The 56351-nt window shown below is 66.9% G+C and carries 52 protein-coding genes, 1 tRNA gene and 1 pseudogene (2 of these 54 running past the window's edge); 29 read left to right on the forward strand and 25 right to left on the reverse strand.

Annotation, left to right across the window (positions count from 1 at the left end; translation table 11 throughout):
* A protein-coding gene (locus ABDZ92_RS08500) for a cation:proton antiporter domain-containing protein (RefSeq protein ID WP_125959695.1) crosses the window boundary here: on the reverse strand, positions 1-1246 show its 5' portion. Its footprint begins 527 nt before the window's first position; only the first 1246 of its 1773 coding nucleotides appear in the window; it begins with the start codon at positions 1244-1246; its stop codon lies off the left edge, out of view.
* Between the two features lie 134 nt (positions 1247-1380).
* Complete coding sequence (locus tag ABDZ92_RS08505; protein ID WP_125959694.1) at positions 1381-2604, reverse strand: NADP-dependent isocitrate dehydrogenase; 1224 nt, start codon at positions 2602-2604, stop codon at positions 1381-1383.
* Between the two features lie 147 nt (positions 2605-2751).
* Here ABDZ92_RS08505 and ABDZ92_RS08510 point away from each other — a divergent pair, with 147 nt between their 5' ends.
* Positions 2752-3483, forward strand: a complete 732-nt coding sequence (locus tag ABDZ92_RS08510; protein ID WP_125959693.1) for a phosphatidylserine decarboxylase — start codon at positions 2752-2754, stop codon at positions 3481-3483.
* Between the two features lie 10 nt (positions 3484-3493).
* Positions 3494-4270 (forward strand): CDP-alcohol phosphatidyltransferase family protein, encoded by a 777-nt coding sequence (locus ABDZ92_RS08515; RefSeq protein ID WP_241211756.1) that lies wholly within the window; start codon positions 3494-3496, stop codon positions 4268-4270.
* Here the strand turns inward: ABDZ92_RS08515 and ABDZ92_RS08520 are convergent.
* Positions 4224-4442 carry a hypothetical protein gene (locus tag ABDZ92_RS08520; RefSeq protein ID WP_125959692.1) on the reverse strand — a complete coding sequence of 73 codons (219 nt, stop codon included), beginning with the start codon at positions 4440-4442 and terminating at the stop codon, positions 4224-4226. The genes ABDZ92_RS08515 and ABDZ92_RS08520 overlap by 47 nt on opposite strands.
* A 259-nt stretch (positions 4443-4701) precedes the next feature.
* Between ABDZ92_RS08520 and rpsB the strand changes: the two genes are divergently transcribed.
* The 12 genes from rpsB to rpmE all read left to right on the forward strand — a co-directional run bounded on the left by rpsB (position 4702) and on the right by rpmE (position 16113).
* The gene (gene rpsB / locus ABDZ92_RS08525; RefSeq protein WP_125959691.1) at positions 4702-5499 is read left to right on the forward strand and encodes a 30S ribosomal protein S2; all 798 of its coding nucleotides are present in this window, start codon (positions 4702-4704) and stop codon (positions 5497-5499) included.
* Between the two features lie 86 nt (positions 5500-5585).
* Entirely contained in the window at positions 5586-6521 is a 936-nt protein-coding gene (gene tsf / locus ABDZ92_RS08530) for a translation elongation factor Ts (RefSeq protein ID WP_125959690.1), read from the forward strand.
* Between the two features lie 159 nt (positions 6522-6680).
* Positions 6681-7409 (forward strand): UMP kinase, encoded by a 729-nt coding sequence (pyrH, locus tag ABDZ92_RS08535; protein ID WP_125959689.1) that lies wholly within the window; start codon positions 6681-6683, stop codon positions 7407-7409.
* A gap of 21 nt (positions 7410-7430) precedes the next feature.
* Positions 7431-7988, forward strand: coding sequence for a ribosome recycling factor (frr, locus tag ABDZ92_RS08540; RefSeq protein WP_125959688.1), 558 nt, complete (start codon positions 7431-7433; stop codon positions 7986-7988).
* Complete coding sequence (locus tag ABDZ92_RS08545; protein ID WP_272695544.1) at positions 7985-8728, forward strand: isoprenyl transferase; 744 nt, start codon at positions 7985-7987, stop codon at positions 8726-8728. The genes frr and ABDZ92_RS08545 overlap by 4 nt, the downstream gene beginning before the upstream one ends.
* The gene (locus tag ABDZ92_RS08550; RefSeq protein ID WP_125959687.1) at positions 8725-9516 is read left to right on the forward strand and encodes a phosphatidate cytidylyltransferase; all 792 of its coding nucleotides are present in this window, start codon (positions 8725-8727) and stop codon (positions 9514-9516) included. Before ABDZ92_RS08545 ends, ABDZ92_RS08550 begins: the two co-directional genes overlap by 4 nt.
* Complete coding sequence (locus tag ABDZ92_RS08555) at positions 9510-10670, forward strand: 1-deoxy-D-xylulose-5-phosphate reductoisomerase (protein ID WP_206432142.1); 1161 nt, start codon at positions 9510-9512, stop codon at positions 10668-10670. Before ABDZ92_RS08550 ends, ABDZ92_RS08555 begins: the two co-directional genes overlap by 7 nt.
* Entirely contained in the window at positions 10667-11800 is a 1134-nt protein-coding gene (locus tag ABDZ92_RS08560) for a M50 family metallopeptidase (protein ID WP_125959685.1), read from the forward strand. The genes ABDZ92_RS08555 and ABDZ92_RS08560 overlap by 4 nt, the downstream gene beginning before the upstream one ends.
* Positions 11801-11912: 112 nt before the next feature.
* The gene (bamA, locus tag ABDZ92_RS08565; protein WP_125959730.1) at positions 11913-14630 is read left to right on the forward strand and encodes an outer membrane protein assembly factor BamA; all 2718 of its coding nucleotides are present in this window, start codon (positions 11913-11915) and stop codon (positions 14628-14630) included.
* Positions 14630-15280 (forward strand): OmpH/Skp family outer membrane protein, encoded by a 651-nt coding sequence (locus ABDZ92_RS08570; RefSeq protein ID WP_125959684.1) that lies wholly within the window; start codon positions 14630-14632, stop codon positions 15278-15280. The genes bamA and ABDZ92_RS08570 overlap by 1 nt, the downstream gene beginning before the upstream one ends.
* 20 nt (positions 15281-15300) lie before the next feature.
* Positions 15301-15753: a 3-hydroxyacyl-ACP dehydratase FabZ gene (gene fabZ, locus ABDZ92_RS08575; protein WP_132883799.1), complete on the forward strand. Its 453-nt coding sequence runs from the start codon at positions 15301-15303 to the stop codon at positions 15751-15753.
* Positions 15754-15882: 129 nt separating this feature from the next.
* Positions 15883-16113: a 50S ribosomal protein L31 gene (gene rpmE, locus ABDZ92_RS08580; protein WP_125959682.1), complete on the forward strand. Its 231-nt coding sequence runs from the start codon at positions 15883-15885 to the stop codon at positions 16111-16113.
* Between the two features lie 111 nt (positions 16114-16224).
* On the opposite strand, the gene ABDZ92_RS08585 is transcribed toward rpmE, so the two are convergent.
* Positions 16225-17718, reverse strand: a complete 1494-nt coding sequence (locus tag ABDZ92_RS08585) for an alginate export family protein (RefSeq protein ID WP_125959681.1) — start codon at positions 17716-17718, stop codon at positions 16225-16227.
* A gap of 16 nt (positions 17719-17734) precedes the next feature.
* Positions 17735-19072, reverse strand: a complete 1338-nt coding sequence (locus ABDZ92_RS08590) for a dicarboxylate/amino acid:cation symporter (RefSeq protein ID WP_125959680.1) — start codon at positions 19070-19072, stop codon at positions 17735-17737.
* 228 nt (positions 19073-19300) lie between these two features.
* Between ABDZ92_RS08590 and ABDZ92_RS08595 the strand changes: the two genes are divergently transcribed.
* Positions 19301-20227, forward strand: coding sequence for a DUF808 domain-containing protein (locus tag ABDZ92_RS08595; RefSeq protein ID WP_125959679.1), 927 nt, complete (start codon positions 19301-19303; stop codon positions 20225-20227).
* 25 nt (positions 20228-20252) lie between these two features.
* On the opposite strand, the gene ABDZ92_RS08600 is transcribed toward ABDZ92_RS08595, so the two are convergent.
* From ABDZ92_RS08600 to ABDZ92_RS08610, 3 genes are read right to left on the reverse strand one after another with little or no spacing between them, the layout of a single operon-like run.
* Positions 20253-21740: an efflux transporter outer membrane subunit gene (locus ABDZ92_RS08600; protein WP_125959678.1), complete on the reverse strand. Its 1488-nt coding sequence runs from the start codon at positions 21738-21740 to the stop codon at positions 20253-20255.
* A gap of 10 nt (positions 21741-21750) precedes the next feature.
* Entirely contained in the window at positions 21751-23307 is a 1557-nt protein-coding gene (locus ABDZ92_RS08605; RefSeq protein WP_125959677.1) for an MDR family MFS transporter, read from the reverse strand.
* On the reverse strand, positions 23300-24487 hold the full coding sequence (locus ABDZ92_RS08610) for an HlyD family secretion protein (RefSeq protein ID WP_125959676.1): 1188 nt from the start codon (positions 24485-24487) through the stop codon (positions 23300-23302). Before ABDZ92_RS08610 ends, ABDZ92_RS08605 begins: the two co-directional genes overlap by 8 nt.
* Before the next feature lie 88 nt (positions 24488-24575).
* Here ABDZ92_RS08610 and ABDZ92_RS08615 point away from each other — a divergent pair, with 88 nt between their 5' ends.
* A complete protein-coding gene (locus ABDZ92_RS08615; RefSeq protein ID WP_164521193.1) occupies positions 24576-25061 on the forward strand; it encodes a MarR family winged helix-turn-helix transcriptional regulator in 486 nt (161 codons plus the stop codon).
* Here ABDZ92_RS08615 and ABDZ92_RS08620 read toward each other — a convergent pair.
* The 9 genes from ABDZ92_RS08620 to ABDZ92_RS08660 form a co-directional block, all read right to left on the reverse strand.
* Positions 25058-25432, reverse strand: a complete 375-nt coding sequence (locus ABDZ92_RS08620; protein ID WP_132883773.1) for a response regulator — start codon at positions 25430-25432, stop codon at positions 25058-25060. The genes ABDZ92_RS08615 and ABDZ92_RS08620 overlap by 4 nt on opposite strands.
* On the reverse strand, positions 25432-27213 hold the full coding sequence (locus tag ABDZ92_RS08625) for a PAS domain S-box protein (RefSeq protein WP_164521192.1): 1782 nt from the start codon (positions 27211-27213) through the stop codon (positions 25432-25434). The genes ABDZ92_RS08620 and ABDZ92_RS08625 overlap by 1 nt, the downstream gene beginning before the upstream one ends.
* Before the next feature lie 105 nt (positions 27214-27318).
* Complete coding sequence (locus ABDZ92_RS08630; protein ID WP_241211755.1) at positions 27319-28935, reverse strand: mechanosensitive ion channel family protein; 1617 nt, start codon at positions 28933-28935, stop codon at positions 27319-27321.
* A gap of 87 nt (positions 28936-29022) precedes the next feature.
* The gene (locus ABDZ92_RS08635) at positions 29023-30630 is read right to left on the reverse strand and encodes a phospholipase D family protein (protein ID WP_206432141.1); all 1608 of its coding nucleotides are present in this window, start codon (positions 30628-30630) and stop codon (positions 29023-29025) included.
* 79 nt (positions 30631-30709) lie between these two features.
* Positions 30710-31957 carry an adenosylmethionine--8-amino-7-oxononanoate transaminase gene (locus ABDZ92_RS08640; RefSeq protein WP_125959672.1) on the reverse strand — a complete coding sequence of 416 codons (1248 nt, stop codon included), beginning with the start codon at positions 31955-31957 and terminating at the stop codon, positions 30710-30712.
* Positions 31954-32577 (reverse strand): dethiobiotin synthase, encoded by a 624-nt coding sequence (gene bioD, locus ABDZ92_RS08645; RefSeq protein WP_125959671.1) that lies wholly within the window; start codon positions 32575-32577, stop codon positions 31954-31956. The genes ABDZ92_RS08640 and bioD overlap by 4 nt, the downstream gene beginning before the upstream one ends.
* Positions 32574-33698 carry an 8-amino-7-oxononanoate synthase gene (locus ABDZ92_RS08650; protein ID WP_125959670.1) on the reverse strand — a complete coding sequence of 375 codons (1125 nt, stop codon included), beginning with the start codon at positions 33696-33698 and terminating at the stop codon, positions 32574-32576. The genes bioD and ABDZ92_RS08650 overlap by 4 nt, the downstream gene beginning before the upstream one ends.
* A 54-nt stretch (positions 33699-33752) precedes the next feature.
* Entirely contained in the window at positions 33753-35549 is a 1797-nt protein-coding gene (locus tag ABDZ92_RS08655) for an IlvD/Edd family dehydratase (RefSeq protein ID WP_125959669.1), read from the reverse strand.
* Positions 35550-35562: 13 nt separating this feature from the next.
* A complete protein-coding gene (locus ABDZ92_RS08660; protein ID WP_125959668.1) occupies positions 35563-36717 on the reverse strand; it encodes an aldose epimerase family protein in 1155 nt (384 codons plus the stop codon).
* A 138-nt stretch (positions 36718-36855) separates the two neighbouring features.
* Between ABDZ92_RS08660 and ABDZ92_RS08665 the strand changes: the two genes are divergently transcribed.
* Positions 36856-38166, forward strand: a complete 1311-nt coding sequence (locus tag ABDZ92_RS08665; RefSeq protein WP_125959667.1) for a sugar MFS transporter — start codon at positions 36856-36858, stop codon at positions 38164-38166.
* A 57-nt stretch (positions 38167-38223) separates the two neighbouring features.
* Here the strand turns inward: ABDZ92_RS08665 and ABDZ92_RS08670 are convergent, their stop codons facing one another.
* Positions 38224-38982: a FadR/GntR family transcriptional regulator gene (locus ABDZ92_RS08670; protein ID WP_125959666.1), complete on the reverse strand. Its 759-nt coding sequence runs from the start codon at positions 38980-38982 to the stop codon at positions 38224-38226.
* A 103-nt stretch (positions 38983-39085) separates the two neighbouring features.
* On the opposite strand from ABDZ92_RS08670, the gene ABDZ92_RS08675 reads away from it, so the two are divergent.
* The 3 genes from ABDZ92_RS08675 (at position 39086) to pncB (ending at position 43135) form a co-directional block, all read left to right on the forward strand.
* Entirely contained in the window at positions 39086-40651 is a 1566-nt protein-coding gene (locus tag ABDZ92_RS08675) for an aldehyde dehydrogenase (NADP(+)) (protein WP_125959665.1), read from the forward strand.
* Between the two features lie 48 nt (positions 40652-40699).
* A complete protein-coding gene (gene araD1, locus ABDZ92_RS08680) occupies positions 40700-41692 on the forward strand; it encodes an AraD1 family protein (protein ID WP_125959664.1) in 993 nt (330 codons plus the stop codon).
* 138 nt (positions 41693-41830) lie between these two features.
* Positions 41831-43135 carry a nicotinate phosphoribosyltransferase gene (gene pncB, locus ABDZ92_RS08685; protein ID WP_125959663.1) on the forward strand — a complete coding sequence of 435 codons (1305 nt, stop codon included), beginning with the start codon at positions 41831-41833 and terminating at the stop codon, positions 43133-43135.
* Positions 43136-43198: 63 nt separating this feature from the next.
* On the opposite strand, the gene ABDZ92_RS08690 is transcribed toward pncB, so the two are convergent.
* The 4 genes from ABDZ92_RS08690 to ABDZ92_RS08705 all read right to left on the reverse strand — a co-directional run bounded on the left by ABDZ92_RS08690 (position 43199) and on the right by ABDZ92_RS08705 (position 45426).
* On the reverse strand, positions 43199-43381 hold the full coding sequence (locus tag ABDZ92_RS08690; RefSeq protein WP_125959662.1) for a hypothetical protein: 183 nt from the start codon (positions 43379-43381) through the stop codon (positions 43199-43201).
* Between the two features lie 38 nt (positions 43382-43419).
* Entirely contained in the window at positions 43420-43938 is a 519-nt protein-coding gene (locus ABDZ92_RS08695; protein ID WP_125959661.1) for a ferritin-like domain-containing protein, read from the reverse strand.
* Between the two features lie 118 nt (positions 43939-44056).
* Positions 44057-45217, reverse strand: coding sequence for a GGDEF domain-containing protein (locus ABDZ92_RS08700; protein WP_125959660.1), 1161 nt, complete (start codon positions 45215-45217; stop codon positions 44057-44059).
* Between the two features lie 119 nt (positions 45218-45336).
* Positions 45337-45426: transfer RNA gene (locus ABDZ92_RS08705), tRNA-Ser, on the reverse strand.
* A gap of 114 nt (positions 45427-45540) precedes the next feature.
* Here ABDZ92_RS08705 and ABDZ92_RS08710 point away from each other — a divergent pair.
* The 9 genes from ABDZ92_RS08710 (at position 45541) to mazG (ending at position 54386) form a co-directional block, all read left to right on the forward strand.
* On the forward strand, positions 45541-46563 hold the full coding sequence (locus ABDZ92_RS08710) for a lytic murein transglycosylase (RefSeq protein ID WP_125959659.1): 1023 nt from the start codon (positions 45541-45543) through the stop codon (positions 46561-46563).
* Positions 46547-47422 (forward strand): SPOR domain-containing protein, encoded by an 876-nt coding sequence (locus ABDZ92_RS08715; protein ID WP_125959658.1) that lies wholly within the window; start codon positions 46547-46549, stop codon positions 47420-47422. Before ABDZ92_RS08710 ends, ABDZ92_RS08715 begins: the two co-directional genes overlap by 17 nt.
* A gap of 21 nt (positions 47423-47443) precedes the next feature.
* The gene (locus ABDZ92_RS08720) at positions 47444-48613 is read left to right on the forward strand and encodes a D-alanyl-D-alanine carboxypeptidase family protein (protein ID WP_125959657.1); all 1170 of its coding nucleotides are present in this window, start codon (positions 47444-47446) and stop codon (positions 48611-48613) included.
* Positions 48610-49233: a dTMP kinase gene (tmk, locus tag ABDZ92_RS08725; RefSeq protein ID WP_125959656.1), complete on the forward strand. Its 624-nt coding sequence runs from the start codon at positions 48610-48612 to the stop codon at positions 49231-49233. Before ABDZ92_RS08720 ends, tmk begins: the two co-directional genes overlap by 4 nt.
* Positions 49230-50240, forward strand: coding sequence for an AAA family ATPase (locus ABDZ92_RS08730; RefSeq protein ID WP_125959655.1), 1011 nt, complete (start codon positions 49230-49232; stop codon positions 50238-50240). The genes tmk and ABDZ92_RS08730 overlap by 4 nt, the downstream gene beginning before the upstream one ends.
* A gap of 9 nt (positions 50241-50249) precedes the next feature.
* The gene (gene metG / locus ABDZ92_RS08735; protein ID WP_125959654.1) at positions 50250-51806 is read left to right on the forward strand and encodes a methionine--tRNA ligase; all 1557 of its coding nucleotides are present in this window, start codon (positions 50250-50252) and stop codon (positions 51804-51806) included.
* Positions 51803-52582, forward strand: coding sequence for a TatD family hydrolase (locus tag ABDZ92_RS08740; RefSeq protein WP_272695541.1), 780 nt, complete (start codon positions 51803-51805; stop codon positions 52580-52582). Before metG ends, ABDZ92_RS08740 begins: the two co-directional genes overlap by 4 nt.
* Positions 52579-53343 (forward strand): MBL fold metallo-hydrolase, encoded by a 765-nt coding sequence (locus ABDZ92_RS08745; RefSeq protein WP_125959652.1) that lies wholly within the window; start codon positions 52579-52581, stop codon positions 53341-53343. Before ABDZ92_RS08740 ends, ABDZ92_RS08745 begins: the two co-directional genes overlap by 4 nt.
* Positions 53344-53639: 296 nt before the next feature.
* Positions 53640-54386: a nucleoside triphosphate pyrophosphohydrolase gene (gene mazG / locus ABDZ92_RS08750; protein ID WP_125959651.1), complete on the forward strand. Its 747-nt coding sequence runs from the start codon at positions 53640-53642 to the stop codon at positions 54384-54386.
* Between the two features lie 17 nt (positions 54387-54403).
* On the opposite strand, the gene hflX is transcribed toward mazG, so the two are convergent.
* From hflX to ntrX, 3 genes and pseudogenes are all read right to left on the reverse strand, one after another.
* On the reverse strand, positions 54404-55690 hold the full coding sequence (hflX, locus tag ABDZ92_RS08755; RefSeq protein ID WP_125959650.1) for a GTPase HflX: 1287 nt from the start codon (positions 55688-55690) through the stop codon (positions 54404-54406).
* A pseudogene (hfq, locus tag ABDZ92_RS08760) lies at positions 55687-56238 on the reverse strand (RNA chaperone Hfq); the annotation flags it as partial. The pseudogene hfq and the gene hflX, both read right to left, overlap by 4 nt.
* Positions 56239-56275: 37 nt before the next feature.
* Positions 56276-56351, reverse strand: partial view of a nitrogen assimilation response regulator NtrX gene (gene ntrX, locus ABDZ92_RS08765; RefSeq protein ID WP_125959648.1) — the 3' end only. 1307 nt of this gene lie beyond the right edge of the window; only the last 76 of its 1383 coding nucleotides appear in the window; its start codon lies beyond the right edge, outside the window; it ends in the stop codon at positions 56276-56278.

Raw genomic sequence — 56351 nt, forward strand, 5'->3', positions numbered from 1 at the left:
CCGCACCCGGCCCCTCCGCGCTCGGCTGCGGTTCCTCGACCCCGCTCCCCAGGTCGATCTTGCGCGCCGCGCGTTTGCCGATCATCGCGAGCAGCGGCGTGATCGTCAGGCCGATCGCCGTCACTGTCTGCCAGAAGGCGGCGGTGGAGGGCTGGATCAGATGCGCCTGTGCCGCCGTCGCCAGCACGATCAGCGTCGTCTCCGACGGGCTGGCCATCAGCAGGCTGGTCTCGGCGGCGACTCCCCGGCGCAGGCGTGCCATCCGCAGCATCGCGCCGGTGATCAGCGCCTTCACCAGCACCACGCCGCCGACCGCCGCTGTCAGCGACAGCCAGTTCTCGGCGATCGAGCGCAGGTCCAGGCTCATGCCGACCGTGATCAGGAACACGCCCAGCGCCAGTCCCTTGAAGGGCGCGGTGATCACCTCGACCTCGGTGTGATACTCGGTCTCGGCGATCAGCAGGCCGGCGAGCAGTGCGCCGACGATCGGCGACAATCCGGCCGCGGTCGTCACCATGCTGGCCACGATCACCACCAGCAGGCTGGCCGACAGGAACAGCTCCGGGCTCTTGGTCCGCGCCGCCTGGGCGAACAGCCGCGGCAGGATCAGCCGGCCGCCCACGAACAGCGCGGCGATCGCCACCGTTCCCCAGATCAGCGTGTTGGCGAGACCACCCCAGCCGGCATCCGCCGCGTTGGGCGCGAGGGCGCCGAGCGCGAAGATGATCGGCACCAGCGCCAAGTCCTCGAACAACAGCATCGAAAAGGCGGTGCGCCCCACCAGGCTGGTCGTGCCCGCCATCGGCAGCACCAGCGCGGTCGACGACAGCGCGAGCGCCAGCCCGAGCCCCATCGCACCCGGAAGCCCTTGGCCGAGCAGGAATAGCGCGCCGGCGATCGCAGCCCCCGACACCAGCAGTTCTGACGCGCCCAGCCCGAACACCTGGCTGCGCATCGCCCACAGGCGCCGGAACGACAGCTCCAGGCCGATCGAGAACAGCAGCAGCACGATGCCGAACTCGGCAAAGGGATCGATCGAGTGCCTGTCCGTGATGGTGACATGGAACAGCCACGGAAACCGGTCTACCAGCGCGCCCAGTCCCGCAGGCCCGACCAGCACGCCCACCAGGATGAAGCCGATCACCGGGTTGACGCGGAACCGGGCAAACGCCGGGATCACGAGCCCGGCGGCCCCCAGGATCACGAGGGAGTCGCTGAACGGCGTCGAATCGATCGGGAGTGGCATGCCGCCTTTGTTGCGGATGGCGACCCGTCTGCCAACGCCGCGGAGCGCGGGGCGCGCGGTTTACCGCATCCTCAGCAAAAAGGGGCCGGCGGATTGCTCCGCCGGCCCCTTGCCGTTGCTCGCCGGGGCGAAGATCAGGCGCCGATCGCGCCCATCTTGTTCTCCAGGTTCACGCGAACCTGCTCGAAGAACTGCTCGGTCGTCATCCAGGGCTGGTCCGGGCCGATCAGGATCGCGAGATCCTTGGTCATGTGGCCGTTCTCGACGGTCTCAATGCAGACGCGCTCCAGCGTCTCGGCGAACTGCGTCACCTCGGGCGTGCCGTCGAACTTGCCGCGGTACTTGAGGCCGCCGGTCCACGCGAAGATCGACGCGATCGGGTTGGTCGAGGTCGCCTTGCCCTGCTCGTGCTGGCGATAGTGGCGGGTGACGGTGCCGTGCGCCGCTTCCGCCTCGATCGTCTTGCCGTCCGGCGTCATCAGCACCGAGGTCATCAGGCCCAGCGAGCCGAAGCCCTGCGCCACCTGGTCCGACTGCACGTCGCCGTCGTAGTTCTTGCAGGCCCAGACGAACTCGCCGTTCCACTTCAGTGCGGAGGCGACCATGTCGTCGATCAGGCGGTGCTGGTAGATGATGCCGGCAGCCTGGAACTGGTCGGCGAACTCGGCCGCGAACACCTCTTCGAAGATGTCCTTGAAGCGGCCGTCATAGGCCTTGAGGATGGTGTTCTTGGTCGAGAGATACAGCGGCCAGCCGCGGCCCAGGCTGTAGTTCATGCTGGCGCGAGCGAAGTCGCGGATCGACTCGTCCAGGTTGTACATGCCCATCGCGACGCCCGCTGCCGGGAAGTCGAACACCTCGTGCTCGATCACCTGGCCGTCGGCGCCTTCGAACTTCATGGTCAGCTTGCCGGCACCCGGCACCTTGAAGTCGGTCGCCTTGTACTGGTCGCCGAACGCGTGGCGGCCGACGACGATCGGGTGGGTCCAGCCGGGGATCAGCCGCGGCACGTTCTGGATCACGATCGGCTCGCGGAAGATCACGCCGCCCAGGATGTTGCGGATCGTGCCGTTGGGCGAACGCCACATCTTCTTGAGGCCGAATTCCTCGACGCGCGCCTCGTCCGGGGTGATCGTCGCGCACTTCACGCCGACGCCGTACTTCTGGATCGCCTTGGCCGAATCGATCGTGATCTGGTCGTCGGTCTCGTCGCGCTTCTGGATGCCCAGGTCGTAATATTCGAGGTCGATGTCGAGGTAGGGGAGGATCAGCCGCTCGCGGATCCATGCCCAGATGATGCGGGTCATCTCGTCGCCGTCGATCTCCACGACGGGCGTCTTCACCTTGATCTTGGCCATGATCTCGCTTTCCGTGTTGGCTGGATGGGTTGCCGTGCGTCCTAGGAGCAACCCGGGCGGCGATCAACCGGGGAGCCGGCCGGGGGAGGGCGCGTCGACCAAGCGCGCGTGTTGTCAGGCGAACGGGGCGCGGGTACACCCACGCGCATGGCATCTTTGGAAAAACCGCCGATCGTGACGACGACGGTGAAATGGCGCTGGCCCTCGGTTCACCCTGAGGGGCGCAAATATGTAGCGATCTCCGCCCTCGTCGCGGCGATCTTCCTCTTCTTCGTCTGGGACGAGCTCGGCTTCGCGCTGGTCGGCTTCACCATCTGGGTGGCCGCCTTCTTCCGCGACCCCATCCGGGTGACGCCGCAGGGTGCCGACCTGATCGTGGCGCCGGCCGACGGCCTCGTGACGATGATCGAGCGCGTGCCGCTGCCGCCCGAACTTCGCGGCCCCAACGGCCTGGGCGAAGAGCCGCTGGTCCGCGTCTCGATCTTCATGAGCGTGTTCGACGTCCACATCAATCGCTCCCCGATCGCGGGCACGGTCCGCCAGGTCGTCTACATCTCGGGCAAGTTCCTGAACGCCGACCTCAACAAGGCGAGCGACGAGAACGAGCGCCAGCACATCGTGGTCGAGGACATGTACGGCCGCCGCATCGGCTTCACCCAGATCGCAGGCCTGGTCGCGCGCCGCATCGTCGGCTTCGTGAAGCCCGGGGACATCATCGCCGCCGGCCAGCGCGTGGGGCTGATCCGCTTCGGCAGCCGCGTCGACGTGTTCCTGCCCGACGGCATCGAGCCGCAGGTGATCCTGGGCCAGCGCAGCATTGCGGGGGAAACCATCCTCGGCCGCCCGGCAGTGCCGGCGCCCGCCGGCGTCGCACAGTAAGGCCGCCGCGGTGCGTCGTCCACGTCCCACGCGCGGCATTCCGCTGCGCGCCTTCGCCCCCAACGCGGTCACCGCGCTGGCCCTGTGCTCCGGCCTCACCGGCATTCGCTTTGCGATCGCGGGCGATTGGGAGCGTGCGATCATCATGATCCTGGTCGCGGGCGTGCTGGACGGGATCGACGGCCGCATCGCGCGCCTGGTCCACGGGCAGAGCCGCTTCGGGGCCGAACTCGATTCGCTCTCCGACGCGATCTCCTTCGGCGTCTCGCCCGCGCTGATCCTCTATCTCTGGTCGCTGGTGGCGGCGCCGCGGATCGGATGGATCTGCGCCCTCGTCTATGCCGTCTTCTGTGCGCTCCGGCTCGCCCGCTTCAACGCCCAGATCGACGTCGTGGAGCAGCCGCACAAGTCCGCCGGCTTTCTCACCGGCATTCCCGCACCCGCGGGTGCGGGCCTTGCCATGCTGCCCATCTACATCTGGCTCTGGTCGGGGGAGGCGGTGTTCCGCTCGCCCTGGATCGTCGCGCCGTGGGTGGCGTTCATCGCCTTCCTGATGGTGTCGAGCCTGGCGACCTACAGCTGGTCGTCGCTGAAGCTCCGGCGCAACATCCGGTTCGAGGCAATCGTGGTGGTAGTGATCGTCGCGGCAGCGCTGGTTTCGGCGCCCTGGCAGACGCTCACCGTGGTCTGCGCCGGCTACCTCGCCACGCTGCCCTTCAGCATCCGCTCCTACCGTCGGGTCAAGCGGCTGCGCGAAGGGTCCGCGCCGTCGCCCGCTGCCGGATAAGGTTGCGGCGCGAGGTCAGCCGCACCGCCGGCAGGCGCTCCATCGGAACCTCGGGGCCATGGCGCAGCAGGCGGGCGATCCGCTGCCACTGCGGTGCCACGGTTGCGACGATGGTCGAGATCGCCACCGCAAGGGTGAGAGCGAAGAGCAGTGAAGCAAACAGACTGGCCATGAAAAACCTCCGAACGCTTGCCGGAACACGGTAACGCTTCTTTAAGACACAAGAAGCGCTGGCCGCTTTGGTTCCGAAATCCCGTTGTGAACATGGTATGTTCCACATTCGTTCCACCTGTCAACGCTTGATCTGAAGCGGCGGCTGGGCTAAGCGCGCCGCCTCAACCCCGCATGGGAAGCGCACATACCGGTGTTCCGGGCCTTCAAGGTCCCAGAATTCCTGCTTCCCAGAGGCTCAACCGGAAGGAGTTATCCCTATGGCGGCACCTGTCGTCTCCATGCAGCAGCTGCTCGAATCGGGCGCGCACTTCGGTCACCAGACCCACCGCTGGAACCCGAAGATGAAGCCGTATATTTTCGGCGACCGTAACGGTGTTCACATCCTCGACCTGTCGCAGACCGTGCCGCTCTTCGCGCGCGCTCTCGAGTTCGTGTCGTCGACCGTCGCCGCCGGCGGCAAGGTGCTGTTCGTCGGCACCAAGCGCCAGGCGCAGGAGCCGATCGCCGACGCCGCACGCAAGTCGGGCCAGCACTTCGTCAACCACCGCTGGCTGGGCGGCATGCTCACCAACTGGAAGACGATCAGCAACTCGATCAAGCGCCTCAAGACGCTCGAGGAGCAGCTGTCGGGCGACACGCACGGCCTCACCAAGAAGGAAGTGCTGCAGCTCACCCGTGAGCGCGACAAGCTCGAGCTGTCGCTCGGCGGCATCCGCGACCTCGGCGGCATCCCGGACATCATGTTCGTGATCGACGCCAACAAGGAAGAGCTGGCGATCAAGGAAGCCAACAAGCTCGGCATCCCGGTCGTCGCGATCCTCGACTCGAACGTCTCGCCGGAAGGCATCGCCTTCCCGGTGCCGGCGAACGACGACGCGAGCCGCGCCATCCGCCTGTACTGCGAAGCCGTGGCGATCGCCGCGACCCGTGGTGGCCAGCAGCAGATGCAGCAGGCCGACTTCGACGTTGGTGCGATGGACGAGCCGCCGGTCGAGGAGGCGCTGGGCGCCGACCAGGCCGTTGCTGCCGAGGGCGAGCAGCAGATCAACGCCTGATCGGCGCGGATCGAATGATTTCGGGCGGGGTGGGGCAGGTGCCTCGCCCCGCCCGTAGCTTTAGCTGAGATACAAGGAACCAGGACATGGCAGAGATCACCGCCGCCGCCGTCAAGGAACTGCGCGAGCGTTCGGGCGCGGGCATGATGGATTGCAAGAAGGCGCTGGCCGAGAGCGGCGGCGACATGGAAGCGGCCGTCGATTGGCTGCGTACCAAGGGCCTTGCTGCCGCCGCCAAGAAGTCCAGCCGCACCGCGGCAGAGGGCCTGGTCGGCGTCGCGGTTGCCGGCACCATCGGTGCCGCGGTCGAGGTCAACTCGGAAACCGACTTCGTTGCGAAGAACGAGCAGTTCCAGAACTTCGTCCGTGAAGTGACCCAGGTCGCGCTGTCGGTCGGCGACGATGTCGAGGCGATCAAGGCCGCGGCGATGCCGTCGGGCACCACCGTGGGCGACGTCCTCACCCACAACATCGCCACCATCGGCGAGAACCAGTCGCTCCGCCGCGCCAAGCGCCTCGAAGTGACCAGCGGTGCGATCGTCCCGTACGTCCACAACGCGACCTCGGCCGGCCTCGGCAAGATCGGCGTGCTCGTCGCGCTCGAATCGACCGCTTCGGACGAAGTGCTGCAGAAGCTTGGCAAGGACCTGGCGATGCACATCGCGGCCGCCTTCCCGCTGGCGCTGTCGGTCGACGCCCTCGACCCGGAAGTCGTCGAGCGCGAAGCTGCGGTTCTGCGTGAGAAGAACGCCGAGAAGATCGTCGGCAAGAGCGCCGAAGTGGCCGAGAAGATCCTCAACGGCCCGATCGAGAAGTTCAAGAAGGAGAACGCGCTCCTGACCCAGGCATTCGTCATGGACGGCAAGACGCCGGTTCAGGACGTGATCGCCAAGGCGGGCAAGGACGCCGGCGCCACCATCGTGCTGAAGGACTATGTCCGCTTCCAGCTCGGCGAGGGCATCGAGAAGGAAGAGAGCGACTTCGCGGCAGAGGTTGCGGCAACCGCCGGCCTCACCAAGTAAGCGTCGCTTTTCTCGCGATTCTTCAGGCGGGCGCGGCTACCTTCGGGTAGTCGCGCCCGTTCTCGTATTCACGGGATCTGCACGGCATCTGCGCTTGGCATCGCAGCCGCCGCCGCCTAAGGTCCGCGCCATTCCCGAACCCCTTACGTACAAGGTGTCATGACCCTGCCTCGCTTCGATCGCATCCTTTTGAAACTCTCGGGCGAGGTCCTGATGGGGCCGGGTCAGTTCGGCATCGATCCCGCCACCTGCGACCGCGTCGCGCGGGAAGTGAAGGCCGCTCGGGACGAGGGGCACGAGCTTTGCCTCGTTGTCGGCGGCGGCAACATCTTCCGCGGCCTCGCTGGCGCGGCCCAGGGCTTCGATCGTGCCAGCGCCGATTACATGGGCATGCTGGCCACCGTGATGAACGCGCTCGCCATGCAGAACGCGCTGGAACGGATCGGCGTCGAGACCCGTGTCCAGTCGGCGATCCCGATGGCGTCGGTGTGCGAGCCGTACATTCGCCGCCGCGCCGTTCGCCACATGGAGAAGGGCCGCGTCGTGATCTTCGCAGCCGGCACCGGCAGCCCGTTCTTCACCACCGACACGACCGCCGCGCTGCGCGCCGCCGAAATGGGCTGCAGCGCGCTGTTCAAGGGCACCAGCGTCGACGGCGTCTACGACGCCGACCCGAAGAAGGTGCCCACCGCCAAGCGCTACGACACGCTCAGCTTCGGCCGCGTGCTCGCAGACGACCTCAAGGTGATGGACGCGAGCGCCGTCGCGCTGTGCCGCGACAACGACATTCCCATCGTCGTGTTCAACATCCGCGACGAGGGCAATCTGGCAGCCGTGCTGCGCGGGCAGGGCACCGCGACGGTCGTCCAGAACCAGAACAACGCTTAAAGAAGAACAGGAGCCCGATCCATGGCTGCATATAGCAAGGCCGACCTCGAACGCCGCATGGCCGGCGCGGTCGAGGCGCTGAAGGGCGATCTGGGCGGTCTTCGGACCGGCCGCGCCTCCGTGTCGCTGCTCGATCCGGTGACGGTCGAGGTCTATGGCGCACACATGCCGCTCAACCAGGTCGCGACCGTTTCCGCGCCGGAGCCGCGCATGCTCTCCGTCCAGGTGTGGGACAAGACCAACGTCGGCCCGGCCGACAAGGCGATTCGCTCCGCCGGTCTCGGCCTCAACCCGATCGTCGACGGCCAGACGCTGCGCCTGCCGATCCCCGATCTGACCGAGGAGCGCCGCAAGGAACTTGCGAAGCTCGCCGGCCAATATGCGGAAAAGGCTCGCATTGCCGTCCGCAACGTTCGTCGCGACGGCATGGATAGCCTCAAGGCCGACGAGAAGAAGGGCCTGATGTCCGAAGACGAGCGCAAGCGCCACGAGACCGAGGTGCAGAAGCTCACCGACGCGACCATCGCCGATCTCGACGCGGCCGCCGCGGCCAAGGAAAAGGAAATCCTGGGCAAGTGAGGTCGCTTGCGGCTTCGGTTCCGGCGTCGGGTGGGACGGGTGCTGCAGTGCCGCGCCACGTCGCGATCATCATGGACGGGAACGGCCGCTGGGCAAAGGCCCGGCGGCTGCCGCGCATTGCCGGGCATCGCCAGGGGGCCGAGGCGGTGCGCCGCGTCGCCCGCGCCGCCCGCGAGCTGGGGATCGAAGCGCTCACCCTCTACGCCTTCTCGTCCGAGAACTGGCGCCGGCCGGAGGAGGAGGTCAGCGACCTCATGGGCCTGCTGCGCCACTTCCTGCGCAGCGAAATCGACGAGCTCGCCCGCGAGAACGTCCGCCTGCACGTCATTGGCGATTGGCAGCGCCTCTCGCCCGATCTCGTCCGGCTGATCGAGGACGCGATCGCGCGCACGGCCCGCAACACCGGTTGCCAGCTCGCGATCGCGCTCAACTACGGGGCCCAGGCGGAGATCGCCGCCGCCGCCCGTCAGCTCGCCGCCCGCGTCCGCGACGGCGAGATGGCGGTCGAGGCGATCGACGAGGCCGCGATCGAGGATGCGCTCACCACGCGTGAGCTGCCGCCGCTCGACCTCCTCATCCGCACGTCGGGCGAGGTGCGGCTGTCGAACTTCCTGCTGTGGCAGGCCGCCTATGCCGAGCTGCTGTTCGTGGACACGCTCTGGCCCGACTTCGGTGCCGATGCGCTTGCCGACGCGATGGCGCAGTTCGGCAATCGTCAGCGCCGCTTCGGTGGTCTGTGAGCGATCCTTCGGCGCCTGCGCGGCGTTCTGACCTGAGCGTCCGCGCGGTCGCGGGCGTCGCCATGATCGGCGTCGCCGGCCTCGCGCTCTACGCCGGCGGTTTCCTCTTCTGGCTGCTGGTCGCCGTTGCGGCGCTATTCATGATGGCGGAGTGGGCGGACCTCCACCGCACCGCCTATGCGGACAAGCGCCTGGCGCAGTTCGCGCTGTTCGTGCCCGTCGCCATCATGGCGCCGCTCGCCGCGGGTCCCGGGTTCCTCGCCCTCGGCCTGATCGCGGGTGCCGCCTTCTTCACGGTCATCATCACGCGCCGCCCGGGGCTCGCGCACGGCATCGTCTATGTGGGGCTCCCGGTTCTGGCACTGCTGCTGCTGCGTAACCAGGCGCACGGCGTGCTGCTCAGCCTATGGGCGATGGCGCTCGTCTGGGCCTGCGACATCGGCGCCTATTTCGCCGGCCGCTCGATCGGCGGGCCCAAGCTCGCGCCCACGATCAGCCCCAACAAGACCTGGGCCGGCCTCATCGGCGGCGTGATCGCTGCCACATTCTTCGGCGCGGCGCTCCAGCCGCTCGGCCTCCCGCTCCACCTGGTGCTCGCGACGCCGCTCCTCGCGGTGCTCGCGCAGATGGGCGACCTCTACGAGAGCCAGCTCAAGCGTCGCGCGGGCGTCAAGGACTCGGGCAACATCCTCCCTGGCCATGGCGGTGTGCTGGACCGGCTCGACGGCCTCGTGCCCGTCGCGCCCGCCGCCGCGCTGATGGTCGAGCTTGCGAAGATTACATGGTGAAGCGCGTTTCCATTCTGGGTGCGACGGGGTCGATCGGCACCTCGACGCTGGACCTGATCGTCCGCGCGCCCGATCAGTTCGAGGTGCTGGCCCTTACCGCCAACCGCGACGTGAAGAAGCTGGCCGAGGCCGCGATCCGCACCCGCGCGCGCCGCGCCGTGGTCGCCGATCCCGAATGCCTGGACGCGCTGCGCGACGCACTCGCCGGCAGCGATACCGAGGCGGCGGCAGGACCGGATGCGGTCGCCGAGGCAGCCGCGATGGGCGCCGACTGGACCATGGCCGCGATCGTCGGCACCGCCGGCCTTCGCCCCGTCATGGCTGCGCTCCAGACCGGCGCGACCGTCGCGCTCGCCAACAAGGAGGCGCTGGTCTCCGCCGGTGCCGTCGCGACCGCCGCCGCCCGCGCCCATGGCGCGACGCTGCTGCCGGTCGACTCCGAGCACAACGCCGTCTTCCAGTGCTTCGACTTCGCGGCACCCGAGCGGGTGCGCCGCATCGTGCTCACCGCCAGCGGCGGCCCGTTCCGCGAGACCAGCCTGGATGCCATGCGCGCGATCACGCCGGCGCAGGCGGTCGCCCACCCGAACTGGTCGATGGGCGCCAAGATCTCGGTCGATTCCGCCACCATGATGAACAAGGGGCTGGAACTGATCGAGGCGTTCCACCTCTTCCCGGTTTCCGCCGAGCAACTCGACGTCATCGTCCATCGCCAGTCGGTGGTGCATTCGATGGTGGAGTATGTCGACGGCTCGGTGCTCGCGCAGATGGGCACGCCCGACATGCGCACGCCGATCGCGCACACGCTGGCCTGGCCCGATCGCATGGCGACGCCCTGCGCCCCGCTCGATCTCGCCGCGATCGGCCGCCTCGATTTCGAGCCTGCCGACCCGGTCCGTTTCCCTGCGCTCTCGCTCGCGCGCGCGGCGCTAGAAGCCGGCGGCGCCCGCCCAGCGATCCTGAACGCCGCCAACGAGGTCGCGGTCGCGGCATTCCTCGGCGGAGCCATCGGGTTCCTCGAAATTGCCGCAATCGTCGCCGATACCTTGGAGCGCTATGATCCGGAGGCCCCGGCCACGCTCGACGCGGTGCTCGCCGTCGACGGGGAGGCCCGAAGGCTGGCGGGAGAGCGTGTGAAGGACTGCGTCGCTTGATCGAAGGCCCGGGCTTCCTGCTGAGCGTGCTCGCCTTTCTGCTGGCGCTCGGCCCGCTCGTATTCGTCCATGAACTCGGCCACTATCTCGCCGGCCGGCGGTTCGGAGTGAAGGTGGAGGCGTTCTCGGTCGGCTTTGGGCGTGAGATCGGCGGCTTCACCGACCGGCACGGCACCCGCTGGAAATTCGGATGGCTCCCGCTCGGGGGCTATGTCCGCTTTGCCGGCGACATGAACCCGGCAAGCCAGCCGTCCGCGGAATGGCTTTCGCTGCCGGCTGCCGAGCGCAGCGGCACGTTCCAGGCCAAGCCCTTGTGGCAGCGCGCGATCATCGTCGCGGCAGGCCCGATCATCAACTTCCTGGTCGCGATCCTGATCCTGGCCGGCTTCGCGCTCGCCTATGGCGAGAGCCGCACCCCGCCGACGATCGGCCTCGTCGGGCCGAACAGCGCTGCCGCCGCCGCCGGTCTCCGGCCGGGCGACCGCATCCTGTCGATAGGTGGGCGCAGCGTCGACACCTTCGACGACGTCGCGCGCTACACCCGCATTCGCCCCGGCGAGGCGAGCACCATCCAGCTGGTTCGCGAAGGTCAGGTGCAGACGGTTCCGGTCACGCTTGGCACCACGACCGAGAGGGACCGCTTCGGCAACGTCTTCCGGCTCGGGCAGCTCGGCATCGGCCCGGCGGGGCGCGTGATCGAGCCCGTGGGCGTGCTGGAGGCGCCGGTGGTGGCCGTCCGCCAGACCGGCCAGATGGTCGGCATGATGGTCGACACGCTGTGGCAGATCGTCAGCGGGCGTCGGCCGGTGTCGGAGCTCGGCGGCCCGATCAGCATCGCGCGCGCTTCCGGCGAGCAGCTGGTGCTCGGGCCTCAGGCGTTCGTGTTCCTGGTGGCGCTGATCTCGATTAACTTGGGGTTCATCAACCTCTTGCCAGTTCCCATGCTGGATGGCGGCCATCTTCTCTTCTACGCCATCGAGGCGGTTCGCCGCCGGCCCACCGATCCGCGGGTCGTGGAATGGGCTTTCCGTGGCGGCGTGATGGCGATCCTGGCATTGATGGTTCTGGTGACGGCGAACGATCTTGGGTCGCTCGGTCTTTGGCGGGGTTTGTCCGGCTTGATCGGGTGAGCGGGTTAGGGCAGGGCGGACGCGATCCGCATGCCGTGTGTGTTGTACGGCTTACCGACTGGGGTGGGATGTGACGAAGGTTTCCAACTACGGCGTGCGCGCGACCGTGCTGATGGCAGGCACGATGCTGTCGGGTGTCGCGATGGCGCAGACGACGCCGACCGCCCCCGCTGCGCAGGCGCAGCAGGCTGCTCCTGCGACGACCCCCCCGGTGGTGGTCTCGGCTCCGGTCCGCAACATCCGCTCGCTCACCGTGCGCGGTTCGCAGCGCATCGAGCCGGACACGGTGCTGTCCTATACGAAGCTGCGGGTGGGCCAGCCCTACACCACCGAGAGCCTTGACCAGGCGATCGTCGACCTGCTCGCGTCCGATCTGCTCGCCGACGCGCAGATCGAGGGCGTCGAGACCGGCGACATCGTCGTCGTCGTGCGCGAAAACCCGATCATCAACCGCGTGGTGCTGGAGGGCAACAAGCGGCTGAAGGACGACAAGATCGTCAAGGAGATCAAGCTCGCGCCGCGGCAGATCTTCACCCGCACCGCCGTCCGTGCCGACGTGGCGCGCATCGTCGAGCTGTATCGCCGCCAGGGCCGCTTCGCCGCCTCGGTCGAGCCGCAGATGGTCATGCTCGACCAGAACCGCGTCGACGTGGTGTTCGAGATCAACGAGGGGCCGAAGAGCAAGGTCCGCCAGATCAACATCATCGGCAACGACCAATATTCGGATTCCGATCTCCGCAAGGAGATGTACACGAAGCAGGCGCGTACCTTCCGGATCTTCAGCTCGAACACCAGCTATGACCAGGACCGGCTCGCCGCCGATCAGCAGAAGCTGCGCCAGTTCTACCTGACCGAGGGCTATGCCGATTTCCGCGTGATCTCGGCCGTGGCGGAGCTCACGCCCGACAAGCGCGACTTCATCATCACCTATGTGGTGGAGGAAGGGCCGCGCTATAAGTTCGGCGACGTGAAGGTCGACAGCGCGATCCGCGACTTCGACGGCGAGAAGCTCGCCGCGACGCTGCCGATGAAGAAGGGCGACTGGTACAACGCCAAGCTGGTCGAGGACTCGATCGACAGCCTCAGCCAGTATGCCGGCCTCTACGGCTACGCCTTCACCGACGTTCGCCCGGAATTCCAGCGCGATCGCGAAGCGCTGACGATGGGGATCAACTTCTTCCTCGCCGAGGCGAACCGCACCTACGTCGAGCGGGTGGAGATCACCGGCAACACGCAGACCCAGGACAAGGTGATCCGCCGCGAGATGCGCGTGGCCGAGGGCGATGCCTTCAACGCCTTCATGGTGAAGCGCTCGCAGGACCGCATCAACTCGCTGGGCTATTTCCAGGACAAGTTCGAGATCAAGCAGGAGCAGGGCTCGACTCCTGACCGCATCATCCTTGCGGCGAACGTCGAGGAGCGCTCGACCGGTGAGCTCTCGCTCTCGGCCGGTTTCTCGAGCCTCGAAAAGTTCATCCTGCAGGCGTCGATCCGGCAGAACAACTTCCGCGGCAAGGGGCAGACCCTCTCGGCCAGCGCCAGCTACTCGAGCTACTCGAAGTCGATCGAGCTGGGCTTCACCGAGCCGTATCTGTTCGACAAGAACATCGCGCTCGGCGGCACGCTGTTCCGGCGCGACTACAACTCGTTCAACTATTACGGCAGCGGTCGCGATCGTAACGACCTCTACTCGCAGCTCTCGACCGGCGGCACGCTCGTCGCTGGTGTCCCGCTCACCGAATATTGGCAGCTCTCGGGCCGCTACACGCTGCAGCAGGACAAGGTCACGCTCGACGAGGACACCTACTACACTAACGGCGAGTGCGATCCGCTCAAGGCGGGCCGCTATCTCTGCGATGCGATCGGCAACCGCCTGACTTCCTCGATCGGCCTCTCGCTGATCTATGACAGCCTCAACAGCCGGCTGCGTCCGAGCCGCGGCTCGCGGGTCGTGCTCGGCGCCGACTTCGCCGGCCTGGGCGGCGACGTCCGCTACATCCGCGGCCGCTTCGACGGCGACAAATATTGGAACCTCGGGGGCTGGGTGCTGTCGGCAGGGCTGGAGGGCGGCTATATCCACGCCCTTCAGGACAGCCCGGGACCGGGCATCGATCCTGTTCGCATCACCGACCGCTTCTATCTCGGCGAGCCGCAGTTCCGCGGCTTCGACATCCGTGGCGTAGGCCCGCGCATCCGCCGTACCTATATGACCGGCGACGCGGCCTCGGGTACGCAGGCGCTCACCACCGACAACAGCTACGACGATCCGCTGGGCGGCAAGGCCTATTACCTGGGCAAGCTCGAACTCGAGCCGCCGCTCGGGTCGGGCATTTCCGAACTCGGCCTGCGCCCGTCGGTCTTCGTCCAGATCGGCTCGCTGTTCAGCCTGACGCGTCCGCGTCCGACTGCCGAGTTCGAACAGGCGACCGACGCCAGCGGGAACCCCATGTTCAACAAGGACGGCTCGCCGTCGCTGCTGCCCCGCGTCGATCCGATCCGGACCGATACCGGTCAGGCACTGTACCTCAACAGCTTCACCAACTCGAGCGGCAGCACCTCGACTCGCCTCACCACCTGTACGACCGGCTATGCCGCCACCTATGGCGGTACCTGCGTCGGCGGTGAGACGAACGTCGCGGCGGTCAACACGGTCGCGCCATTCCTTGAGGAATATTACGGCGATACCTGGAAGCCGCGTCTGTCGGTTGGTATCGGCGTCAACTGGAACTCGCCGTTCGGGCCGCTGCGGATTGACGTGGCCAAGGCGTTGCTCAAGCAAAAGGGCGACGACACCAAGCTCATTACCTTCAACGTAGGGACTCAATTCTGATGCGTAGCTTCTCCAAGGCGGCGCTCGCCGCACTCGTCACCGTTTCCGCTACTTCGGTCGCGGCGCCTGCGTTCGCACAGGTGCAGGGCCTCGGCGTCGTCGACCTGCAGGAGGCGGTGCGCCGCTCCAACGCGTTCACGACCGCGATGACCCAGATCCAGACGACCTACAAGGCGCAGATCGATCAGGCGAACACCCGCCGCACCGCCATCCAGAACGAGCTGAAGCCGCAGGTCGATGCGTTCGAGGCGGCCCGTCGTGCGCCCAACGCGAACCAGCAGGCGCTCCAGACGCAGTATCAGGGCATCCAGCAGCGCGAGCAGACCGCACAGCAGGAACTGGGCCGCATCCTTCAGCCGGTCCAGCTCGCCCAGGCCTATGTCAACGAGCAGATCGTCCGCCAGCTCGAGCCGGCGCTCGATCGCGTGATGGCGGCGCGCCGCCTGTCCGTGATCCTGCCTCCCGACGCGACCGTGAAGTCGCTGCCGGCGGCACAGGTCACCAATGATGTGATCGCCGAGCTGAACCGCTCGGTCCCCAGCGTCCAGATCACCCCGCCGGCCGGTTGGCAGCCGGGTGGTCAGCAGCAGGCCGCACCGGCAGCTGCGGCTCCGGCACCCGCCACCACGACCCGGCCGCGGGGTCGCTGATAATGGCGGCAGACGGTGTCATGACCCAGCCGTACGACATCAAGCGAGTCATGGCGGCGCTGCCGCACCGCTACCCCATGCTGCTGGTCGACCGGGTCGAAGAACTCGTGCTCGACCAGCGCATCACGGCGATCAAGGCCGTCTCGATGAACGAGGAGTTCTTCCAGGGACACTTCCCTGGGCGGCCGATCATGCCGGGCGTGCTCCAGGTGGAGGCGCTCGCCCAGGCCGCCGGCGTGCTCGCGGTCGAGAGCCTGGGCCTCGCCGGCTCGGGCAAGCTCGTCTACTTCATGTCGATCGACGGCGTGAAGTTCCGCAAGCCGGTGGAGCCGGGCGTGCTGCTGAAGCTCGAAGTCGAGTTTGTCCAGAAGCGGTCGCGCGTCTGCAAGTTCGCGGGCAAGGCGCTGCTGGACGGCGAGGTCGCAACCGAATGCGAGTTCACCGCGATGATCGCCGACCCGCCCAAGGCGTGATCTTGGACTAACTTTCGACTAACTTTCCGCCTCTCGGGCGGCCTGCCGCTTGCGGTGGGCCGCCCTTGCGTGTAGGGCGCGCCCTTCGTTCCGGCTGGTCGGAAACCAGCCATTCACAGGAGCTTGATCATGAAGAAAGACATTCATCCCGACTATCACACCATCAAGGTGCAGATGACCGACGGGACCGTGTTCGAGACCCGCTCCACCTGGGGCAAGGAAGGCGACACGATGCAGCTCGACATCGATCCGCTGGCGCACCCGGCCTGGACCGGTGGCAACCAGCGCCTGCTGGACGCGGGCGGCCAGGTCGCGCGCTTCAACAAGCGCTTCGGCGGCCTCACGCTCGGCAAGAAGTAAGCCCGGGCGGGGCCCGCCCCGCGACGGCTTGCCGCACGAGATACGACGCCCGTCGGCTTGGAGCCGGCGGGCGTTCGTGTGTCCGGGGGAGGCAGGCTTCTGGCTGCCCGCCTAGAAGCGGAAGCTGATCCAGCCCCCCAGGAAATCGGAGTCGGTGTAGCCGGCCCGCGTCAGCACCGAGCCTGCCGCCAAGTGCTCGTAGCGTCCCGTCAGGGAGACGCGCGGCGACAGGCTGTAGATCGCCTGCAATCGCGCGACGTCGCCAACCTTGTGCCCGCCGACCAGCTCGGTTCCGGCAAAGGCAGTCCCGTTGGCCCGGTACACGGCGTCCGCTGCGGAGTCGCGCCAGCTCAGCTGATACTCCGCGGTCACGCGCAGCTTCTTGAGCGGGGTGAAGGTGACGTTGGGCGCCAGTGCCACCAGGTTGGTCGGCGTTAACGCCAGCTGGTAGCTGTAGTAGACGTTGTTGCCGAACGGGGCGAGGGCGTTGCGCAGCGTTCCCTCGCCACAGGCGCCGCCGCCGGTCGCATAATCGACGTGGAAGCCGACCCGTGGCGCGCTGCTCCCGCTCCCGATGCGATAGGTCTGCGCAAGGAGCAGCTGCCACGCGTCGATGTTCCGGTTGCCGAAGCTGCCGCCTTGGTGGTTGACCGTCCAGTCGAGCGTCACCGGACCGGCGTCACCCCACAGGTGCGCCCCCTGGTAATGGCGCTCCTCGCGAGCCGTTACGCCTCCCCAGGAGGCATTGTCGTCGCGCAGCCGCCAGATAAACGGGTCCAGGTACAGCTTGGCGCCCTCTGCCACCGGCGGCAGCACGATCCCAAGGGTGATTCCCGAGAAGCGCTGGCCGTCGTCCACGCGATCGTCGGCGGTGCCCTCGGTGCCCAGGCTGGTGAACTTGAAGTCGAACACGTCGGCGCGTACCCGCCGCCCCCGCACCCAAGCTCGGGCGCCGTTCAGGACGAAGCGGATGGTGTTGTTGTCGCGCTGCGAGGTGAGCAGGTTGGGGCCGTCGGTGAACTCCTGCCGGCCGTAGCGCACGCCCACCGCCGCGCCCGCGAGCCGGGCATTCCCTTCGACGAACGCCTGCTGCACGACGAGGTCGTTGCGAAGGTTCGCCGCCACCGTGCCCAGGTTGCGTCCGTCGAGCCCGCCGTGGGCGATCTCTCCATAGGCGCGGAAATGCGGCCCCACGTGCAGATCGGCGCCCGCGACGATGCGGTTGATGTCCTGGCGTTGCGCGCTGGCTTCGCGAAGACCGGGGTTGGTCGTCTCGTTGACCCGAAGCCGCAGTTCGCCCGACAGGGTCAGGTACACATCGCCGTTGCTGTCGATCGGCAGGCACTTCAGCCGGTCTAGCGGATCATCGCGCTTTGCCGGATCGCAAAGGCTGCGCCAATTCTCCGCCCAGCGGGACAGGTTATAGCCTTCACTCGTGGCGCCCTCCCCAGTCGCCGCGGAAGGATAGCTGTCCGCTACCGGGGTCGCCGGCGTGGGGCTCGGACGCGTCTCCTTGGGCGCCGGGCTCGTCTGCGCCTCGGCACCCGCGGGAAGAAGCGCCACGACCGACGCAGCGCCAACGGCGTACCGCAACAGGCTGCTCATGAACCGCCTCCGGCCGTTACGCTGCAGGAATGGTGGCGGGATCGACCTCGTCGACGCGCGGCATTTCGCCGCGCATCGCCGCATCGAACCGCTCCCGGTCGAGCGCACCTTCCCAACGCGATACCACCACCGTCGCGACCGCGTTGCCGATGAAGTTCGTCAGGCTGCGGCACTCGCTCATGAAGCGGTCGACGCCCAGGATCAGCGCCATGCCGGCGACCGGCACCGAAGGCACGATCGAGAGCGTGGCTGCGAGCGTGATGAAGCCCGCGCCCGTCACGCCGGCCGCCCCCTTGGAAGACAGCATCGCGACGCCCAGCAGCAGCAGCTGCTCGCCCAGCGACAGGTGCACGCCCGTCGCCTGCGCGATGAAGAGCGCGGCGAGCGTCATGTAGATGTTGGTGCCGTCCAGGTTGAACGAATAGCCGGTCGGCACCACAAGCCCTACGACCGACTTCGGACAGCCGGCGCGCTCCATCTTCTCGATCAGCGCGGGCAGGGCGCTTTCGGACGACGAGGTGCCCAGGACCAGCAGTAGTTCGGTCTTGAGATAGCCGATCAGCCGCAGGATCGAGAACCCGCACAACCGGGCAACGATGCCCAGCACCCCCAGCACGAACAGCAACGAGGTGAGGTAGAAGGTCGCCACCAGCATCGCGAGGTTCGCAAGCGTGCCGAGACCATAGGCGCCGATGGTGAAGGCCATCGCGCCGAATGCGCCGATGGGCGCTGCCTTCATGACGATCGACACGAGCTTGAAGACGACGACCGACACCTGGTTCACCAGGTCGGTGATCCCCTTGCCGCGATCTCCGACGAGCGCGAGGCTCACCCCGAACAGGATCGAGACAAACAGGACCTGGAGGATGTTGTCCTGCACCATCGCGGAGAAGATGGTGTCCGGGATCATCGCCATCAGGAAGCCGATGAGCGACGTCTCGTGCGCCTTGGCGGCGTAGCCAGCGACCTTGGAGGGATCAAGGGTGGCGGGATCGATGTTGAGCCCCGCGCCTGGCTGCACGACGTTCGCGACGATCAGGCCGACGATCAGCGCCATGGTGGAGAAGAACAGGAAGTAGGCGAATGCCTTGGCGGCGACTCGCCCCACGGAGCCGAGGTCGCGCATGCCCGCGATCCCCGACACGATGGTCAGGAAGATCACCGGTGCGATGATCATCTTCACCAGCTTGATGAAGGCGTCGCCCAGCGGCTTCAACGCGGCACCGGCCTCCGGGACGAAGTGGCCCAGCATGACGCCTGCGAAGATCGCCGCCAGCACCTGCACGTACAGGTGCGCGTACCACGGACTGCGCGAGACCGGCTGTTCACCGGGGGCGGGGGAGGGCAACATCATGAACCTTTCATCTTCTTCCTGCAGTCCCACCCGCAGGCGGTCGAGAGGCCAGGCCGGATGAACGTTCCGGCAGCCCTTCACAACAGCGATAATCTTTATCGGTGAATGGCCGAACATTGCTGATGCCGACCCGTTCCCATCTCTCGCTGGTCTCTCCATCCCGCAGCGCGCTTGAGCAGGCGCCACTTCCCCGGCTAGGCACGGCTTCCTCTTGTTACAGGTGAGCACATGCCCGGTGGACTGGTTGCCCTTCTCGACGATGTTGCTGGCCTCACCAAACTGGCTGCGGCGTCGCTGGACGATGTCGGTGCCGCAGCCGGAAAGGCGGGATCCAAGGCGCTGGGCGTGGTGGTCGACGATGCCGCGGTCACCCCGCGCTATGTCACCGGCCTGACGCCCCAACGCGAACTGCCGATCATCGGAAAGATCGCCCTTGGCTCGGTGCGGAACAAGCTGCTGATCCTGCTGCCTGCGGCACTGCTGCTGAGCGCCTTCGCTCCTTGGGCGATCACGCCGTTGCTCATGTTGGGCGGTGCTTTCCTCTGCTTCGAGGGCGCGGAGAAGGTGCTCGGTGCGATCAAGGGCGAGCATCATGATGTGGCGCCCATCGAGGAAGGCTTCGTCGATGCCAGCGCGCTCGAGAAGGCGAAGGTCGGCGATGCGGTTCGGACCGATCTGATCCTGTCTGCGGAAATCATGGCGATCGCGCTTGCCGACGTGGCGGAGTCCTCGATCCTCACCCAGGCGCTGGTTCTGGTGGTGGTCGGCCTCGCGATTACCGTCGGCGTCTATGGCGTCGTCGGCCTGATCGTGAAGCTGGACGACATCGGGCTGCACCTGGCCCAGCGGTCTTCATCCGTCGTGCGCGCGCTTGGACGCGGCATGGTCAAGAGCATGCCCGTCATCATGCGGGTCCTGTCGGTCGTCGGCACCGCGGCCATGCTATGGGTCGGCGGCGGCATCCTGTTGCACGGTGCCGAGGTGCTCGGCTTCGCGGCGCCGGCGGAGTTCGTCCACCATCTCGCCGAAGCCGCGCATCACGCGGTGCCGCTTGGCGGCGTCGTGGCATGGTTTGTGACGGCGTTGTTGTCGGGCGTGCTGGGTGTGGCCGTCGGCGCGGTCATCGCGACTGCGGTCCACAAAATCCGTCACTGAGAACGGCCCGGAAAGCCGCGCCCGTCTAGGGCGCGGCAGCCGTGGGGGCGGACCAGCCGAGGCCGAGCGACTTCTGGAGCGCGACATAGTCGGTGGTGAGGCCGGCGGTGGCGACGGACAGCTGCTGCTCGGCGGCGACCCGCTGGCGCTCCACGTCGAGCGTGTCGATCAGCGTAGCGGTGCCTGCGCGGAAACGCTGCTGCATCAGCGTCGAGGCACGGTCTGCCGATGCCTTTGCCCGCACCAGGCTGACGAGCGTCTGCCGCCGCGCACCGAAGCGGGCAAGCGCGTCTTCCGCATCGCGAAGCGCGCCGAGCACCGCCCGGCGGTAGCTTGCCTCCGCCTCGTCGCGCTCGCCCTCAGCCTGTTCGACGCGTGCGCGTCCCCGGCCGAAATCCAGCAGGTTCCACTGGAGCATCGGGCTCGCGAGGGTGAGCAGATTGTCCGGATCGACGACGTCGGCGATGGAGGTGCCGCCTAGGCCGAGCATGCCCTGGAGGTTCAGGCTCGGGAAGCGTGCTGCCTCCGCGACTCCCACCCGCGCGGTGCGCGATGCAAGCTGGCGCTCCGCAGCGCGAATGTCGGGGCGGCGTTGGAGCAGCGACGTCGGGTCGCCCACCGCAACCTGTGCCGGCACCAGCGGGATGGGGGCAGGAGCCTTCAAGGCATCGTCCAGCGCGCCCGGAGCCTCGCCGACCAGAACGGCAAGCGCGTTCAAATAGCTCGCCATTTCCGCGTTGAGCGGCACGAGCTCGGCATCGGTGTTCTCGACCTGAAGGCGGAGGCGCTCGACGTCGAGCGCCGAAACGGTGCCGCGGGCGTAGCGCTCTTCGGTCAGGCCGAGGATCCGGCGCAGCATCTCGGAGGACCGCTGGGACAGCGCAACGCGCGCCTGGCGGTCCCGCAGCGCGACATAGGCCTGCGCCACCTCGGCGGTAAGCTGAACCTGAGCATCCGCCAGATTTGCTTCGGCACCCTCCGCGGCCGCGCGCGCCGCTTCTACCGTGCGGCGCCGGCGGCCGAACAGATCGATTTCCCAGCTCGCGTCGAATCCCAGATTGAAGAAGTCGACGCCGATGCTGTCCCCATCGGCGATGCCTTCGCCCGCGCCCGTGTCGGGGGTTTCGCTGTCGCCGGAGCCGTCGGTCAGCGAACCCAGGTCAATGCCGGGGAGCTCGGCATGCAGGTAGCTGCCGCTGGCGTTGGCGCTCGGCAGGCGGTTCGCGCGCTCGAGGCGCAGTGCACCACGAGCCTGACGGACGCGGGCCTGGGCGACGGCGATGGACGGATTGGCCGCAAGCGCGCGCTGCTCGAGCGCATCGAGCTGCGGATCACGGAGTGCCGTCCACCAGTTCGCGACGCCGGGCACGGCCGCGGCCTGCACCGCATCCGTCGCCCGGACGAACCCCGCGCCGGGAACACGCGACGGCGTGGCGGGCGGGCCTGCATAATCAGGCCCCATGGTGCAGGCGGCGAGCGACAGGGGAAGGGCGAGAAGGGGCAGGGTGCGCATGAGCGAGCCTCTAGTGACCAGCGGCAAGGGAAACGCCCTTGGGAAGCGGGCGGAGGAACAGGACCAGCGGCATGACGAACAGAATGCCGACCGCGAGGAGCCAGAACAGGTCGTTGTACGTCATGACCAGAGCGTCGCGCTGGATCGTCTGGGCGACCGTGCGCAGGGCGGCGTCGGGGCTGCCCAGCGCCTGGCCGAGGCCGGCGAGGTAGCTTTGCACGTCGACCGAGTTGGCGTTGAACGTCTCCTCGATGCGGCGCATGTGAAGCCAGTTCCGCTGATCCTGGAGGGTCGCGATGGCAGCAAGCGCCAGCGAGCCGCCGATGTTGCGCGCGGCGTTGAAGATGCCCGCGGCGTCGCCGGCATATTGCGGGCTCACTGACGACACGGCTGCCTGGTTCAGGAACAGGAAGCCGAGGATGGTACCCACGCCCCGCAGCAGCTGCGAGTCGACGAACGCGCTTCCGGTGGACTCCGCGGTAAGCGCGGTGTCGATCCAGCAGCTGGCTGCCAGGATCGCCAGACCGGCGGCTACCGCGATGCGGATGTCGATGTGCCGGATCATGAAGGGCGTGAACGGCATCAGGATCATGCTTGGGATACCCGACAGCAGCACGATCTTTCCTGACTGGAGGGCATTATAGTCGGCGATCGCCGCCAGGAACTGGGGGATCACGTAGGAAGTCCCGTAGATCACCATCCCGATGACGACGCCCATCAGGGCTACGCTGCCGAACTGGCGGTCCAGCAGGAGGCGCAACCGGATCACCGGTCGCTTGGCCAGGAACTGGCCCGCGAACAGGAGGACGAAGCCGAGGATCGAGACGGCCGTCAGCTGGAGGATCTCGCTGGACTGGAACCACTGCTCCCGCTGCCCTTCCTCCAGCACGACGGTGAGACCGCCAAGGCCCAGGGCCAGGCCGATGATGCCGAGCCAGTCGGCGCGGAGGAGGTCGGCGAGGTGCGCCTTCTGATGCGGAAGGCCGATCAGCAGCAGCGTTACGAGCAAGACGCCCACCGGCAGGTTCAGAAAGAAGGCGTAGTGCCAGCTGATGCTTTCCGTCAGCCAGCCACCGATCAGCGGCCCGAGCACCGGACCCAGGATGGCGGTGACACCGAACATCGCGGTGCCGATCGGCTGCTGGTGGGGCGGAAGCCGCGTGGCGATGATGGTCATCGCCGTAGGAATGAGCGCACCGCCGGTGATGCCTTGGCCGGCTCGACCGATGATCATCATGGTCAGGTTGGTGGAGATGCCGCACAGCATCGAGAATGCGGTGAACAGCACCGCCGCGAGGAGCAGCAGCGTCCGCAGCCCCAGCACCCGCTCCAGCCAGGCGGACAGCGGGATGATGATGATCTCCGCCACCAGATAGGAGGTCGCGATCCAGGTTCCCTCGGTCCCGCTGGCGCCGATCTCCCCTTGAATGGTCGGAAGCGCCGAGTTGACGATGGAGATGTCCAGGGTCGCCATAAGCGCGCCAAGGCTGCCGGCGAACACCGCCAGCCACGCAGCGGCGTCCGCCTTCGCCGGGGCGCCTCCGGCAGCGGCGGCAGGCTTAGTCATGGCCCCGCTGCTCGTTGTAGCGTTCCTGCTCCTGCTTGATCCGGTCCCGCGCGTCACGCGCAGAGCGGGTGTCGACGGTGGGGCTCACCGACATGCCAGGAACCAGCAGCTTTAGGGTCTCGGGACCGGCATCGATCGCGATGCGCACCGGCACGCGCTGAACGATCTTGGTGAAGTTGCCCGTGGCGTTCTGCGGCGGCAGCACGGAGAACTGCGCTCCGGTACCGGGGGACACGCTCTCAACCCGGCCGTGGATCTCGACGCCCGGGAGCGCATCGACCTCAAGCTTCACGGGCTGGCCGACGCGCATCAGTCCGAGCTGAGTCTCCTTGAAGTTCGCCTCCACATAGAGTTGCGTCGTGGGCACGATCGACATGGTTCGGGTTGCAGGCTGCAGATACTGGCCGACCCGCACGGTCTTGTCGCCGATGCGGCCGTCGATGCTCGCCCGGATCAACGTCGATCCCACGTCGCCCTGCGCGCTCTCGAGCTGCGCACGCGCGGCATTTCCCTGCGACAAGGCCTGGGCGACCTGCGCGTTCAGTGTGCCGACGCGGCGGCGGGCACTGCTCAGGGCCGCCTCGGCGCTGGCGAGCTGCGCATTGGCCTGACGCGCTTCGTTCTCCAACTGCGCCAAACGTTCGCGGCTTTCCGCCCCGCTGGCAGCAAGCGGCCGATATCGCGCGACCTCGGCATTGGCGAAGCCGGCGCGGGTACGAGCGGCGGCAACTTCCGCCTGCGCACGCTCGATCGCGGCGTCCTGCTCGCGGATTTGTGCGCGGACGCCCTCCGCATTGGCTTCGGCCACGTCGATCTGCGCCTGGAACTGCTGGGCTCGCGCCCGATAATCGCCGGGATCGATCTGGAGCAGCGGCTGGCCAGCACGGACCTGCTGGTTATCGGCGACGAACACCCGCTCCACATAGCCTGCGACCTTGGGCGAAACGATCACGGCATCGGCCTGAATATAGGCGTCATCCGTGCTCTGCATGAAGCGACCGACACTGCGATACTGGATGAACCACAGCAGCCCGCCCACCAGCACGATCCCGAGGATAATGATCAGGATGATGCGGATCATGCGCTTCTTGCGGGGAGATGGAGGACTGCTCTCGTTCTGCTCGTCCTCACGGCCCGCGTCCTGCGGCGCATCGGTCGGCTGCTCGTGTCGGTCGGCCATATACCTGCCCTGGCTATCCTAAACTGACGCGGGGACCTGCTCGCTGTTGCAGCGCAAAGCAAGCCTCTTTATGGAGGGCCCTCACAAAGTGCCGGACACCGACAGCCTCGTCAGCGACTTTGGTCGCTTGTTCCTCCGCTTGCGGCGGATCGCCGACGCGCACCTGGCAGAGCAGGGCGTCTCCCTCGCGCGGATGAAGCTGCTGATGTACCTCCGGTGCGAACACAACAGCGCCCGTGCCGCCGACATCGCCAGCGTCTTCGGGCACTCGCCACGTACCGTCAGCGAGGCGATCGCCGCGCTGGAACGGGACGGACTGGTTCGACGCACCCCGGATTCGGCCGATGGTCGCGTGAAGCGCGTTTCCCTGACGGCGGCTGGAGAGGCGGCTATCGCGGCGGCAGAACCGCTGCGATCGCGCCTCGATCAGGCGATCTTCGGGGCCTTGGACGCGGAGGAGAGATCCCAATTCCGGCGCGCGCTGGCAAAGCTCGACCGGGTAGCGGATGCACTGGAGGCGCAGGGCGGCTTGGACGAGCGACCCGGACCCGCAAAGGCAGCGCCGAAGGCTTAGGCCGCGGCGTTCAGCTGCCGCAGGAGCTGGAACGGGTTGAACGGCTTGGTCAGGTACAGGCTGCGCTCGGGCAGTTCCGAAGCGCTGGGGCGTAATGCTCCTGAGGCGATTACCAGTGACACCGGCGGGTATCGCTCGCGAACATGGTGGGCAAGACGCAGGCCGTCCATCGACCCCGGCATCTGAATGTCAGTGAGCACGATCGAAATGGAGGGATCTTCGTCAAGAACCGCGATCGCCTCATCGGCGTCGCCAGCCTCAAGGACGCGGTAACCGGAGGCTTCGAACAGATCGGCCAGTTCGAGCCGGAAAAGCACTTCATCCTCTACGATGAGGATCGTTCGTGGATTGATCGGCGCGCGCTGCCCCATCAGTCCGCCCGATCCGTCGCAATCGCATCGGCAAGCGGCGCGTCGAGCGTGAGAGCAACGCCCTCGGGCGCAAAGTCCAGCGTCACATGAGCTCGGAAATAGGCCTTCAGCGATCGCTCGATCATTACAGAACCAAAACCTCTTCGGGGAGGAGGCGTGACATCCGGCCCTCCCGTTTCACGCCAGGTCAGCAGCAAACGCGGATGGTCGGGGATCGGTCCGTCCGCAATCCACCATTTTAGCGCCACTTCGCCGGTTTCGTTCGAAAGTGCCCCATATTTGATCGCATTGGTGGTGAGTTCGTGGATCGCGAGCGCGAGTGCCAAGGCAGCCCGTGGATTGACCGCGACACTCGGACCATCGACCTTGATCCGACGGCTGAGAGCGCCATGCGGCCTCAGCACCGTCGCGACGAGGGCGTGGAGCTCCGCGGTCTGCCAGGAGGTCGCGGTCAGGATATCCGTCGCACGTCCCAGGGCCACCAGGCGGGCACTCACTGCTTCTCCCGCGTCCTCGAGCGTCTCGGCCTGCCGGATCGACTGGGCGGCGATCGCCTGGACCATGGTCAGGACGTTCTTGAGCCGGTGGCTCAACTCGTTGTTGAGCAGACGCTGCTGGAACCGCGCCCGCTCGATTTCACTGAAGTCCCGCATCACGGCACCATAGCCGATCAGACTGCCGTCCTGTTCCTGGACGCGAAAGCCGAGGTAGTGGACCGGGATGCGTTCACCGGTGCGGAAATGACGCAGGTTCATTTCTCCGCTCCAGCTGCCCGCGTCCCGGATCGCTGGAAGAACCTCTTCCACCAGTCGCTCGACGTCCGCCGGCCAGATGTAGTCGAGCATCCGGGTCTCGCCCACCGTTTCGGGCGAGAGGCCGACCATGTCGCAACCGGCTGGGTTCAGGAATTCCACCCGCTGGTCGAGCGACGCCACGCCGATGAAGTCCGCGCTGTTCTCCACCACGCGAGCCAGCCGATTGCGCTCGCGCTCGCTCGCACGCTTCGCCGTGATGTCGCGCACGACCAGCAGCACCTGGCCGCTCGAGTTTCCGTCCTGCAGGATCGGGCGGACCGAAACATCCCACCAGCGCAGCGAACCGTCCCCGATCCGTGCCGGGGCAGCGAAGTTCGTCTCATGACCTTCGGAGGCTGCGGCGATCGCGCCGGAAGCACGATTGCCGTCCACCTCCTGCCAAAGCATCCGCCATGGTGTCCCGCGGAGATCCGCTTCTTCGCTCAACCCCAGGGCTCGGCGGCCGTTCTCCGTGACGAAGAGGACGTTCGCCTCGCGGTCGAGCACCACGATGCAGTCGCCCGAGCTGGAAAGAACGCCGGAAAGAAAGGCTTCGCGCGCGGCGAGTTCGTCGCGTGCGGACTGCGCCTCCTGCATCAGATGATCAACTCGCGCGAAGGACGCGCGCAGCTCGGACGCAAGAAGTACGATGCCGACCCCCACCACCAGGAAAGCGCCGGAGGCGATCCATTGAAGAGGATTAAGGCCCAGGAAGCCGCTCGGCCCCGCGATCGACCATCCTGCCAGGACCGCCGAAAGGAGGGTTGCGTACAAGCCGACGTTGCGGCCGAAGGCCAGCGCCAGCAGCAGGATCGCCGGCATGAACAAGAGCCACGGCAGCAGCACGGTGACGAAAAGCACCCGCACCAACGTCACCAGCACGATCGCCGCGGTAGCAATCGCGAACTGCACCACCGGCGGCAGCGGGCGTCGGATCGAGAAGAAGAGAAACTGCTCGAAGAAGCGGGTCAGCTTGGAAGGCGGCATAGGCGGCAGCATGGTTCCGCGTGGAGGACCATCCTGCCACCGTGTTGCTCCCCTAGCGCAGCGGGACGCCGGATGCGAGCCCTCGGGATCGTTTCTTACCCGTTCCTAGTTATTTAGCTCCTTGGACCCGGCCGGAGCGCGGGTGATCTTCAACGCTTCAGGAAGATGTAGCGCGCGAGTTGGAACGGCGAGGCTGATGCCCGCCTTCTCGAGCCGCTCCATGATCGTGAGCAAGAGATCCTGCTTGATGTGGATTGCCTCCACGGCATCGAGCACGGTGATGTAGGAGAAGATCTCCACGTTGACCGCACTCTCGCCGAACGCCGCCAGATTGGCGCGTGCGCCGTCCTGGTCGATCTGGGCATGCTCCTTCAGCACCCCTTCGATGATCGCAATGCCTTCGCGGAGCTTGGCGGCTGAGATGCCGTACTCGAGCGCGATCACCGGGGCGAAGAGATAGCGGTCGCGCGTCGCGAAGTTCTCGATCTGGAGCGAGGCGAAGTTGCCGTTGGGGATCGTCACCACCGTGCGGTCGTTGGTGCGGATGCGTGTGGAGCGCATGCCGACATCTTCGACCGTACCGAGCACATCGCCGACCTTGCAGAAGTCTCCGACCTGGACGGGCCGGTCGACGATCACGGTGACGCTGCCCACCAAATTCTCGATAGTCTTCTGCGCGCCCAGGGCGAGGGCGATACCGCCGATCCCGAGCGCGGCGATGCCGGTGGTCACGTCGATGCCGAGCGTATCCAGAATGGCGACGATCGCGAGCGCGAGGAGCAGCACCTTTGCCGAGCGGCGCAGAAGGGTGATGACGGAAACCGCCTGCCGCCGCTGCGACCGCTGCATCCGCGCGATGATCAACCGGCTGATGGCGTCGACGAAGCGCAGGGCGAACCACGCAAGTGCTACCCAGGCAATGATGCCGGCGTATCGCAGCAGCGTCTGTCGGGCGACGATCGAGACGGGGAGCGAGTCCGCGTAGACGTAGAAGCCCACGACCGCGAGAAAGAGGCTGAGCGGCGGAAGGGCCGCGTGCGAGAAGCGGAACGTGGGGCTCTGCTCGCGATCCCGAACCACACGGCCGATGCCGAGCAGGATGAGACTGGCAAGAAGACGAAGGCCGACGAAACTGATGGCGGCAAGCCCCAGCAGCAGCCCCCAGTCGACGAGCGGCGCGCCGGCGACGCTCGTGTCGGTGATGCTCTCCGTCTGAGCGGGCGCCGCGGGCTCCGGAGCGTGGGCGCGCAGCACCTTGATGGTCTGGGTGGAGATCCGCCAGAGTTGCTGACCTTCCCCCACATCTCCGCGGACAAGGAGGATAGGCTCCTCTTTCTCCCCGAACTTGAGCGTGCCGACCTGCTCTTGTTCAGGAGCCAGCGTATCGTCGATACGGCCCGTGGCTTCGTTCGAGAGCACGGCGAAGGGGAGCAGCGACCCACCGCTGTCGAGCGCTGACTGGAGGCGCCGCGCCAGATCAGAGGCAGCAGCGGCCGCACGCGGCGTCTTGGGAGGCGCCAATTCGAAGTAGTTGGCTGCGCGGGCGTAGTCCTGCTCGCCGAGCGCCTTCACCAGCCCGGTCACTGCCGATCGCGGCGTCTCGCGCCCATAGGTGTCGGCGAGCACTGCGGGCGTCGTGGTGTTGCCGGCGGTCTCCTGCGCCTGGGCGGGCGCACACACCACCATCGTCAACAGCAGGGCGGCCAGGAGCCTCTTGATCACCAGCATTCACAAACCTTCTTCGTCAACTCGCCGGAAGTTCTAGGCGCCCTCGGCCTGATTGCCACGAAGCCGCGCGGACAAACGCGTTCAAAGGAGCCATTCAATCGGCAGCTTGGCGGCAGCGGCAAGGGCAAGGCGCGGGATCAGCCGCATGCCAGGCTCCTGATGATGCACGCGCCGCTCGCCTCCGTTCTCCTCGATCCAGATGAGTTCGCCGTCCGGTCCGATCCGCACCTCGTAGGCGAGGTGTGCCACCTGATCGGCGAACACGTCCGCCACTTGTGCGGCGAGGACGGGGCTTTCGATGATGAAACCGAGTTCCGTGTTCAGCGCGACGGAGCGAGGATCGAGGTTGAACGAACCGATGAACAGGCGCTCGCGATCGACGGTGAACGTCTTTGCGTGCAGCGTCGACGCGCCCGAGCGGAGCGCTGCGGTTGAGCCGGTCCCGGAGCCCCTGAAATTACTGGCGACACCCAGCCGGACGCCGCGGCGGCGTTCCCGCCGACGCGGCGCCGCGCGGGCTTCCCGCCGCATCTCGAACAAGCGAACGCCCGCCTGCAGCAGCCGTTTGCGGTACGGGGCATAGCCAGCATGAACGATGCCCACGTCGGTCGCCTCATAAGCGTTGGTAAGCACCGATACGGCCACGCCTTCCCCCGCAAGCTTGCCGAAGGTGCGACACCCGCGGCGGCCGGGTACGAAATAGCTGGAGATGAGGCCGAGCTCGCTCTTTGCGGTCTCTAGCGCGGCGCTCAGCTTCTCGCTCAGGAGAGCCCGCTCGTGCACGCTGCCGAGAGCCTTGGCGGGATCGTCGCTGAGCATCCGAACCTCCGCCCACTCAAGCGCAAGGCGACCCTCCACCAGCTGGTGCACAAGCGGCAGGTCGCGCAACGCCTGGACATAGCGCTTCGCCGAAGGATCACGCTCGACGATCGACGCGCGCTTGCGCAGGCGTCGTCGCTGATCCCTCCGCACGCCGGGGAGAATGCGGGCCGCGGGGTAGGAGGAGCCGCAGCACCAGTAGCGATCGAAGTCGTCGGAAACCTCGGCGACGATCGGACCGATCGCCAGTGCGTCCAGATCGGCGAACAAGCCGCCATCGGCCGCGCCGAAATACTCGTCGCCGATGTTGCGCCCGCCGACGATGGTGACGCTGTTATCGGCGGTGAAGCTCTTGTTGTGCATCCGCCGGTTGAGCCGGGGGAACTCGGTTATGTAGCCAATCGGCTTCGGCCAGCGGATTCGGAACGGGTTGAACAGCCGGACCTCGATGTTGGGATGTGCGTCCAGGGCCGCCAGCACTGCGTCGAGCCCCGAAATGCCGTTGTCGTCGAGAAGCAGTCGCACCCGCACCCCGCGCTCTGCCGCGGCATGGACCGCTTCCAGCAGCAGCGTTCCCGAACGATCACCGTGCCAGATGTAGTATTGCAGATCGAGGCTGCGCTCGGCCGCCCGGGCGAGGGCGACACGCGCGGCAAAGGCTTCCCGCGCATCGGCGAGCAGTTTGATCCCGGAGGCACCCGGATGGCTCGCGCTCTCTTTCGCCGCACCGCGGGCCAGCGCCGTGTCGGCAACATCGGCGATGATCCGCGAGCTCGAGTTTTTCGGATTGGGCGGGAGGCGGTTGATCCACCAAAGCAGGCCCAGACCTATGGCGCCTGCTCCGATCGATCTCGCCCAACTGGCCTTCACTGCACCGGCGCTCCCGTTTCGTACACCGGCCGGTGCCGGGCTGATGGTCGCTTAACGGTTACGGACGCGAGACGATCCGTCAGAGAGCTTCGCAGGCCTCGGCGATGGCGGCGTAGATGCGGTCGAGGTCGGCGTCTTCGATGCAGTAGGGCGGCATCACGTAGACCGTGTTGCCAAGCGGTCTGAGCAGCAGGTCCCTGTCCCGGAAATGGGCGAGCAGGCGTGGAGCGAGCGCCGACAAGTAGCCGTCCTCTCCCGCGATCTCGAGCGCCGTGATGGTGCCGCTTCGCCGGCAACCCCGAACATTGCGGAGGCCCGACAGCGCGTCGAGCCGAGCCTGTTGACGCTTCCCGAGCGACACGATGCGCTCGGCTACCGGTTCTTCCGCCCAGATCGCCAGATTGGCACGGGCCGCCGCGCAGGCGATCGGATTGGCGGTATAGCTGGAAGAGTGGAAGAACATCTTCCCGCGATCCGGACCATAGTGCGCCTGGAAGATCGGCTCGGTGGCCATGGTGACGGCAAGGGGAATGGCGCCCCCGGTCAGCCCTTTCGACAGGCAGAGGATATCGGGCACCACACCGGCCTGCTCGCACGCCAGCAACGTTCCGGTCCTTCCCCAGCCGGTCATCACCTCGTCCGCCACGAACAGCACGCCGTGTCGCGCACAGATGGCGCGCATCTCCCGGAGCGTGGAAGGGGCGTAGAAGTGCATGCCGCCAGCGCCCAGCACCAACGGCTCGACGATGAACGCCGCTGCCCCGGCGGCACAGGCCTGCTCCAAGATGTCGAGACTTGCCTGCTCGCCACCCGGCACGGGAAAGGGGATGGTGCCCACGTCGAACAGCAGCGGCTCGTAGGCGCTGTTGAACACGCCACGGGCGCCCACCGACATCGCGCCGATAGTATCGCCGTGGTAGCCATGTTCGAGGACGAGGATCCGATGCCGGGCCGGGTCGTGTTCTCGCCAATAGCCGAGCGCCATCTTGAGCGCCACCTCGACGCTGGTGGAGCCCGAGTCCGAGAAGAATACCCGGGTCAGTTCGCGCGGCATGATGTCGCGCAGGCCCTGGGCGACTGCCTCCGCCGGTTCGTGCGTCCATCCGGCGAAGATGATCTGGTCGAGTTTCTCCGCCTGGTCCCGGATCGCGGCGATGATCCGCGGATGGGCATGGCCGTGCGTCGTGACCCACCAGGAGGAGATTGCATCCACGATGCGGCGGCCATCGGCGGTATGAAGCGCCGCCCCCTCTGCACGGGTCACCAGCGGGATGGGCTCGCCGAGCCCATGCTGGGTGAAGGGGTGCCACACGGCCGAGGTCGTCACCGGAAGATCTCCAGATCGAAGTTGCTGTGGAAGGCGGCCGCCAGCGTCTCCGCATTCAGCGGATCCAGCCCGGGAAGGCGGCCGAGGCGACGAACCTGACCGATCTCGGCCACAGTGGCCTCGCTGTCCCCGACCGGCTCCCCGATGAAGGCGACGCCCAGGATCGGTACGCCGCGCGCCCGCAGGGCTTCGATCGACAAGAGGCTGTGATTGATGGTGCCGAGGCCCGTGCGGGCGACCAGCACGACCGGCTGGTTCCAGCGGGCGAAGACATCGGCGAACAGCATGGTTCGCGTGACGGGGACAAGCACGCCGCCCGCACCTTCGACGACGAGCGCATCGTCGCCCGCCGGCAGTGCGAGCCTGTCCACCTCGATCGACACTCCGTCGATTTCCGCGGCGAGATGGGGGGAGCAGGGGGTGGCCAGCCGGTAGGCCTCGGGAAGGATGTGCGTCCTGGGCACGCCCAGCGTTTCGACTCGGGCGGCATCGGTGCCGTCCAGCAGCCCCGACTGGACGGGTTTCCAATAGCGTGCGCCAAGCGCCGCAGCGAGGCCGGCGGCGAATACGGTCTTGCCGATGTCGGTGTCGGTACCCGTGACGATGATGGTCTTGCTCATGGCACGACCTCCTGCAGCAGCGCGGCCAGCCGGTCCACATCCTCGGTCGTGACATTGAGGGTGAGGGACAGGCGGAGGCGCGAAGTGCCGCGCGGCACCGTAGGCGGGCGGATGCCGCGCACGTCGAAACCATCGGCTTGCAACGCTTCGGCTGCCCGCATGGTCGCGGCATCGTCCCCGATCACCAGAGGGAGGATCTGCGAGCCGGTCGGCTGGACGCCTGCGGGTGCAAGTGCACGTTCCGCGTGGCAAACCAGGTCGTGCAGCCGTTCGCGTCGGTTCGGCTCATCGGCGAGGATATGCAGACTCTCCCGAACGGCACGCGCCATCAGCGGGGAGGGGGCGGTGGAGAAAATGAACCCGCGGCCGCGATTGATCAGAAAGTCGCGTACGATCCTCGGCCCGCAGACGAGCGCGCCTTCGCACCCTATCGCCTTCCCGCAGGTGCGCAGGGTCACGACGTTGCCGCGACCTTCCAGGTCTTCGGCGAGACCCCGCCCGGCAGTGCCGAAGACGCCGGTCGCATGCGCCTCGTCGATCAGCAGGATCGCATCCTGCGCGTCAGCCAGCTTCGCGAGCGCCGCCAGCGGCGCCCGGTCGCCGTCCATGCTGTAGAGGCTCTCCACCGCGATCCAGGGCGTCCCGGTCCCGCCGCCCTTGCGCCACTGGCGGATGGCCGCCTCGAAGGCATCGACCTGGTTGTGTTCGGCCGCGACGCAGGTGGCGCGGCCGAGCCGCATCCCTTCATGCGCGCTCGCGTGTACCAGCGCATCATAGACCACCAGGTCGCCGCGTTGAGGGAGCGTCGCGAAGAGCGCCGCGTTGGCGGCAAAGCCGCTCGCAAAGTAGAGGGAAGCCTCGCTGCCGAAGAAGGCGGCCGCCTCGGCCTCCAGCGCTTCGTGCTCGTCGGAGTTGCCGCGAAGGAGCCGCGACCCACCCGAACCGACCGCTACGCCCTCGGCGAGCGCGGCCGCGACAGCATTCCGCAGGCGAGGCGCGGAAGCGAGCGCGAGATAATCGTTGGAGGCGAAGTCGGTGCCCTGACGGGGCAGGAGCCGGCGGATACGATGCTGGTCCGCCAGCTGCGCCAGATCGGCGCGATGTGCTGCAAAGCTCGGCATGGCGGGGGTGTAGCGGCATCGTCCCGCGATGCCACCCCCGCCATGCCGTTGCGCTTAGTGGTTGTCGCGCGGCAGGCCCATGGTCTGCGCGATGCGCTGGTACTTCTCGGCCCCCTCCAGGATCGCGCCGGTGTTCATCTGGCCGACCACCGAACGCTGGATTTCCTGCCACGGCGTCTGCGAAGCCGGGTACTGGTACCCGCCCTCCGCCTCGAGCTTGCGACGACGCTCCGCGAGTTCCTCGTCCGAGATCAGCACGTCGGCCGTCCCCTTGTTGAGGTCGATGCGGACGCGATCACCGGTCTGGATGAGGGCCAGGCCGCCCATCGCCGCCGCCTCGGGCGAGGCGTTCAGGATCGAGGGGCTGCCGCTGGTGCCGGACTGACGACCGTCGCCGATGCAGGGGAGGGCATGGATGCCCTCGCGGATCAGATACGCCGGCGGACGCATGTTCACGACCTCGGCCGCACCAGGATAGCCGATCGGGCCGGCGCCGCGCATGAACATCAGCGTCTCCGCCGTGATGTTCACGGACGGATCGTCGATGCGGTGGTGATAGTCCTCCGGCCCGTCGAACACGACTGCCGGGCCTTCGAAGGCGTTCGGATCGTTCGGGTTCGAGAGATAGCGCTCGCGGAACTCCTCGCTGATGACGCTGGTCTTCATGATCGCCGCGTCGAACAGGTTGCCCGAAAGGACGATGAAGCCGGCTTCTTCCTTCAGCGGCTGGTTGAACGGACGAATGACCTTTTCGTCCTCGATCTCGACGCCACGGCAGTTCTCACCGATCGTCTTGCCGTTCACGGTCATGACGTCCTCATGGATCAGGCCCTGGTCCATCAGCTGCGAGACCACTGCCGGGACGCCGCCTGCGCGATAATAATCCTCGCCCAGATATTCGCCCGCCGGCTGCAGGTTCACGAGCAGCGGCACCTTGTGGCCGTGCTCCTGCCAATCGCGGATGTCGAGCTCCACGCCCATGTGGCGGGCGAGTGCGGCGAGATGGATCGGCGCGTTGGTCGAGCCGCCGATCGCCGAGTTGACGACGATCGCGTTCAGGAACGCCTCGCGCGTCATCACGTCGGACGGCTTCAGATCCTCGGCCACCATCTCGACGATGCGCTTGCCCGTTTCGTACGCCACTTCCTGGCGATCACGGTACGGCGCCGGGATCGCGGCCGAGCCCGGAAGCTGCATGCCGAGTGCCTCGGCGAGCGAGTTCATCGTCGTCGCGGTGCCCATGGTGTTGCAGTAGCCCGTCGACGGTGCCGACGACGCGACCAGCTTGATGAAGCCCGCGTTGTCGATCTCGCCGGCCGCGAGCATCTGGCGCGCCTTCCACACGATGGTGCCCGAGCCGGTGCGCTCGCCCTTGTGCCAGCCGTTGAGCATCGGGCCGACCGACAGCGCGATCGCGGGGATGTTCACGGTCGCCGCCGCCATCAGGCAGGCAGGCGTCGTCTTGTCGCAGCCGATCGTCAGCACGACGGCGTCGAGCGGATAGCCGTACAGCACCTCGACCAGCGCCATGTACGCAAGGTTGCGGTCGAGACCGGCAGTCGGGCGCTTGCCGGTTTCCTGGATCGGGTGAACCGGGAATTCGAGGGCGATGCCGCCGGCTTCGCGAATGCCTTCGCGCAGGCGCTCCGCCAGCACCAGGTGGTGGCGGTTGCAGGGGGAAAGGTCGCTGCCGGTCTGGGCGATGCCGATGATCGGCTTGCCCGACTGGAGCTCGGCCTGGCTGAGGCCGAAGTTCATGTACCGCTCGATGTAGAGCGCCGTCATGTCGATATTCTCGGGATTATCGAACCAGGCGCGCGAGCGAAGCTTGTTGGTCGGGGTGGCGGTCATGGGAGGTGTCCGGTCAGCGAGTCGTGGAAAGGCGATAGATCATGACATGCCGGTACGGCTTGCCTGGATCCACTCGGGCGGAAACAAAGTCGGGGTGGTTGGGCGCGTCCGGAAACTTCTGCGGCTCCAGGGCGATCCCATCCCCCATGCGATACAGGTGACCCTTCTTGCCCAAATAGGTGCCGTCAAGGAAGTTGCCCGTGTAGAATTGGACCCCAGGCTCGGTGGTCAGCACTTCGAGCACGCGACCCGACTGCGGGTCTTCCAAGCGCGCGGCGAGTTCGGGCTTGGCAGTCAGCCCCTTGTCGAGGGCGAAGTTGTGGTCGTAGCCCTGGCCGTAGCGGATCTGCTGGTCATGGCCGTCCCGGATTCCGTCGGCCACCACGCGCGGGCTGCGGAAGTCGAACACCGTACCCGCGACCGGCCGACGCTCGCCGGTGGGGATCAGCTTGGCATCGACGGGCGTATAGGTCGCCGCAGGAACGGTCAGGCGGTGCCCGGTCGCACCCATCGCCGAGCCTTCCCCGGCCAGGTTGAAGATGGCGTGGTTGGTCATGTTGACGATGGTCGGCTTGCTGGTCTTGCCCTCGAAGGCGATCGTCAGCGAACCCTTGTCATCCAGCGAATAGGTGACGGTCACGTCGAACTGCCCGGGGTAGCCGGAATCGCCGTCCGGGCTGCGATGCGCCAGCACGACGCTCGCCACCGGCCCGTTCTTCACGGAAACGACGCGCCAGACCTGCTTGTCGAAGCCCTTGCCGCCGCCGTGCAGCGAGTTGGTCTTGTCGTTGAGCGGCAGCTGGAACTTCTTGCCGTCCAGTGTGAACGTGCCGCCGGCGATGCGGTTGGCGTAACGGCCCACGGTGACGCCGAAATAGTTCGGATGATCGACATAGTCGGCGAGGTCGTCGTAGCCGAGCACCACGTCCGCCTTGTTGCCGTCGCGGTCGGGGGCGATCAGCGACTGCAGCGTCGCACCATAGGTCAGCACGCGCGCGGAAACGCCGTTGGCGCCCACGAGCGTGATCGCTTCAACCGCAGTGCCGTCCTTCAGCGTTCCGGCCGCGGAACGCTGCACCTCCGCCGCGGATGCCGTCCCCGCCGTCAGCGCTGTCGTGGCCGCCGCCACCAGCGCCAGAACAACTCCATCGCTGCCCACCTTCCGCATCGTCCTATCCTTGTGTATCGACGCCGTTGACGCGCCTTTCGGGGCTATATAGTCGGACAAAATTCACCAGGGCAAGCCGCGCAGCAGATGCTGGCGAACAGCGCGACCGCTTCGGCTTCCACACAGGAGACAGGATGCATGGCGTTGCCGCCAACTTCTTCCGTCGCTTCGACAGGTGCGCACCATGCGCCCGGTGGAAGCTACAAGCCCGCGTTGACGCTGCTTGCCAGCCTCTTCTTCATGTGGGGCTTCATCACCGTCATCAACAACACCCTCCTGCCGCATCTCAGGAGCGTGTTCGAACTTGATTACACGCAGACCACGCTGATCGAGTCGGTCTGGTTCATCGCGTATTTCGTGGCCTCCATCCCTTCGGCGAAGCTGATCGAGCGGATCGGCTATCAGAAGTCGATCGTGACCGGGCTCGTCATCATGGCAGCCGGTGCGCTGCTGATGGTGCCGGCAGCGCGACTGCCGTCCTACGGCGTCGTGCTCACCGCGCTGTTCATCATCGCCAGCGGAATCACGCTGCTCCAGGTAGCGGCGAACCCGTATGTCGCGGTCATCGGCCCGCCGGAAACCGGCTCCTCGCGCCTCAATCTGGTGCAGGCGTTCAACTCGCTCGGCACCACGCTCGCGCCGCTGTTCGCAGGCTATCTGATCCTGGGCCGTTCGAAGGGCGGCACGGCAGAAGCCGGCGTGACGCTCACGGCAGCTGAGCGCTATGCCGATGCGCAGTCGGTGATCCTGCCGTATCTGATCGTCGCGGCAGTGCTGGTGGTGCTTGCCGTGGTCATCGCCCGCTTCCCGCTCCCCGCGATCGGCCAGGCTACCCAGCGCGTCTCGCGCGAGGAGCGGCGCGGCATGTCGCTTTGGAAGCACCGGAACCTCGTCTGGGGTGTGCCGGCGATCTTCATCTACCTGATCGCAGAAATCGGCGTCGCCAACCTGTTCATCAACTTCGTCTCGCAGCCGGACATCGCCGCAATCACGCACGAGCAGGCATCGCGCTACCTGGCGCTGCTGTGGGGCGGCATGATGATCGGCCGCTTCGTCGGCAGCTTCGTCATGCAGAAGGTGCCCGCCGACAAAGTTTTGGCATTCTTCGCGGTCGGCGCGTTCATCGTGATGCTGCTTGCGACCTTCACCAGCGGCCATGCGGCGATGTGGTCGCTGATCGCAGTGGGCCTGTTCCACTCGATCATGTTCCCGACGATCTTCACGCTGGGCATCAAGGGCCTGGGTCCGCTCACCGAGGAAGGCTCGGGCCTGCTCATCATGGCGATCGCCGGCGGTGCGCTGGTGGTGGTGCAGGGCTGGCTGGCCGACACTGTCGGGCTGCAGACCTCGTTCCTGCTGACCGCCGCCTGCGAACTCTACATCCTGTTCTACGCGCTGTGGGGCTCCAAGCCGACGCACGCGCTGCCGGAGCCCGAGGTGATCGGGTAATCTCGCCGGCACGGCACGACGAGGGCGCCTCCGCTACCGCGGGGCGCCCTTTTCGTATCACTCCATGGCGTGGCGCGTATCCTCGAGCGCCAGGTCGACCAATGCGCGCATCGCCGCACCGGCTGCCTCCGCATCGCCAGCCGCAATGCCGTCATAGACGCGGATGTGATCGGGCAGGGGATCGCGGGGCAGGGCGCGGGAGCGTTGCTTGAACTGGGTGGTCCAGTTCACCGCCGCCCCGATGCTGGCGCTCAGCACGACCAGCGCGTCGTTCCGCGTGGCGCGGAGGATCGCGTCGTGAAATTCGCGGTCTGCGGCCAAGCCAGCTTCCGTCGCCAGCGTGTGCCGCCGCATGGCCGCCAACGCGTCCTTCATTGCCTTCAGGTCGGCGCGGTCGCGCCGTTCGGCCGCCAGGCGTGCAGCTGCGGGCTCGACGATCGCCCGCAGTTCGAACAGGCTGCGGATGAACTGGATGTCCGGACTGCCTGCGAAAGCCCAGGCGACGACATCCGGATCGAGGAGGTTCCAGCGGTTGCGCGGCAGAACGCGGGTGCCCGCCTTGGGGCGGCTCTCTACCAGCCCCTTTGCCGTCAGGACCTGCACCGCCTCGCGATAGGCGCTGCGGGAAACGTCCAGCGCCTCCGAGAAGGCGATCTCCCCCGAAAGGGTGTCCCCCGGCGCATATTCGCCCGAGACGATCGCGAGGCCCAGCTTGTGTGCGATCGCGCCGCGCAGCCGGCGCCCGGTGCCGCGCGGCTGTCGCGCCGGCGTCTTTCCGCTCTCCGGCGCATCAGCCTCGCCCTTCGCATTGGTCATCCCTATCTCCCCCGCTAAGGCTGTGGTCGCGTTTTGAATGCCGAACGAACGATTGCCAAGCCGGCACCGCTTTAATATGTCCGAGTAAATAAGGAGCCACCCCATGACCAACGACACCGCAACCCTGAACCGGGCGAGTGACGCCGGCTTTCGCTCGATCTCGGCCGACACGGGCGAACCCTTTGGAGAGCTTTTTGCCGTTCATGGTCCGGCCGACGTGGACGCGGCCTGCGCCGCGGCAGAAGCGGCGTTCGACGCGTATCGCTCGACAGACCGTGAGACGCGCGCCGCGTTTCTGGAAAAGATCGGCGAAGAGATCCTGACGATCGGCGACGAACTGATCGAGACCGCGATGCGCGAGAGCGGCCTGCCGCGTGCGCGCCTGGAGGGTGAGCGCGGCCGCACCGTCGGCCAGCTCAAGATGTTCGCCGGCGTCGTCCGCAAGGGTGGCTGGCTCGGCCTGCGCATCGATCCGGCGCTTCCGGATCGTCAGCCGCTGCCGCGCCCGGACCTGCGCCTGCGCATGATCCCGCTCGGCCCGGTCGCGGTGTTCGGTGCCTCGAACTTCCCGCTCGCGTTCTCGACCGCTGGTGGCGACACCGCCTCAGCGCTTGCCGCCGGTTGTCCGGTCGTTGTGAAGGGCCACCCGGCACATCCGGCGACGGGCGCGTTGGTCGCAGAGGCAATCCGCCGCGCGGTCGCCGCCTCCGGCCTGCCGGAAGGCGTGTTCTCGCACCTCGTCGGCCCCGGCAACGAGCTCGGGTCACAGCTGGTGCAGGACCCGCGCATCACCGCAGTGGGCTTCACCGGCTCGCGTGGCGGTGGCCTGGCGCTGATGAAGCTGGCGCAGGCGCGTGAAGTGCCGATCCCGGTCTATGCCGAGATGTCGAGCATCAACCCCGTTCTGCTGATGCCGGAAGCGCTGAAGGCGCGCGGCGCGGCGCTGGGCACCGCCTTTGTCGGCTCGCTGACGATGGGCGCTGGTCAGTTCTGCACGAACCCGGGCCTGGTGCTGGCGATCGAAGGCGAAGGGCTCGATGCATTCGTTGAAGCGGCGAAGACCGCGCTCGTTGAGGCAGGCGCCAGCACCATGCTGACGCCCGGCATCCACAAGGCCTACTCCGAGGGCGTCGAGAACCTTGCATCGCATGCGCAGGTCGAGACGGTCGCGCGGGGCAAGGTTGGCGAGGGCGTGACCCAGGGTCAGGCCGCGTTCTTCTCGACCACGGCGGAGGCATTCCTGGCCGACAAGGCGCTGGGGCATGAGGTGTTCGGCGCCTCGTCGATCTTGGTGCGCTGCCGCAACGAAGAAGAGCTCCGCCAGGTCCTGGTTGCTTCCGAGGGTCAGCTGACCGCTACGCTGCACATGGATGCCGGCGACGCGGCGCTTGCCGCGCGCATGGTGCCGGTGCTTGAGCGCAAGGCAGGCCGCATCCTCGCCAACGGTTGGCCGACGGGCGTCGAAGTGACGCATGCGATGGTCCATGGAGGGCCGTTCCCGTCGACCTCCGACGGTCGCACCACTTCGGTCGGCAGCCTTGCGATCGACCGCTTCCTGCGGCCGGTGTCGTACCAGAACCTGCTGCCGGAGCTGCTGCCGGCAGATCTGCGCGACGGAGCGCAGGCGGGCCTGCCGCGTCTGATCGACGGCCAGCTCCACAACGATTGATCAATCCCGGCGACCGCAAGCGCGGCGTTCAACTGGGGAGGAATTAGGATGACGTTGCGTTTGTTGCAGCATCGGGCGCCGGACGGCACGCGATCGGTGATCGCGGCCCAGGGTGACCGGGCGGCATTCGTGCCGGGGGTCGATAGTGTGCGGGCGCTCGCCGCCCGCGCCATCGCCGATGGCACCAGCCTGGCGGATGCGGTCGCCGCATGCGGGGAGGGGGCTACCGTCGACCTCGCCGCGGAGTTTGAGACCGGTCACCTGATCGCGCCGATCGACCATGAGGATCCGGCGCACGTCGTGATGACGGGCACCGGCCTCACGCACCTCGGCTCGGCCGAAGGGCGCGACAAGATGCACCGCGAGGCGGCCGCCGTCGAAAAGCAAACGGACTCCATGCGGATGTTCCTGGAAGGCGTCGAGGGCGGCAAGCCCGCAGCAGGCCAAGTCGGCCAGCAGCCGGAGTGGTTCTACAAGGGCGACGGATCGCAGCTGGTCGCCCCGGGCGCCCCGCTGTCCATGCCTGCCTTCGCTCAGGACGGCGGCGAAGAGCCAGAGCTTGCCGGCATTTACCTGATCGGCCCGGACGGTACGCCGTTCCGCCTGGGTCTCTGCCTCGCCAACGAGTTCAGCGACCACGTGACCGAGCGCCATAACTACCTGTGGCTCGCGCACTCGAAGCTGCGCCAGGCGTCGCTTGGGCCGGAGATCGTCGTCGGCACGCCGCCGTCGGACGTGCGCGGCAGCAGCCGCATTCTCCGCAACGGCGAGGTCCTTTGGGAAAAGCCGTTCCTGTCGGGTGAGGACAACATGTCCCACAGCCTGGCGAACCTGGAGGCGCATCACTTCAAATATGCGCTGTTCCGCCGCCCCGGCGACATCCACATCCACTTCTTCGGGACGGCCACGCTGTCGTTCACCGATGGCGTGAAAACGGAAACCGGCGACGTGTTCGAGATCGAAGCGGCGCCGTTCACGCTGCCGCTGCGCAACCCGCTCGCCCGCGACGCCGAGGCGCCGGTGACCGTTCGCGCACTCTGATCCAGCCTGCCCGGCCGCGCCATCGCGGGGCCGGGCAGCCACTGCCGATTGCCCAAAGGGCTTGCAGTCCGGGCGGTCAGCAGCGACGAGGGATGCAGCCCGCGCGGTATTAGTCGCGCCCTTGCACAGGATCCTTCGATGGTCGTCACGGACATCGCAACCCGCACGTACGACCATAATTTTCGGCTCGACCCGATCGTCCGCAGCCTGCTCGACACGGACTTCTACAAGCTGCTGATGCTGCAGATGATCCGGCACGTGCACCCGGACGTCGACGCGACCTTTTCCGTAATCAATCGCACCCACTCGGTGCGCCTCGCGGAGGTGATCGACGAAGGGGAGCTGCGCGCGCAGCTCGACCATGCTCGCACCATTCGCTTCGCGAAGAAGGAGTTGATCTGGCTGGCGGGCAACAGCTTCTATGGCACGGCACGGATGTTCAGCCCGGATTTCATCCGCTGGCTCGCCGAGTTCCAGCTGCCGCCCTATGTGCTGGAGAAGCACGACGGCCAGTATGCGCTGCATTTCGAAGGCCCTTGGACCCACACCACGATGTGGGAAATCCCGGCGCTGACCATCATCAACGAGCTACGCGCACGCGCGGCCATGCGCGACAGGGGGCGGTTTGCACTCGACGTGCTCTATGCGCGCGCCAAGGCGAAGCTCTGGCAGAAGGTCGAGCGGCTGCGCGCGCTCCCCGATCTGGTTCTTTCCGATTTCGGGACCCGCCGCCGTCATGGTTTCCTTTGGCAACGCTGGTGCGTCGACGCTCTCAAGGAGGGACTCGGCGACCGTTTCATCGGCACGTCCAACGTGTTGCTGGCGATGGATGCCGACCTTGAGGCGATCGGGACCAATGCGCACGAGCTTCCCATGGTGGAGGCGGCGTTGTCGAATAGCGATGCGGAACTCGCCGGAGCGCCCTATCGCGTGCTGGAGCAATGGCGGCAGCATTACGGGGGCAACCTGCTGGTGGCATTGCCGGACGCGTTCGGAACGACGGCGTTTCTGGCGAACGCACCCGCCTGGGTAGCGGACTGGACAGGCTTCCGCCCCGATAGCGCACCCCCGATCGCGGCCGGGGAGCAGATCATCGTCTGGTGGCAACGCCAAGGCGTCGATCCGCGCAGCAAGTTGCTGATCTTCTCGGACGGCATGGACGTGGACACCATCGAGCAGGTCTACGGCCACTTCCACGGCCGCGTGCGGATGAGCTTTGGCTGGGGCACCAACCTTACCAACGATTTCCGGGATTGCGATCCCGATGGCGCCCACGGGCTCGAGCCGATCTCGCTGGTGTGCAAGGTCACGCGAGTAAACGGGCGCCCCGCGGTGAAGCTGTCCGACAATCCCGAGAAGGCGACCGGCGAACCGGACGAAATCGCGCGCTACCTCCGAGTGTTCGGCGGGGCGGACCGCGTCGCGAGCGCGGTGGAGGTCTAGGCTGGGGCGCTGAGCCGTTCGCGTGCCGGACCCTCGGTGGAGGGAGCCGGCACGCGTGGCATGCTATTGCGCTTGCGCTGTATTCGAAGGCGCGATCTGGCCCGAAGGTCCTTCCTTGCTCATCTGCTTCGCGTGGTGGATGTTGTACCCCACGAAGATGATCGCCCAGATCGCCGCGATGATCAGCAGGATGATCGCGAGGCGCCGGAGGGGCGGTCCTTTTCGAGGATCGGGCGGCACGGGCATGATGAAGTCCTTCGGATCGGTAGGCGCAGGGGCGAGTCTTAGTGGCTGGCGTCCTCGCCGGCAGCGCGAAGGTCGACAAAGGTGCGCATCACCTTCGGGATACCGCCGATCACGAACGAAGCCATCGACTGCTCTTCAGCCAGCGACTGCTCGAGCAGCGCGGTGACGCTGCCAAACCCGCCGTCTTCGGCCAGGGTGATAAGACCGGTGTAGCTTGCGATTTCGAAGTTCTCGAACGCGAAGTTCGCAAAGCTGTTCTTGATGATCTCGTCGCCAGCCACCGTATGGCTGAGCGCTGCCAGATTGCCGGAGATGCTGAGTCCCAGGTCCTTCAGGTTGGAATGGCTTTCTCCGAGATCGGCAAGGATCTGCTCGACGCGGGAGATCTGCTGCTCGGTCTCGGCCCGGTGGCTGCGCAGCCGGGCTTCGATCTCGGGATAATGCGCGAGACGATCGAGCTGGCGGTCGATCAGCGCCAGAGCCTGATGCTCGACTGCGTGCACGTCGCGCAGGCCGGTGATGAACAGCGGACGGATGATCTCATTGACAGTTGCCATGGGCGTCTCCTCTCGGTTGCGCCTTCAAAGCGCGCGGGAGGAAGGAGAGGTTCCCTGGACCTGGGGCGAGTATGGTGCCGGAAAGCATTGGAACCCGCCACCGACGCCGACGATCGCGTCAGGCGCTGGCGAGAAGCGGAAGTGGCCGGGCGAACTCGATCCGGTTCCGACCCAAGGCCTTGGCCGAATAGAGCGCGCGGTCCGCGGCGGAGAGCAGGCTGGGCAGGTCCACGCCGTCGGCGCCCAGTTCCGCCAGTCCGACGCTCACCGTGGCACGGATGTTGCCGCTCTCGCCATGGACGGTGCCGGCAAAGCGTCGCGCTACCGCTTCGCCGATCTCGCTTGCCCGACTGCCATTCTGTCCCGGCAGCAGCGCCGCAAATTCCTCGCCGCCCAACCGCACCAGCAGGGTCGTGCTCCCGATCGTTTCCTGCGCGATCGCGGCGAAGGATTTGAGGACCTCGTCCCCGGCAGCGTGACCGTATCGATCATTGATCGACTTGAAGTGGTCCAGGTCGAACGCGAGCAGCGAGGCGCACGTGCTGTCGGTGAGCATGACAGCCCCGTCCTCAAAGAAGCGCTGTCGGTTGCCGAGCCCCGTGAGAAAGTCGGTGCGCGAGATCGCAAGGAGCTTGCCCTGCGCCTCTTCGCGGACGAGCGCCAGCAGCGCCATGGGCATCGCGACCGAGTAGAGCACGCCCTCGTATAGAGTCGCTTCCGCCAGCGACGGCAGGATGTCGTCGCCATAGATGCCCGCCAGCACCGGGAGGACGAGCGCTCGGAACGCGTAGAAGAGACCATGTCCTCCTGCGATCGCGACGGGAATGGGGAGCGATCGGAGTGACCGCAGCGTGTGGCTGCGCGCGAGCCGCCATGCGGTCAGCCCGCAGACCAGGGCAATCGGCAGCGCGGAGCAATAGTTCCAGAAGATCGATCGGGCGCCGGAACCGACGCCTGCCCATGCGACGGCGACGAACAGCAGAAGCGCCACCGATCGGCGCGCGTAGCGATGCCCCTCCAGTCGCCCAACGCCGTTCAGGATCAGCAGATATCCGGACAGGATGACGAGGTTGCTGAGGGCCCAGCCTGTAGCACCCGGGAGGTGGGTTCGCCCGATCGCGAGCCCGCACCCGACCGCCAGAACCGCGTACCCCGCAGCCCAGGTGCCGAGTTCGGCAGACCGCTCCACCCGAGCCTGTCGCTCCCAAAGGGTCATCCCCGCACCGACGAGCAGCGTGCCGATCGCCAGACCGTAAAGGGTGAGAAGGTCCAATTGCATCTCGATACAGCCCCCTAAAGGCTGCAATAGCGCAATCGAGATGAAATTTCCACGCCCGTGGAACCGGATGGCAGTTGCGGCGTTTCGCGCGCCCTCCGGATTGTTGCCGCCGTACATCGTGGCGGAGAGGGTGGGATTCGAACCCACGGTGAGCGTGAACCCACGGCGGTTTTCAAGACCGCTGCCTTAAACCACTCGGCCACCTCTCCGCACACAGCGCGCTTACGGCGGCTGGTCGGGTTTGTGCAAGCCTCTCGACGCTTAGGGGTTTCGCGCGGCCTCTCCGCTGTGGCACAGAGCCGCTTCACGTGCGGGAGCCGAGTATGCGTAGATGGGGCAAGGGGCTGCTCGCCCTTGCGGCGATGATGTCGATCAGCGGTTCGGCGGCAGCCCAGGACGAGGCGGGGTTCCAGGCCTATCTTCAGGGAGTGGCAGCCAAAGCACGTTCCCAGGGTGTGAGCGAGCGCGCGATCAGCGCCGTCCTGAACGGGCTTACGTACAACCCGCGGGTCGTGGAACTGGATCGCGGTCAACCCGGTGGGACCAGCAATAGTGTTCCCGCCTTTGCTCCGTACAAGGCCCGTCATGTCGACGCCGCCCGCATCAACCGCGGGCGCGAGGCGTATCGCGCACAGCGCCCGAAGCTGATGCGGATCGAGCAGGAGACCGGCGTCCCCGAATCGATCATGGTCGCGATCTGGGGCCATGAGACCAACTACGGCGGCTACACGGGCAACTTCGACCTGCCGCGCTCGCTCGCGACCCTCGCCTATGAGGGGCGTCGTCGCGCGCTGTTTGAGCCGGAATTGATCGCGACCATGAAGATGGTCGACCGGGGGGTTCCGCGCGACAGCCTGAAGGGCAGCTGGGCAGGGGCGACCGGGTACCCACAGTTCCTGCCGTCGATCTACCTTCGCCTCGCACGCGACGGCGACGGTGACGGCCGGGCAAACATCTGGACCAGCGCAGCCGATGCCCTGGCCTCGATCGGCAACTACTTCGTCAATGCCGGCTGGCGCCCCGGACAGCCCTGGGGTGTCGCGGTGAACGTTCCCGCCAACCTGAACCGGGGGTCGCTCACCTCGCCGACGCGGTCGCCGCGGTGCCCCCGCGTGCATGAGCGGCACACGCGCTGGCGGAGCATGGCCGAGTGGCGGCGCCTGGGCGTCGTTCCGCAATCCGGCCGCTGGCCGGACGACACCATCCAGGCGACTCTTCTCGAACCGGACGGGCCGGGGAACACCGCCTATCTCCTGACCGGGAACTACCGGGTGATCCTGGATTACAACTGCTCGAACTTCTACGCGCTGTCGGTGGGGCTGCTGGCCGATGAAGTCGCACGCTAGCGCGTTCGGAGTGCTGCTGCTGGCGGGGTGCGCGGCGAACACGCTGCCGCCCGCGCCGCAGCAGCCCCCAAGCGACCCCACGTTCCCTGCCACGCCGTCGACCTCCGAGGCTCGCTACGATGCTGTGGGCTGGGCGAATACGACGGCCGCGCCGGATGTCGACGGCGGCGTGTTCGTCGTCCATCCGACGCTCGCTGCGGGCAGCTTTGTCGAGCTCACGCTGCTCGACGGCGGCCGCACGACGGTGATGAAGGTTGGCCGGAACGCCCCGGTCGCTCCGGGATATGTCTTGGCCCTCTCGCCGGTTGCTGCACAAGCGCTCGGCGTCGGATCGGCGCCGGTAGCCGTGCGGGTGAGGGAGGTCGTGCCGCCAGCCTACGAGCGTGCCGCAGCCGAAGGAGGGAGCCTGACGCGGATGGATGCGCCACAGGTGCTGCTGGCGGCGTTGCGCAAGCGTCTTCCGCCGGTGCCGGCCGCGGGATCCACGCCGGCGATCGGCGCGGTGGCTCAGGCGCCGATATCCTCACAACCGCCATCGCGTCCTGGGCCCAAGCCGATCGAGACCGTCGAACTGCCGCCGAGCCGGGTTTCGCCGCTGCCCGCAGCGCCGGTTGCTCCGCCACCTGCACCCGCCTCCAGCGTGCCCGCGACCGGCGCCTGGGCCGTTCAGGTGGCGGCGCTGTCGAACGCGACCCGCGCCGAGGCGCTGGCGCGCGAGCTGGGCGGCTTCACGCGACGTACGGGGGCGCTGGTCCGTGTACGCATGGGGCCATATCCCACGACCGCCGCTGCCGAACGCGGGCGTGCGCAAGCCGCCGCGCGCGGCTATGGTGACGCAAAAGTTATTCGCAACGACTGACCTAAGGCCCTGGACCCTACGATGAAGAAGCTGCTTACCGCCGTCCTGCTTTCCGCCGTCGCCGTCACGCCGTCGGTCGCTGCTGCGCCCCCGTTCGAGACTCCCGCGCCCGTCGCCTACATTCAGGACCTGTCATCGGGCGCGATCCTTTATGCCAAGGATGCCGACCGCCGCATGCCGCCGGCGTCCATGGCCAAGATGATGACCGCCTATGTGGCGTTCGACCTCATCAAGAAGGGCGAGTTGAAGCTCGACCAGAAGTTCCAGGTGCGCCCCGAAACCTGGCAGCGCTGGCACGGCCCGGCTGCGGGCTCGACCATGTTCCTGTCGGTGAACGAGCAGGTCAGCGTCGACGACTTGCTGAAAGGGATCATCACCCTGTCCGGCAACGATGCTTGCGTGGTCCTGGCCGAAGGTGTCGCGGGAACCGAAGAGGCGTTCACGAGCCTGATGAACCAGCGCGCCAAGGAGCTGGGGCTGACCAACAGCCACTTCGGCACCTCCAACGGCTGGCCGGATGAAGGCCGAACCTATGTCAGCGCGCGGGATCTGGCGACTCTTGCTTCCGCGACGATCCAGAAGTTCCCGGACCTCTACAAGCGCTTCTATTCGCTGGAGAGCTTCACCTGGGGCAAGACGCTGGGCGCGGGCAGCGACATCACCCAGGCGAACCGTGACCCGCTGCTTGGGCGCGTCGCCGGCGCCGACGGCCTGAAGACCGGTCACACCGAGGAAGCCGGCTACGGTTTCACTGGTTCGGCCGAACAGAATGGCCGGCGCCTGGTGATGGTGCTGGCGGGCCTCACGAGCTTCAACCAGCGCATTTCCGAATCGGTCCGCTTCATGGAGTGGGGCTTTCGTGCATGGCGTGCCCGGCCCATCGCGAAGAAGGGCAAGCTGGTCGAAACCGCCGATGTCCAGCTGGGGGATAGCAGCACGGTTGGCCTCGTCGCGCCGCGCGACCTGACCGTCACGGTTCCGGCGGGCGCCGCTACCGAGCTCGCGGGCACGGTCGTGTATCAGGGGCCGATCAAGGCGCCGATCAAGGCCGGCCAGCATATCGCCGATCTCGTCATCTCCTCGCCCGGCATGGAGCCGCAGCGCCTGCCGCTGGTGGCCGAGAAGGACGTGGACGAAGCCGGCTTCTTCGGTCGCGCTTGGGCGGGCCTGATGGCGCTGTTCGGCGCTTGAGCGGCCTGTTCATCTCGTTGGAGGGCGGCGAGGGCGTCGGCAAGTCGACCCAGACCGCCCGCCTGGCTGCCGCGTTGGAGGCGCGGGGCCTGCACGTCGTGGTCACGCGCGAGCCGGGCGGCAGCGAGGGCGCGGAAGCCATCCGTGGCCTGCTGATGCAGGGCGAGGTGACGCGCTGGAGCCCGCATGCCGAGGCACTCTTGTTTGCTGCGGCGCGGGCAGATCATGTCGAGAAGCGCATCCGACCCGCGCTCGAGGCGGGGCAGTGGGTGTTGTGCGACCGATATATCGATAGCACCCGCGCCTATCAGGGCGGGCAGGGGATCGACGATGCGGCGATCCTCGCGCTGCATGCCTTCGGATCGAAGGGGCTGCTCCCGGATCGAACCCTGCTGCTGTCGCTGCCCGAAGGGGCAGGGGAGGAGCGTGCGCTCGTCCGGGACCGTGGCGTCGCGGATCGCTTCGGTGCCAGGGGACCTGAGTTCCACGCCCAAGTCGCGGCGGCCTTCGAACGGATCGCCGACGGTGAAGCCGCGCGTGTCCGCCGTGTCGACGCGACGGGCACGCCCGAAGCCGTGACGGCCCGCCTGATGGGTGCGCTCGCCGACGTCCTGCCATGATCGAACTCGTCGGGAATCGGGCCGCGCACGACGCCTTCTTCACGGCGGCAGAGCGGGGCGGGCTGCACCACGCCTGGCTCCTGGCGGGGCCGGAGGGGGTGGGGAAGGCGAGCTTCGCCCGCGTGGCGGCGAGCCGCCTGCTTGCGCATGCGGTCGATCCCCGGGTGCCGGTCCGCGGGGGCGCGCTTTCCGAGGAGGACCGAACCGCGGCACTGATCGCGGCGGGGTCTCACCCGGACTATCGCGAGATGGCCCGCCAGCCAAAGGACCCGGCAAAGCCCGACGAGAATCTCGCCCGCAGCATCCCGATCGCGCAGGTGCGCGCACTCCAGCCGATGTTCGCGACCAAGCCGTCGCTCTCCGAACGACGCGTGGTGCTGATCGACGCGATCGACGACCTGGAGACCGCAGCTGCCAACGCGCTGCTGAAGAACCTTGAGGAGCCGCCCGCCGGCACGATCTTCCTGCTCGTCAGCCATGCACCCGGCCGACTGCTCCCGACGATCCGCTCGCGCTGCCGGATGCTGCGCTTCGAGCGGCTTTCGGATGCGGAGGTGGGGACCGTCGTCCGGGAAGCGATGCCAGACGTGAGCGATGTCGAATGCGACGCGCTGGTCCGCGGGGGCGAAGGATCGCCCGGTCGCGCGCTGGCCTTCGCTGGCCTCGACGTCGCGGCCCTAGAGCGCGCTATGGCGGCGATCGCCCGCGACGGCGATCCAAGCAACGCGCTGCGCGGTAAGCTCGCCAAGGCACTCGGCGGCAAGGCCGCGCAGCACCGGTATGAAGCGTTCCTGGAGCGCGCACCGAGCTTCATCGCTGCCAGAGCGCGTGAGCGCAGTGGCGTCGCCTTGCACACGGCGCTGGGCGCCTATGAGGCGGCGCGCGCCCTCGCGGCGGCAGCACCGGGGCTGTCGCTCGACGCGCAGGCAACGGTGTTCGAGATGGGCGGAATTCTTGCGCGTCTTGCAGAGCAGGACGGGCTTCAATCGCGCGGAGCGATGCACTAGGGAAACGGCATGGCCGAGCCCTATTACATCACCACCGCGATCCATTATCCCAACGGCAAGCCGCACATCGGCCATGCCTATGAGATGATCGCCGCTGACGCGATCGCGCGTTTTCACCGCCAGGCGGGTCGCGATGTCCGCTTCCAGACCGGGACCGACGAGCACGGCCTCAAGATGGTGCAGACCGCACGCAAGCGGGGCATGGAAGTGCGCGCGCTTGCCGACGAAATGTCGAGCTATTTCCACGAGATGGCGGACAAGCTTGACATCTCCTATGATCGCTTCATCCGGACCGTGGAGCCGGCGCACTATGCGGCCAGCCAGGCGATCTGGCAGGCAATGGCCGATGCCGGCGACCTCTACCTGTCGCGCTACGAGGGCTGGTACTCCGTTCGCGACGAGGCCTTCTACGAAGAGAAGGAACTGACCGAAGGGGAAGGGGGCGTTCGCCTTTCGCCGCAGGGGACCCCTGTCGAGTGGACCGCCGAGGAGACTTGGTTTTTCCGGCTTTCCAAGTACCAGCAGCCGCTGCTCGATTTCTATGCGGCGCATCCGGAGTTCATCCAGCCCGAAAGCCGGCGCAACGAGGTGCTGCGCTTCGTCGAGGGAGGGCTTGCCGACTTGTCGGTATCGCGTACCAGCTTCGACTGGGGCGTGCCGGTGCCGGGTAGCCCCGGTCACGTCATGTACGTCTGGGTCGATGCACTGACCAATTACCTCACGGGCGCCGGCTATCCGGATGGTGGGGACATGGCGCGCTTCTGGCCCGCCGATCTGCACCTGATCGGAAAGGACATTGTCCGGTTCCATGCGGTCTACTGGCCTGCCTTCCTGATGTCTGCCAAGCTCGCGCTGCCGCGGCAGGTATTCGGCCATGGCTTCCTCCTCAACCGCGGGGAGAAAATGTCCAAGTCGACCGGCAACGTCATCGACCCCATGGCCCTTGCGGGGCTGTATGGTGTCGATGCGCTGCGATACTTCCTGCTGCGCGACATCAGCTTCGGCCAGGACGGGACCTTTTCGGACGAGGCGATCGTCACGCGTGCCAACGCCGATCTCGCGAACAGCTTCGGGAACCTCGCCCAGCGCACCTTGTCGTTTATCGCCAAGAACCTGGATGGTGTGCTGCCGTTGCCCGGCCGGAGTGACCCCGCCGACGATGCTTTGCTCGCCCAGGTTGCGGAGGCAGGCGCCGCATTCCGCGAAGAGTTCGCCGCCCTTTCCTTGGGTCAGGCGCTGGAAAGCTGGATGCGGGGGGTGTTTGCCTGCAACCAGTATATCGACGCACAGGCGCCCTGGTCGCTGCGCAAGACTGACCCAGAGCGGATGCATGCCGTGCTTGGAACGCTGGTGCGGGCCATCCGCGATCTCGCGATCCTGGTATGGCCAGTGATCCCCACCTCAGCCGGTCGTGTGCTCGACCAGTTGGGCCAAGATGCGCGCGATCATGGCGCGCTCGCTGACTCCGATTGGTACATCCGTGCGGTGGATGCAGGCTTCCGCATTGCTCCGCCCGCGCCGATCTTCCCGCGGCTCGCGCTGGAAGAGGCTGCGGTTTCCGCATGAGGCTCGCCGACAGCCACTGCCACCTGAACTACAAGGGCGTCTTCGAGCAGCAGCCGGAGGTGCTGGCGCGCGCGCGGGACGCTGGCGTGGTGGCGATGCTCAACATCTCGACCCGAGAGAACGAGTGGGACGCAGTGATCGGCACCGCAGAGCGTGAGCCGGACGTCTGGGCGACGATCGGCATCCACCCGAACGAAGCGGACAGCTACCCCGATGTCGATACCGAGCGGCTCGTCGCCCGTGCCGCCCATCCTCGCGTCGTCGGCATTGGGGAGACCGGGCTGGATTACTACTATGAGCATTCCGATCGCGCCCGGCAGCAAGCGAGCTTCCGCAGCCATCTCGCTGCCTGCCGGCAAACCGGTCTTCCGGTGGTGGTGCACACGCGGGATGCCGAGGATGACACTGCGGCGATCCTGAAGGAAGAGCTGGGGAAGGGGAGCTTCCCCGGCGTGATCCATTGCTTCACCGGCACTGCCGAGTTCGCGCGCCAGGCGCTCGATCTCGGCTTCTACATCTCCATCTCCGGCATCGTAACGTTCAAGAACGCCCGGGATCTCCAGGAAACGGCGCGCTGGCTGCCCCGCGAGCGCCTGCTGGTGGAGACCGACGCGCCGTTCCTGGCTCCGGTGCCGCATCGCGGACGCCCCGGCGAGCCCGCCTATGTCGCGGACACCTGCCGCTTCCTTGCGGAATTGCGCGGGGAGGATGTCGAGGGGCTGGCGGATGCCACCCGCGCGAACTTCCACGCGCTGTTTGCGAAAACGATCGCGTGAAGATCCGCATCCTGGGCTCCGGCACTTCGTCGGGCGTGCCGCGGCTTGGCGGAGACTGGGGAGCATGCGATCCGACCGATCCCCGTAACCGGCGCACACGCGTGTCGGCACTGATCGAGACGGCCACCACGCGCATCCTGATCGATACCGGCCCCGACATGCGGCAGCAATTGCTCGACGCCGGGGTAGCAGACGTGGATGCGGTGCTCTGGACCCACGACCATGCCGATCACTGCCACGGCATCGACGACCTGCGGCAGCTATTCCATCTGCGCGGACAGCCGGTACGCGGCTATGCCCGTCCTGAGACACTGGCCGTGCTGCGGGAACGCTTCGGCTACGTCTTCTTCGGCCGCAATGGCTACCGGGCGACGGTCGACGCGCAGGAGCTTCCGGACCGGCTGCGGATCGGCGACATCGACGTTTCCGTGACTGATCAGCCGCATGGGGCGATCCGGTCCGCGGGACTGCGTTTCGAAAGTGGTGGTCGTTCCGTTGTTTACGCGACGGACTTCAACGAAGTGACAGACGCGATGCTTGCGCTTTACCGAGGGTGCGACCTGATGGTCGTCGATGCGCTCCGCGATGCACCGCATCCGACGCACCCGACGGTGGACGAGGCGCTGGCGCTGATAAAGGCGTGCGGCGATCCACGATCGGTGTTGATCCACATGGACCACAGCCTGGACTATCAGACACTTCGATCCCGCCTGCCTGCGCACGTCGAACCGGGCTTCGACGGCTTGGAACTGGCCGCGTGAGCCTAGAGAGCAGCGCCCAGCTGCTCTGGAGCATCGGAGCGCTCGTGCTTGCTGTGTCCGCGCTGATCGCCCGCCGGCCGAGCAGAGGTACGATCCTCCGCTCGTTGCTGGCGTGGCTGCTTATCGGCGCACTGATCGTTCTGGCTGTGGTGAGCGTGCACTATCTCAGTGGTACGGCTGAGGAGAATGAGGGCAGCACGGGCTTCGGTAGCGCAGCTACTCGTTCTATATTCGGCCGCGCGTTAACATAATGCAGATTACCGATCTGATGTATTCTTGGAAGTGGGGTCGTTTTGATGATCGATCGGTTGGTCAGGATCATGGTACGTCTGCGCGATCCTGAGCATGGCTGCGAATGGGATCGCGCTCAGACCTTCGCCACGATTGCGCCGTACACGATCGAAGAAGCCTATGAAGTTGCCGACGCAATCGCCCGCGGCGACATCCCGGACCTAAAGGAAGAACTCGGCGATCTGCTGCTGCAGGTGGTGTTCCACAGCCGCATTGCCGAGGAAGCCGGCCAGTTCGCCTTGCCGGACGTGGTTGAGGCGATCAGCGACAAGATGGAGCGCCGTCATCCGCATATCTTCGGCGACGCCACGGCGAGCCCCGGCTGGGAAGCGATCAAGGCTGCGGAGCGCGGCGCAAAGACCACGAACGAAAGTGGCGGCGCGCTGGGTGGCGTTGCGCTCGGCCTGCCGGCGCTCAGCCGCGCCGAAAAGCTCCAGAAGCGGGCCGCACGCGTCGGCTTCGACTGGCTGGATGCGAGCGGTCCCCGTGCGAAGATCGACGAGGAACTGCTTGAAATTGAAGGTGCTCCGCCGACGGAATTGGAAGAGGAAGTCGGCGACCTGCTCTTCGCCGTCGTGAACTGGGCCCGGCACCTCGACGTTGATCCCGAGGCAGCGTTACGGAGCGCCAATGCCAAGTTCGAGCGCCGCTTCGCCGCCATGGAAGCACATGCGGGACCGTCGTTTCCCGAACTGACCTTGGACGAAAAGGAAGCGCTCTGGGCCGCGGCCAAGACCGCTGAGCGCTCGTAAGTGAGACGGTTCCTCACTCAGCGTGTGAGGAACCGCTCATAGTCCGCTGGAGCCATGCGGACATCGTACAAGGCGCTCGAACCCTCCATCCAATGGTCGATGACCTCGCCATGGGCGTGCAGCCACGCCGCGCTGGCGCCGTCTTCCGGGGCGAGGGCGATGCGATAGCGCCGATGTCCTTGGGTCAGGCGATCGGCGATGGTGCGAAGGAGCGCGTCCACCCCCTCCCCGGTCAGCGCTGAGATTGCGACGACATCGTCGCGGCGCGACGCCTCGCCTTCAAGCTCCGTGCGGTCGTCGGGCTCCAGAAGGTCCAGCTTGTTCCAGGCTTCGATCCTGGGCGTGGTTTCGTCCACGCCGATCTCGGAGAGCACCGCCTCGACATCGTCCGCCTGAGCCTGGGTGTCCGGGTGCGCGATGTCGCGGACATGGACGAGCAGGTCGGCCGAAACGACCTCTTCCAGGGTCGCCTTGAACGCCGCAACGAGTTGGGTCGGCAGCTCCGAGACAAAGCCCACTGTGTCCGACAGGATCACCTTGTCCACGCCCGGCAGCGAGATTTGCCGAAGCGTGGGATCGAGCGTCGCGAACAGCAGGTTCTCTGCCATCACCTCCGCGCCGGTCAGCCGGTTGAACAGCGTAGACTTGCCGGCGTTGGTATAGCCGACCAGCGCGACGACCGGCCAAGGCGCCCGTTGCCGGCGATCCCGGTGCAGCCCGCGGGTGCGCGACACGCTCTCGAGCTCGCGCCGCAGCCGCGCCATGCGGTCGCGGATCAAGCGGCGGTCGGCCTCGATCTGCGTCTCACCAGGGCCGCCCAGGAAGCCGAAGCCGCCCCGCTGCCGCTCGAGGTGGGTCCAGCTGCGGACCAGGCGGCCGGCCTGATAGTCCAGGTGGGCGAGCTCCACCTGCAGGCGTCCCTCGGCCGTGCGCGCACGTTCGCCGAAGATCTCCAGGATCAGGCCGGTGCGATCGATGACCTTGCAGCCAAGGCCCTTCTCCAGGTTCCGCTGCTGGATCGGCGTCAGCGCGGCATCAAATACCGCGAGCTGCAGGTCCTGGTCGCGGACCGTCTCGGCGAGCGCGTCGACCTGCCCACTGCCGATCAGCGTGGCGGCGCGGGGTTGTCGTACGCGCAGCGCCACGCGCTCCTGCACTTCGACCCCGATCGCCAGCGCGAGCCCCGCCGTTTCCGCGAGACGAGCGTCCGCATCGCGCGCCGATCCACCCATGTCCGGGAGCACGATCAGCGCACGCGCGCCGCGCGAAAACTCCTCGACGTCGCGTTCGAACCCGCCGCTCAATCTGCGTCCGATCCGGCCTGTTCCTCGGCCAAGTTGAGCGGATGCGCCGGCTGGATCGTCGACACGGCATGCTTGTAGACCAGCTGCGAAACACCGTCGCGCTGCAGCAGCATGCAGAAGAGGTCGAAAGCGGCGATCTGCCCCTGCAGCATCACGCCGTTGACCAGGAACATGGTGACGCTCTCGTGGTTCTTCCGAACCGCGTTCAGGAAAATTTCCTGAAGCAGCGCATTGCGCGAGCTTTGCTCCGCCGCGGCAGCCACGATCGGGTCAAGATCGACCTGCCCTGCGGGCATGATGGTGGAAATGGCGTGCTTGTAGATCAGCTGCGACTGTCCGTCGCGCCGCAGCAGCACCGAAAAATTATCGAACCACGTGACGATGCCCTGCAGCTTCACGCCCTTCACGAGGAACATCGTTACTGGTGTCTTGGAACGCCGAAGCGCGTTGAGGAAGAGATCCTGGAGCGAGCTCTGCTTCTCGGCCATGTCCTGCCCTTTGTTTTTGGCGGGTTCTCCCGCATTGCCCCGTCCCCGCGACGGTGCGGGGCTGACTTAGGACGCGGAAGCGGCCGCGTCCACCATGCTACTCGTCGCCGCGGGTTTCGGTGATCCCAAGCAACTTCAGTTTCCGGTGAAGCGCGGAACGCTCCATGCCGATG

It is taken from the genome of Sphingomonas molluscorum (assembly GCF_039522995.1).
In the GTDB taxonomy this organism is placed as follows: Bacteria; Pseudomonadota; Alphaproteobacteria; order Sphingomonadales; family Sphingomonadaceae; genus Sphingomonas; species Sphingomonas molluscorum.

Coding starts and splice junctions, on each gene's coding strand:
- ABDZ92_RS08590 (WP_125959680.1), bottom strand. CDS start 19,072: ATGATGTTGCCCTCCCCCGCCCCCGGTGAACAGCCGGTCTCGCGCAGT.
- ABDZ92_RS08600 (WP_125959678.1), bottom strand. CDS start 21,740: ATGCGCACCCTGCCCCTTCTCGCCCTTCCCCTGTCGCTCGCCGCCTGC.
- metG (WP_125959654.1), top strand. CDS start 50,250: ATGGCCGAGCCCTATTACATCACCACCGCGATCCATTATCCCAACGGC.
- pncB (WP_125959663.1), top strand. CDS start 41,831: ATGGTCGTCACGGACATCGCAACCCGCACGTACGACCATAATTTTCGG.
- araD1 (WP_125959664.1), top strand. CDS start 40,700: ATGACGTTGCGTTTGTTGCAGCATCGGGCGCCGGACGGCACGCGATCG.
- ABDZ92_RS08690 (WP_125959662.1), bottom strand. CDS start 43,381: ATGCCCGTGCCGCCCGATCCTCGAAAAGGACCGCCCCTCCGGCGCCTC.
- bamA (WP_125959730.1), top strand. CDS start 11,913: ATGGCAGGCACGATGCTGTCGGGTGTCGCGATGGCGCAGACGACGCCG.
- ABDZ92_RS08650 (WP_125959670.1), bottom strand. CDS start 33,698: ATGCCGAGCTTTGCAGCACATCGCGCCGATCTGGCGCAGCTGGCGGAC.
- ABDZ92_RS08710 (WP_125959659.1), top strand. CDS start 45,541: ATGCGTAGATGGGGCAAGGGGCTGCTCGCCCTTGCGGCGATGATGTCG.
- ABDZ92_RS08720 (WP_125959657.1), top strand. CDS start 47,444: ATGAAGAAGCTGCTTACCGCCGTCCTGCTTTCCGCCGTCGCCGTCACG.
- ABDZ92_RS08740 (WP_272695541.1), top strand. CDS start 51,803: ATGAGGCTCGCCGACAGCCACTGCCACCTGAACTACAAGGGCGTCTTC.
- fabZ (WP_132883799.1), top strand. CDS start 15,301: ATGACCCAGCCGTACGACATCAAGCGAGTCATGGCGGCGCTGCCGCAC.
- ABDZ92_RS08700 (WP_125959660.1), bottom strand. CDS start 45,217: ATGCAATTGGACCTTCTCACCCTTTACGGTCTGGCGATCGGCACGCTG.
- ABDZ92_RS08505 (WP_125959694.1), bottom strand. CDS start 2,604: ATGGCCAAGATCAAGGTGAAGACGCCCGTCGTGGAGATCGACGGCGAC.
- tsf (WP_125959690.1), top strand. CDS start 5,586: ATGGCAGAGATCACCGCCGCCGCCGTCAAGGAACTGCGCGAGCGTTCG.
- rpsB (WP_125959691.1), top strand. CDS start 4,702: ATGGCGGCACCTGTCGTCTCCATGCAGCAGCTGCTCGAATCGGGCGCG.
- ABDZ92_RS08595 (WP_125959679.1), top strand. CDS start 19,301: ATGCCCGGTGGACTGGTTGCCCTTCTCGACGATGTTGCTGGCCTCACC.
- ABDZ92_RS08660 (WP_125959668.1), bottom strand. CDS start 36,717: ATGCGGAAGGTGGGCAGCGATGGAGTTGTTCTGGCGCTGGTGGCGGCG.
- ABDZ92_RS08520 (WP_125959692.1), bottom strand. CDS start 4,442: ATGGCCAGTCTGTTTGCTTCACTGCTCTTCGCTCTCACCCTTGCGGTG.
- ABDZ92_RS08555 (WP_206432142.1), top strand. CDS start 9,510: ATGGTGAAGCGCGTTTCCATTCTGGGTGCGACGGGGTCGATCGGCACC.
- ABDZ92_RS08730 (WP_125959655.1), top strand. CDS start 49,230: ATGATCGAACTCGTCGGGAATCGGGCCGCGCACGACGCCTTCTTCACG.
- ABDZ92_RS08670 (WP_125959666.1), bottom strand. CDS start 38,982: ATGACCAATGCGAAGGGCGAGGCTGATGCGCCGGAGAGCGGAAAGACG.
- ABDZ92_RS08610 (WP_125959676.1), bottom strand. CDS start 24,487: ATGGCCGACCGACACGAGCAGCCGACCGATGCGCCGCAGGACGCGGGC.
- pyrH (WP_125959689.1), top strand. CDS start 6,681: ATGACCCTGCCTCGCTTCGATCGCATCCTTTTGAAACTCTCGGGCGAG.
- ABDZ92_RS08695 (WP_125959661.1), bottom strand. CDS start 43,938: ATGGCAACTGTCAATGAGATCATCCGTCCGCTGTTCATCACCGGCCTG.
- ABDZ92_RS08570 (WP_125959684.1), top strand. CDS start 14,630: ATGCGTAGCTTCTCCAAGGCGGCGCTCGCCGCACTCGTCACCGTTTCC.
- ABDZ92_RS08585 (WP_125959681.1), bottom strand. CDS start 17,718: ATGAGCAGCCTGTTGCGGTACGCCGTTGGCGCTGCGTCGGTCGTGGCG.
- ABDZ92_RS08620 (WP_132883773.1), bottom strand. CDS start 25,432: ATGGGGCAGCGCGCGCCGATCAATCCACGAACGATCCTCATCGTAGAG.
- ABDZ92_RS08605 (WP_125959677.1), bottom strand. CDS start 23,307: ATGACTAAGCCTGCCGCCGCTGCCGGAGGCGCCCCGGCGAAGGCGGAC.
- ABDZ92_RS08510 (WP_125959693.1), top strand. CDS start 2,752: ATGGCATCTTTGGAAAAACCGCCGATCGTGACGACGACGGTGAAATGG.
- bioD (WP_125959671.1), bottom strand. CDS start 32,577: ATGAGCAAGACCATCATCGTCACGGGTACCGACACCGACATCGGCAAG.
- ABDZ92_RS08675 (WP_125959665.1), top strand. CDS start 39,086: ATGACCAACGACACCGCAACCCTGAACCGGGCGAGTGACGCCGGCTTT.
- ABDZ92_RS08625 (WP_164521192.1), bottom strand. CDS start 27,213: ATGCCGCCTTCCAAGCTGACCCGCTTCTTCGAGCAGTTTCTCTTCTTC.
- ABDZ92_RS08715 (WP_125959658.1), top strand. CDS start 46,547: ATGAAGTCGCACGCTAGCGCGTTCGGAGTGCTGCTGCTGGCGGGGTGC.
- frr (WP_125959688.1), top strand. CDS start 7,431: ATGGCTGCATATAGCAAGGCCGACCTCGAACGCCGCATGGCCGGCGCG.
- mazG (WP_125959651.1), top strand. CDS start 53,640: ATGATCGATCGGTTGGTCAGGATCATGGTACGTCTGCGCGATCCTGAG.
- rpmE (WP_125959682.1), top strand. CDS start 15,883: ATGAAGAAAGACATTCATCCCGACTATCACACCATCAAGGTGCAGATG.
- ABDZ92_RS08665 (WP_125959667.1), top strand. CDS start 36,856: ATGGCGTTGCCGCCAACTTCTTCCGTCGCTTCGACAGGTGCGCACCAT.
- ABDZ92_RS08655 (WP_125959669.1), bottom strand. CDS start 35,549: ATGACCGCCACCCCGACCAACAAGCTTCGCTCGCGCGCCTGGTTCGAT.